Source organism: Pseudomonas sp. YA1, from assembly GCF_058680555.1.
In genome coordinates, this window is sequence record NZ_JBZWBG010000017.1 from 55234 (window position 1) to 111942 (window position 56709).

General features: G+C 66.6%; 50 protein-coding genes and 2 tRNA genes (2 of these 52 cut by a window edge). 17 read left to right on the forward strand and 35 right to left on the reverse strand.

From position 1 onward, the window contains the following. The 4 genes from AC4OR5_RS23010 to AC4OR5_RS23025 form a co-directional block, all read right to left on the reverse strand. Window positions 1-333 carry the beginning of an ATP-binding cassette domain-containing protein gene (locus tag AC4OR5_RS23010; protein ID WP_003095566.1) on the reverse strand. The gene continues 540 nt to the left of window position 1, outside the view, so 333 of the gene's 873 nt are visible here — the first part of the coding sequence; the start codon lies at window positions 331-333; its stop codon lies beyond the left edge, outside the window. Further along, window positions 330-1607 carry a high-affinity branched-chain amino acid ABC transporter permease LivM gene (gene livM, locus AC4OR5_RS23015; protein ID WP_058159934.1) on the reverse strand — a complete coding sequence of 426 codons (1278 nt, stop codon included), beginning with the start codon at window positions 1605-1607 and terminating at the stop codon, window positions 330-332. Before livM ends, AC4OR5_RS23010 begins: the two co-directional genes overlap by 4 nt. A gap of 10 nt (window positions 1608-1617) precedes the next feature. Next, window positions 1618-2532 carry an ABC transporter permease subunit gene (locus tag AC4OR5_RS23020; protein ID WP_003095571.1) on the reverse strand — a complete coding sequence of 305 codons (915 nt, stop codon included), beginning with the start codon at window positions 2530-2532 and terminating at the stop codon, window positions 1618-1620. Between the two features lie 234 nt (window positions 2533-2766). Then, window positions 2767-3891, reverse strand: coding sequence for a branched-chain amino acid ABC transporter substrate-binding protein (locus AC4OR5_RS23025; protein WP_003135508.1), 1125 nt, complete (start codon window positions 3889-3891; stop codon window positions 2767-2769). 619 nt (window positions 3892-4510) lie between these two features. Between AC4OR5_RS23025 and AC4OR5_RS23030 the strand changes: the two genes are divergently transcribed. Both AC4OR5_RS23030 and AC4OR5_RS23035 read left to right on the forward strand, forming a co-directional pair. Continuing rightward, a complete protein-coding gene (locus AC4OR5_RS23030) occupies window positions 4511-5449 on the forward strand; it encodes a LysR substrate-binding domain-containing protein (protein ID WP_003095575.1) in 939 nt (312 codons plus the stop codon). Between the two features lie 56 nt (window positions 5450-5505). Then, a complete protein-coding gene (locus AC4OR5_RS23035) occupies window positions 5506-7131 on the forward strand; it encodes a methyl-accepting chemotaxis protein (protein WP_021263653.1) in 1626 nt (541 codons plus the stop codon). Between the two features lie 46 nt (window positions 7132-7177). On the opposite strand, the gene AC4OR5_RS23040 is transcribed toward AC4OR5_RS23035, so the two are convergent. Continuing rightward, window positions 7178-7873, reverse strand: coding sequence for an NUDIX domain-containing protein (locus AC4OR5_RS23040; RefSeq protein ID WP_003095579.1), 696 nt, complete (start codon window positions 7871-7873; stop codon window positions 7178-7180). A 14-nt stretch (window positions 7874-7887) separates the two neighbouring features. After that, complete coding sequence (locus tag AC4OR5_RS23045; RefSeq protein WP_010895688.1) at window positions 7888-8490, reverse strand: adenylyltransferase/cytidyltransferase family protein; 603 nt, start codon at window positions 8488-8490, stop codon at window positions 7888-7890. A gap of 109 nt (window positions 8491-8599) precedes the next feature. Here AC4OR5_RS23045 and AC4OR5_RS23050 point away from each other — a divergent pair, with 109 nt between their 5' ends. The 4 genes from AC4OR5_RS23050 to choE all read left to right on the forward strand — a co-directional run bounded on the left by AC4OR5_RS23050 (window position 8600) and on the right by choE (window position 12374). Beyond that, window positions 8600-9259, forward strand: coding sequence for a nicotinamidase (locus AC4OR5_RS23050; RefSeq protein WP_003095584.1), 660 nt, complete (start codon window positions 8600-8602; stop codon window positions 9257-9259). A 2-nt stretch (window positions 9260-9261) separates the two neighbouring features. Next, window positions 9262-10461, forward strand: coding sequence for a nicotinate phosphoribosyltransferase (gene pncB / locus AC4OR5_RS23055; protein WP_033954691.1), 1200 nt, complete (start codon window positions 9262-9264; stop codon window positions 10459-10461). Window positions 10462-10489: 28 nt separating this feature from the next. Next, on the forward strand, window positions 10490-11317 hold the full coding sequence (gene nadE / locus AC4OR5_RS23060) for an NAD(+) synthase (RefSeq protein ID WP_003109458.1): 828 nt from the start codon (window positions 10490-10492) through the stop codon (window positions 11315-11317). Between the two features lie 133 nt (window positions 11318-11450). Beyond that, a complete protein-coding gene (choE, locus tag AC4OR5_RS23065) occupies window positions 11451-12374 on the forward strand; it encodes a cholinesterase ChoE (RefSeq protein ID WP_058159935.1) in 924 nt (307 codons plus the stop codon). Between the two features lie 68 nt (window positions 12375-12442). On the opposite strand, the gene azu is transcribed toward choE, so the two are convergent. Further along, window positions 12443-12889: an azurin gene (gene azu, locus AC4OR5_RS23070; protein ID WP_003095591.1), complete on the reverse strand. Its 447-nt coding sequence runs from the start codon at window positions 12887-12889 to the stop codon at window positions 12443-12445. A gap of 275 nt (window positions 12890-13164) precedes the next feature. Here azu and AC4OR5_RS23075 point away from each other — a divergent pair, with 275 nt between their 5' ends. Continuing rightward, window positions 13165-13752 carry a cytokinin riboside 5'-monophosphate phosphoribohydrolase gene (locus AC4OR5_RS23075; protein ID WP_031756829.1) on the forward strand — a complete coding sequence of 196 codons (588 nt, stop codon included), beginning with the start codon at window positions 13165-13167 and terminating at the stop codon, window positions 13750-13752. A gap of 12 nt (window positions 13753-13764) precedes the next feature. Here the strand turns inward: AC4OR5_RS23075 and AC4OR5_RS23080 are convergent, their stop codons facing one another. The 5 genes from AC4OR5_RS23080 to AC4OR5_RS23100 form a co-directional block, all read right to left on the reverse strand. Beyond that, entirely contained in the window at window positions 13765-14460 is a 696-nt protein-coding gene (locus AC4OR5_RS23080) for a peptidoglycan DD-metalloendopeptidase family protein (protein WP_003095596.1), read from the reverse strand. A gap of 186 nt (window positions 14461-14646) precedes the next feature. Beyond that, window positions 14647-15498, reverse strand: a complete 852-nt coding sequence (locus AC4OR5_RS23085) for a mechanosensitive ion channel family protein (protein ID WP_058159936.1) — start codon at window positions 15496-15498, stop codon at window positions 14647-14649. Between the two features lie 250 nt (window positions 15499-15748). After that, window positions 15749-16684, reverse strand: a complete 936-nt coding sequence (locus AC4OR5_RS23090; RefSeq protein WP_058159937.1) for a transglutaminase family protein — start codon at window positions 16682-16684, stop codon at window positions 15749-15751. Further along, window positions 16684-19182 (reverse strand): circularly permuted type 2 ATP-grasp protein, encoded by a 2499-nt coding sequence (locus AC4OR5_RS23095; RefSeq protein WP_023434536.1) that lies wholly within the window; start codon window positions 19180-19182, stop codon window positions 16684-16686. Before AC4OR5_RS23095 ends, AC4OR5_RS23090 begins: the two co-directional genes overlap by 1 nt. Window positions 19183-19443: 261 nt before the next feature. Continuing rightward, window positions 19444-21687, reverse strand: a complete 2244-nt coding sequence (locus tag AC4OR5_RS23100) for a YgiQ family radical SAM protein (RefSeq protein ID WP_003135540.1) — start codon at window positions 21685-21687, stop codon at window positions 19444-19446. Window positions 21688-21899: 212 nt separating this feature from the next. Here AC4OR5_RS23100 and AC4OR5_RS23105 point away from each other — a divergent pair, with 212 nt between their 5' ends. Beyond that, entirely contained in the window at window positions 21900-23801 is a 1902-nt protein-coding gene (locus AC4OR5_RS23105) for a diguanylate cyclase (protein ID WP_003112285.1), read from the forward strand. 1 nt (window position 23802) lies between these two features. Here AC4OR5_RS23105 and alr read toward each other — a convergent pair whose 3' ends face one another. The 8 genes from alr to rnr form a co-directional block, all read right to left on the reverse strand. Further along, the gene (gene alr / locus AC4OR5_RS23110) at window positions 23803-24879 is read right to left on the reverse strand and encodes an alanine racemase (RefSeq protein ID WP_023098168.1); all 1077 of its coding nucleotides are present in this window, start codon (window positions 24877-24879) and stop codon (window positions 23803-23805) included. Between the two features lie 68 nt (window positions 24880-24947). Then, entirely contained in the window at window positions 24948-26342 is a 1395-nt protein-coding gene (dnaB, locus tag AC4OR5_RS23115) for a replicative DNA helicase (RefSeq protein WP_003095622.1), read from the reverse strand. 128 nt (window positions 26343-26470) lie between these two features. Continuing rightward, window positions 26471-26917 carry a 50S ribosomal protein L9 gene (gene rplI / locus AC4OR5_RS23120; RefSeq protein ID WP_003095627.1) on the reverse strand — a complete coding sequence of 149 codons (447 nt, stop codon included), beginning with the start codon at window positions 26915-26917 and terminating at the stop codon, window positions 26471-26473. Window positions 26918-26938: 21 nt separating this feature from the next. Then, on the reverse strand, window positions 26939-27808 hold the full coding sequence (locus AC4OR5_RS23125; protein WP_023107271.1) for a hypothetical protein: 870 nt from the start codon (window positions 27806-27808) through the stop codon (window positions 26939-26941). Between the two features lie 36 nt (window positions 27809-27844). Continuing rightward, window positions 27845-28075 carry a 30S ribosomal protein S18 gene (rpsR, locus tag AC4OR5_RS23130; RefSeq protein WP_003095634.1) on the reverse strand — a complete coding sequence of 77 codons (231 nt, stop codon included), beginning with the start codon at window positions 28073-28075 and terminating at the stop codon, window positions 27845-27847. Between the two features lie 29 nt (window positions 28076-28104). Further along, entirely contained in the window at window positions 28105-28524 is a 420-nt protein-coding gene (gene rpsF, locus AC4OR5_RS23135; protein WP_003095636.1) for a 30S ribosomal protein S6, read from the reverse strand. Window positions 28525-28738: 214 nt separating this feature from the next. Continuing rightward, window positions 28739-29485, reverse strand: a complete 747-nt coding sequence (gene rlmB / locus AC4OR5_RS23140; RefSeq protein ID WP_003095638.1) for a 23S rRNA (guanosine(2251)-2'-O)-methyltransferase RlmB — start codon at window positions 29483-29485, stop codon at window positions 28739-28741. After that, window positions 29482-32199 (reverse strand): ribonuclease R, encoded by a 2718-nt coding sequence (rnr, locus tag AC4OR5_RS23145; RefSeq protein WP_058159938.1) that lies wholly within the window; start codon window positions 32197-32199, stop codon window positions 29482-29484. The genes rlmB and rnr overlap by 4 nt, the downstream gene beginning before the upstream one ends. Window positions 32200-32403: 204 nt before the next feature. Here rnr and AC4OR5_RS23150 point away from each other — a divergent pair. Together AC4OR5_RS23150 and AC4OR5_RS23155 are read left to right on the forward strand one after the other, a co-directional pair. After that, window positions 32404-32490 (forward strand) — tRNA-Leu (locus AC4OR5_RS23150). Window positions 32491-32619: 129 nt separating this feature from the next. Next, window positions 32620-32706 (forward strand) — tRNA-Leu (locus AC4OR5_RS23155). A gap of 156 nt (window positions 32707-32862) precedes the next feature. On the opposite strand, the gene AC4OR5_RS23160 is transcribed toward AC4OR5_RS23155, so the two are convergent. The 12 genes from AC4OR5_RS23160 to AC4OR5_RS23215 all read right to left on the reverse strand — a co-directional run bounded on the left by AC4OR5_RS23160 (window position 32863) and on the right by AC4OR5_RS23215 (window position 45870). Beyond that, window positions 32863-34155: an adenylosuccinate synthase gene (locus AC4OR5_RS23160; protein WP_003095642.1), complete on the reverse strand. Its 1293-nt coding sequence runs from the start codon at window positions 34153-34155 to the stop codon at window positions 32863-32865. A 51-nt stretch (window positions 34156-34206) separates the two neighbouring features. Next, window positions 34207-35391 (reverse strand): ATP phosphoribosyltransferase regulatory subunit, encoded by a 1185-nt coding sequence (locus tag AC4OR5_RS23165; protein ID WP_003095644.1) that lies wholly within the window; start codon window positions 35389-35391, stop codon window positions 34207-34209. Window positions 35392-35425: 34 nt separating this feature from the next. Continuing rightward, on the reverse strand, window positions 35426-35611 hold the full coding sequence (locus AC4OR5_RS23170; protein WP_003095647.1) for a DUF2065 domain-containing protein: 186 nt from the start codon (window positions 35609-35611) through the stop codon (window positions 35426-35428). Between the two features lie 95 nt (window positions 35612-35706). Further along, a complete protein-coding gene (hflC, locus tag AC4OR5_RS23175) occupies window positions 35707-36576 on the reverse strand; it encodes a protease modulator HflC (RefSeq protein ID WP_003106429.1) in 870 nt (289 codons plus the stop codon). Next, complete coding sequence (gene hflK / locus AC4OR5_RS23180) at window positions 36576-37778, reverse strand: FtsH protease activity modulator HflK (RefSeq protein WP_003106427.1); 1203 nt, start codon at window positions 37776-37778, stop codon at window positions 36576-36578. The genes hflC and hflK overlap by 1 nt, the downstream gene beginning before the upstream one ends. A gap of 94 nt (window positions 37779-37872) precedes the next feature. Then, window positions 37873-39174, reverse strand: coding sequence for a ribosome rescue GTPase HflX (gene hflX / locus AC4OR5_RS23185; RefSeq protein WP_003095652.1), 1302 nt, complete (start codon window positions 39172-39174; stop codon window positions 37873-37875). 12 nt (window positions 39175-39186) lie between these two features. Beyond that, a complete protein-coding gene (gene hfq / locus AC4OR5_RS23190) occupies window positions 39187-39435 on the reverse strand; it encodes an RNA chaperone Hfq (RefSeq protein WP_003095657.1) in 249 nt (82 codons plus the stop codon). 105 nt (window positions 39436-39540) lie between these two features. After that, window positions 39541-40512 carry a tRNA (adenosine(37)-N6)-dimethylallyltransferase MiaA gene (miaA, locus tag AC4OR5_RS23195; protein WP_003135563.1) on the reverse strand — a complete coding sequence of 324 codons (972 nt, stop codon included), beginning with the start codon at window positions 40510-40512 and terminating at the stop codon, window positions 39541-39543. A gap of 57 nt (window positions 40513-40569) precedes the next feature. Continuing rightward, window positions 40570-42471 (reverse strand): DNA mismatch repair endonuclease MutL, encoded by a 1902-nt coding sequence (gene mutL / locus AC4OR5_RS23200; protein WP_023126709.1) that lies wholly within the window; start codon window positions 42469-42471, stop codon window positions 40570-40572. Next, complete coding sequence (gene amiB, locus AC4OR5_RS23205; RefSeq protein ID WP_003123571.1) at window positions 42471-43898, reverse strand: N-acetylmuramoyl-L-alanine amidase AmiB; 1428 nt, start codon at window positions 43896-43898, stop codon at window positions 42471-42473. Before amiB ends, mutL begins: the two co-directional genes overlap by 1 nt. Before the next feature lie 8 nt (window positions 43899-43906). Next, a complete protein-coding gene (gene tsaE / locus AC4OR5_RS23210) occupies window positions 43907-44374 on the reverse strand; it encodes a tRNA (adenosine(37)-N6)-threonylcarbamoyltransferase complex ATPase subunit type 1 TsaE (RefSeq protein ID WP_003095664.1) in 468 nt (155 codons plus the stop codon). Further along, on the reverse strand, window positions 44362-45870 hold the full coding sequence (locus AC4OR5_RS23215; protein WP_079384301.1) for an NAD(P)H-hydrate dehydratase: 1509 nt from the start codon (window positions 45868-45870) through the stop codon (window positions 44362-44364). The genes tsaE and AC4OR5_RS23215 overlap by 13 nt, the downstream gene beginning before the upstream one ends. Window positions 45871-45951: 81 nt before the next feature. On the opposite strand from AC4OR5_RS23215, the gene queG reads away from it, so the two are divergent. After that, complete coding sequence (gene queG / locus AC4OR5_RS23220) at window positions 45952-47037, forward strand: tRNA epoxyqueuosine(34) reductase QueG (protein ID WP_003110324.1); 1086 nt, start codon at window positions 45952-45954, stop codon at window positions 47035-47037. Window positions 47038-47070: 33 nt separating this feature from the next. On the opposite strand, the gene orn is transcribed toward queG, so the two are convergent. Then, window positions 47071-47613 carry an oligoribonuclease gene (gene orn, locus AC4OR5_RS23225; RefSeq protein WP_003095671.1) on the reverse strand — a complete coding sequence of 181 codons (543 nt, stop codon included), beginning with the start codon at window positions 47611-47613 and terminating at the stop codon, window positions 47071-47073. A gap of 111 nt (window positions 47614-47724) precedes the next feature. Here orn and rsgA point away from each other — a divergent pair, with 111 nt between their 5' ends. Beyond that, complete coding sequence (gene rsgA, locus AC4OR5_RS23230) at window positions 47725-48744, forward strand: small ribosomal subunit biogenesis GTPase RsgA (protein WP_003102042.1); 1020 nt, start codon at window positions 47725-47727, stop codon at window positions 48742-48744. 3 nt (window positions 48745-48747) lie between these two features. Here rsgA and motB read toward each other — a convergent pair whose 3' ends face one another. Next, window positions 48748-49791, reverse strand: a complete 1044-nt coding sequence (gene motB / locus AC4OR5_RS23235; protein ID WP_003095673.1) for a flagellar motor protein MotB — start codon at window positions 49789-49791, stop codon at window positions 48748-48750. 19 nt (window positions 49792-49810) lie between these two features. Next, on the reverse strand, window positions 49811-50662 hold the full coding sequence (motA, locus tag AC4OR5_RS23240; RefSeq protein ID WP_003095674.1) for a flagellar motor stator protein MotA: 852 nt from the start codon (window positions 50660-50662) through the stop codon (window positions 49811-49813). Window positions 50663-50802: 140 nt separating this feature from the next. Between motA and AC4OR5_RS23245 the strand changes: the two genes are divergently transcribed. The 5 genes from AC4OR5_RS23245 to fimX all read left to right on the forward strand — a co-directional run. Next, window positions 50803-52314: an HDOD domain-containing protein gene (locus AC4OR5_RS23245; protein WP_058159939.1), complete on the forward strand. Its 1512-nt coding sequence runs from the start codon at window positions 50803-50805 to the stop codon at window positions 52312-52314. A gap of 74 nt (window positions 52315-52388) precedes the next feature. Beyond that, window positions 52389-53204, forward strand: a complete 816-nt coding sequence (rhdA, locus tag AC4OR5_RS23250) for a thiosulfate sulfurtransferase (protein WP_003102047.1) — start codon at window positions 52389-52391, stop codon at window positions 53202-53204. A gap of 3 nt (window positions 53205-53207) precedes the next feature. Then, complete coding sequence (gene asd, locus AC4OR5_RS23255; RefSeq protein WP_003141725.1) at window positions 53208-54077, forward strand: archaetidylserine decarboxylase; 870 nt, start codon at window positions 53208-53210, stop codon at window positions 54075-54077. A 316-nt stretch (window positions 54078-54393) separates the two neighbouring features. After that, window positions 54394-56217 (forward strand): cyclic-di-GMP receptor FimW, encoded by a 1824-nt coding sequence (fimW, locus tag AC4OR5_RS23260; RefSeq protein ID WP_058159940.1) that lies wholly within the window; start codon window positions 54394-54396, stop codon window positions 56215-56217. A gap of 64 nt (window positions 56218-56281) precedes the next feature. Further along, window positions 56282-56709, forward strand: partial view of a cyclic di-GMP-binding protein FimX gene (gene fimX, locus AC4OR5_RS23265; protein ID WP_003095680.1) — the 5' end (the start) only. 1648 nt of this gene lie beyond the right edge of the window; the window shows 428 of its 2076 coding nt (coding positions 1-428); its start codon is at window positions 56282-56284; its stop codon lies off the right edge, out of view.

A 56709-nucleotide genomic window follows, 5' to 3' on the forward strand; every position in this document is an offset into this window, starting at 1 on the left:
CCCGGCGCGGTTCACCAGATGGGTGCCGCCGAACATCTTGTAGTAGAGGCGACTGCCCAGTTGCGGCGGCTTGACGAAGTCGTCCAGCTGGAACGGCTCGCCGAGCACCTGGATGACGTCCGTGGTGCGCCCCTGGGTGTTGAGCAGGATGTTGCCGCCGGTGGCCTTGTAGAAGCCGGTGAGGCAGTTGAACACGGTGGTCTTGCCGGCGCCGTTGGGGCCGATCAGCGCGGTGATCGAACCGCGCTCGACGTCGAGGTTGACGTCGTTGAGCGCCTTGATGCCGCCGAAGTGCATCATCAGGTGCTCGACGCTGAGGATCTTGTCGCTCATGGCGCCACCCCCTTGCGCGGGGCGAAGCCCACCCGGCTGATGCGGATCAGCCCGCGCGGCCGCCAGATCATCATCACCACCATGAGTATCCCGAGCAGCAGCACGCGGATGTCGGCGAAGCTGCGCAGCAGCTCCGGCGCCACGGTGAGGACGAAGGCGGCGATCACCACCCCGACCGTCGAGCCCATGCCGCCGAGCACGACGATGGCGAGGATCAGCGCCGACTCGAAGAAGTTGAACGAGGACGGGTTGACGAAGCCCTGGTAGCTGGCAAAGAACACCCCGGCCAGTCCCGCGGTGGAGGCGCCGAGCATGAACGCCGAGAGTTTCACCAGCACATGGTTGAGGCCCATCGCGCGACAGGCGATCTCATCCTCGCGCAGCGCCTCCCAGGCGCGCCCGACCGGCATCCGGGTCAGCCGGTGCTTGATGTAGAGCACCAGCAGCACGACCAGGAACAGCACCACGTAGATGAACAGGAACTTCATGTTGGGGTTGTAGGCGATGCCGAGGAACTCGTGGATCGGCATCCCGCCATCCTTGGCCCGGCGGCCGAACTCCAGGCCGAGGAAGGTCGGCGCCGGCGCCGGCATGCCGTTCGGCCCGCCGGTGAAGGACAGCCAGTTGTTCAGTACCAGGCGGATGATCTCGCCGAAGCCCAGGGTGACGATCGCCAGGTAGTCGCCATGCATGCGCAACACCGGGAAGCCGAGGATCGCCCCGGCCACCGCGGCGGTCAGCGCGGCCAGCGGCAGGACGGTCCAGAAGCCCAGGCCGAGGTACTGGTAGCCCAGCGCCAGGCCATAGGCGCCAATGGCGTAGAAGGCCACGTAGCCGAGGTCGAGCAGCCCGGCGAGGCCGACCACGATGTTCAGGCCCAGGCCCAGCAGCACGTAGATCAGGCCGAGGATGACCACCGCCAGCAGGTACTTGCTGGCGAAGAACGGGAAGATCACCGCGGCCACCAGGATCAGCGGCACGATCCAGCGCAAGCGGGTCTTGTAGCCCGGCGGCAGGACGTGGACGCCGCTGCCAGCCCCCTCGAAGCGCTCCAGCACGGCGCGCCCGCCGCGGGTCTGCAGGTAGAGGCTGAGCAGGAAGCGCCCGGCCATCACGATCGCGATGATCCAGCCGACCCGCTCGTAATGCAGGTTGAAGCCGTAGCCGTCGAGGACCACGCCGACGATGGGGCCGAACACCACCAGGGCGATCAACCCGGAGAGCACGGCATCGAGGACGCACTGCTTGAGATCGATGGAAGTCTCGTTGCTCATCGTCGTCCCCTTACACCTTGGCGATCTGCGGGCGGCCGAGCAGGCCCTGGGGACGGAAGATCAGGATCAGTACCAGCAACGAGAAGGCGAACACGTCCTTGTAGTCGGTGTTGACCATCCCCGAGAACTGCGCCTCGGCCACTCCCAGCACCAGGCCGCCGAGCATCGCCCCGGGCAGCGAGCCGATGCCGCCGAGCACCGCCGCGGTGAACGCCTTGATGCCGATGATGAAGCCGGCGTAAAAGTCGAAGGTGCCGTAGTTCATGGTGATCAGCACCCCGGCAAGGGCGGCCATCGCCGCGCCGATGACGAACACGTAGGAGATCACCCGGTCGGTGTTGATCCCCAGGATCGAAGCCATCTTGCGGTCCTGCTGGGTCGCCCGGCACATGCGCCCGAGCTTGGTGTAACGGATCACGTAGGTCAGCACTGCCATGCCGATCAGCGAAGCGATCAGGATGAACAGCTTGGTGTAGGTGAGCTGGACGAAACCGTCGCCGACGTGGAATTTCAGGGCGCCGTCGAGCAGGGTCGGGATCCCCTGCTGGCGCGGTCCCTGTGCCACCTGCACGTAGTTCTGCAGAATCAGCGACATGCCGATCGCCGAGATCAGCGGCGCCAGGCGCGTGGAGTTGCGCAGCGGCTTGTAGGCGATGCGCTCGATCACCCAGCCGTAGGTGCAGGTCACCAGCACGGTGAACAGCAAGGTGCCGAGGATCAGCAGCGGGAAGTTCTGCAGGCCGAAGAAGGCCAGCAGGGCAAGGGCGATGGCCGACAGGTAGGCGGAGATCATGTACACCTCGCCGTGGGCGAAGTTGATCATGCCGATGATGCCGTAGACCATGGTGTAGCCGATGGCGATGAGGCCGTAGACCGAGCCGAGGGTCAGCCCGTTGATCATTTGCTGGAGGAAGATGCCGTCCATTTTTCAGTCTCTTCAGAGCGAATCGCGACGGCCTTTGTAAGGCGCGCCGGCGCTCGCCGGTGAAAGCGGACGGGTGCTACTGAAACGGCCCCGGATCGCGGGACTCCAGACCGACCACACGCAGACGTCTTCGGTGAATCCGCACTACGGCGGCAAGCACGGGCGAGCACTTCAGCAGCTCCCGGACTTACCCATGCGCCGGGTCTGTGCCCGGCGCATGGCGGTCGAGCGCGATCAGGGCAACTGGTGGTACTTGCCCTTGTCGTCCCACTCGTAGACCACGTAGTCGGAGACTTTCAGGTCGCCCTTCTTGTCCCATTCCTTCTTGCCCATCACGGTCTGCACCGGATGCGACTTCAGCCACTCGGCGGCCTTGGCCGGATCGTTGGCGCCGGCGCCGTTGAAGGCCGCCGCCAGGGACTGGATCGAGGCGTAGGAGTAGAGGGTGTAGCCTTCCGGCTCGAAACCGCCGGCACGGAACTTCTCCACCACCGCCTTGCCGTCGGGGATCAGCCGCGGGTCGGCGCCGAAGGTCATCAGCACGCCCTTGACGTACTGCGGACCGCCGGCGGTGGTCGCCAGTTCGTCGGTGACCACGCCGTCGTCGGACATGAACCTGGCGGTCAGTCCCTGTTCACGCATCTGCCGTACCAGCGGACCGGCTTCCGGATGCAGGCCGCCGAAGTAGACGACCTCGGCACCGGAGGCGCGGATCTTGGTAACCAGCGCGTTGAAGTCCTTCTCGCCGCGGGTCAGGCCCTCGTAGAGAACCTCTTTCACGCCGAGCTTGTTCAGTTGCGCCCTGGTGGCGTCCGCCAGGCCCTGGCCATAGGTGTCCTTGTCGTGGATCACCGCGACCTTCTTGGCCTTCAGCACCTTGACGATATAGTCGCCGGCGACCACGCCCTGCTGGTCGTCGCGGCCGCACATGCGAAACATCCCGGAGAGTCCGCGCTCGGTGACCTGCGGGTTGGTGGAACCGGGGGTGATGGCGATGATCCCGGCCTCGTCGTAGACCTCGGATGCGGGGATGGTCGAAGAAGAGCAGAAATGGCCGACCACGGCGATGGCCTTGTCCTGGTCCACCAGGCGGTTGGCCACGGCCACGGCCTGCTTCGGTTCGCAGGCGTCGTCGGCCTTGACCAGCTTGATCTTCTCGCCGTTGATCCCACCCGCCGCGTTGATGTCTTCCGCCGCCTGGGACGCGCCGCGCCAGTATTGCTCGCCGAAGGAGGCGTTGGCGCCGGTATGCGGTCCGGCCACGCCGATCACGACGTCGGCCAGCGCATGCGTGGAAAGACCCATCACGGACGAAACCGCGAGAGCCAGGATGCCTTTTCTGAACAGCTTCTTGGACATGGGGTGTTGCTCCTGAGGATGATGTTGGCGCTCGTAACTACGATGTTGTTGTTGTGTTTCGCTCAACAGGCAGAGCAAGCGGCGTGCCATTCGTTTTTTTCCTGAGTGGCCGGCCACAAGAACTTTAGCCCTCCTTTCCGTTTTTATCTTTGTTATTGGAAATCAGTCATTTAGGCATTTCTCCGAATCCCCTTCGGAGAGCTACAGCCCAGGCCTCACAAGGCCTGAACCGTTCCTAGGAATAACTCTACAACGATATTGAAGCGGTTAGAAACTGCACGTCACTGGTGCGCTGCACGCACTAATTGAGGTCCTCTTTTTCAATGAAAGTGCAGGACAGAGCGGTTTTTAAAATTAATATGAACATGAACTTCCCGGGATTCGGTACTTGACGGAAAAAGTCGATTCGAATACGACATGGACATATCCGTGAGCGACGCCACGTTCGGCGCAAAGCCCTGTGACGGATTCGTCATAAGCCAGCGAATGCTCTATCGCGAGACTTGCCGGCAGTAATAAGCGTCGCCCGGCACTCCGGCAAGCGAGCTTTCCTCCCCACGTCATTCCGTTTATTCATATAACGCGTTCCGCCCGCTCCACCCGCGCCAGGAAACCCGCCATGCTGAACAAACGCCGCCTGCCGTCGATGACCGCCCTGCAATGCTTCGAAGCGGTAGCCCGGCACCTGAGCTTCACCCGCGCCGCCGAAGAGTTGAGCCTGACCCAGAGCGCCATGAGCAAGCAGGTCGCGCAACTCGAGGAGCAACTGCAGCACGCCCTGTTCCGCCGGGTGCGCAAGCGCTTGCAACTGACCCCGGCCGGCGAGCTGTACCTGGCCGAGGTACGCCGCATCCTGCAACAGGTAGAGCTGTCCACCCGCTTCCTGCTTTCCTACGGCGGCGAGACCGAAGTGCTGCGAGTGGCGACCCCGCCGACCTTCGGCGCGCGCTGGCTGATCCCGCAACTGAACGGCTGGCGCCACCGCCACCCGAACATCCACCTCGATCTGCGCCAGGAACTGGAACCGGACGACCTGCGCCAGGGCCATTGCGACCTGGCGTTCTTCTTCGGCCCCGGCACCCTGCCGGGCGCCGAGTGCATACGCCTGTTCGGCGAACAACTGGTGGCGGTCTGCGCGCCATCCCTGCTGCCGGCCGGCGGACTGGACGAACCGACCCAACTGGCGGGGCTGGTGCTGCTGCAGAACGCCAGCCGCGCGGAGGCCTGGCACGACTGGTTCGCCAGCCTGGAGCGAAATTGCCAGGGTTGCTACCACGGTCCACGCTTCGACACCTTCTACATGTGCATCCGCGCCGCCCAGGCCGGTTGCGGGGTAGCCCTGCTACCGCGCTTCCTGGTCGAGGAGGAACTCGCCGAAGGCAAGCTGGCGATCGCCTGGCCGCACGCCCTGCCCAGCCAGGAGGCTTACTACCTGGCCTATCCCGAGCATGCCGCGGAAGTCCCCAAGGTGCGCCATTTCATCGAGTGGATGGTAGAGCGCCTGGAGCAGGAGCAACCCTCAGCGGGCCCCCGCCAGACGCGCCACGGCCCGGTTTGACGTTTCCGCTGCGCGGAACCATCTTTACTCTCACTCGGTTCACCTCGGAACGTCCCATGCTCACTGGCGTCACGGTTCGAATCCGCCTGCTGGTCCTGGCGTTGCTGCCCCTGACGATGCTCGTCACGGTCATCGCGATGGCGCTGGCCAACGCCAGTCGACTCGATGCCAGCTTCCAGGACCTTTTCAACAACCGGATGAAGCCCATCAGCCAGCTCAAGATCGTCGCCGACGCCGTTGCGGTCAGCGTGGTCGACGCCCTGCACAAGTACCGTGCGGGCGTCTTCGATGAAGAGCGCCTGCAGCAGGAGTTGAGTGGGGCGCTGTCGCGCATCGAGAAGTCGTGGGCCGACTATTCCGCAGACCACCGGACTGCCGCCGAGAAGGAAATCATCGAGTCGCTGGTCCCCACCCTGGAACAGGTCAAGCGGATGACCCTGGCATACGGCGAGCAGGCCAGGGCCGGAAGCCTGCGAAACGTCGAGGCCGGCACGTTCAATCGCGAGATGTATGGTGCGTTCGATCCGCTGGGAACCGCGCTGTCGACGCTGATCGACCTGCAGCTCAGCGAAGGCGCCAAGCTCAACGAGCAGATGGAGAAACGCTACGACTCCATGCGCACCACCTTCCTGCTCATCGGCGCCGCAGCCCTGGTCCTCATCGTCGCCGCGGCCTGGTTCATCAGCCTGTCGATCATGCGCCCGCTTTCCGATCTGCGCGGGGTGATCCGCCGCGTGCAGGACTCCTCGAATCTCACGCTCCGCGCCGATGCGCGCGGGCGCGACGAAGTGTCCGATACGGCGCGCGCATTCAATATGATGTTGGAAAGCCAGCAGGCGCTGCTCCGCCATCTCGCCGAAACGGCCAGGAAGCTGACCGTCACCTCGGACGAGATGAGCGCCATCAGCAACCAGGTCAGCCATGTCGCCACGTCCCAGGGCGACCAGACCGACATGGTCGCCACGGCGGTACACCAGATGAGCATGGCGGTCCAGGACGTGGCGCGGAACGCCCAGGCCGCCGCGGCCAGCGCGGAATCGGCGAACAGCGAGGCGCACACCGGAACCGGCCTCGTGCATGCGAACCTCGACGCCATCCAGGGCCTGTCGGTCATGGTCGGAGAGGCGGGAGCCGTCATCGACACGCTACGCAACAAGACCGATGAAATCAGCACCGTCCTGGAAGTCATCCAGAACATCGCCCAGCAGACCAACCTGCTCGCCCTCAATGCCGCGATAGAAGCCGCACGGGCGGGCGAGGCCGGACGCGGGTTCGCGGTGGTCGCCGATGAAGTGCGCAGCCTGGCCACCAATACGCACAAGGCCACCGAAACCATCCGCGAGATGATCGAAGCCCTGCAGGCAGGCGCCAGCAGCGCGGTCAGCGTGATGCAGCAGTCACGCGAGCAGGCCCAGGTCAGCGTCCAGCGCGCCCACGAGGCGGGAAAGGCGCTCGGTCTCATCGCCCAGGCGGTCGAAGGTATCGCCCAGAGCAACGCGCAGATATCCACGGCGACGGAAGAACAGACCGCCACCGCGAGCGAGGTCAGCCAGAACATCGACTCGCTCAATGCCAGCATCGGCGAAGTCGCCGAGGGCGCGGTGAAGACCTCCACCTCCAGTGTCGAGCTGGCGAAGCTGGCAAACGGGCTGGAGCAGCAGATCCAGCGCTTCACCGTCTAGCAAGCGCGGCAGGGAGCGGCCTCACCGGCCCTGCCGCACCCGTTTGTCAGGACGCCAGCAGGCTGCGGTCGAAAACGAAGGCGCCGCCCGGCTTCGGGGTGAAATGCAGGACGTGTTGCGGGCGCCCCATGGGCGGACGCTGGCGTTCGCCGGTGTCCTCGACCCAGCCAGCCTCCTTCATCCGCTCCAGGCGGCCGCGCAGGCTGGAATGCTGGACTTCCTGGCCGATGGCGCACTCGAAGGCCTTCAGCGCCTCGGCCACGGTGAAGCGCGGCGCCAGCAGGAACAGCGGCAGGGCGCTGTACACCGACTTGCTCGCCAGGCGCTCGCAGGCCTGCTGTACCAGTTGGGCGTGGTCGAACGGCAGGGCGAAGCGCTCGCTGCGAACGTCGCGCAGCGGCACGAAGTCGAGGTCGTCGTCCTCCACCCGGGTGTCCGGGCCGACCAGCACCAGGTAGAACACGCTCAGCGACCAGCCGCGCGGGTCGCGTACCGCGTTGCCGACCGTGGCCACCTGCTCGATGTAGGCCGGCTCCAGCCGCGCCTTGTCGCGCAGGGCGCGCACCGCCGCGTCGTCGAGGCTGTGGTCGGCGCTGCGGCCGTTGACCAGCACGCCGGGCAAGGCCCACTGGCCGGCGAAAGGCGCCTGGGCGCGGCGGATCAGCAACAGCTCCAGTCCGTGCCCGGGGTTCAGGCGCAACGCCACGATATCCACGCTGGCCAATACTTCCGCTGAACTCATCGTCACTCCTCTCTTCAGACCGCCTGGCGTTCGCCGCCATAGCAGTGCAGTTCGTCCTTCACTTCCGGCAGGCACCAGGCCTCCGGTACCGCCAGCCCTTCACGCAGGCGCTGGCGGATCATCGAGCTGTGCAGCGGCAGCCGCTCCTCCGCCACCAGCCGGCCGAAGCGCCAGCACAATTCGGCGGCGCGTTCGAAGCGCGGCAGCTCCGCCTCGTTGTCGGCGCCGATCAGCAGGGCGATCCGCGCTGACGCCAGGCCGCTACGCGCGGCCAGCGCTTCCAGCAGGTCGATGCTGTAGACCGCCGGACGATCGGGCATCAATCCTGCTTCGATCGGCTCGCAATACACCCGCCGCGGATCGATTCGCCGGGCCAGCCGCGCCAGCCAGCGGCAGCGCAGCTCGAAATCGCCCATGCGCTTGCCGAAGGCGTGGCGGTGGCTCGGCACCAGGGCGACCCGTTCGGCGCAAAGCAGCGCCCGGCGGATCACCGACTCATGGCCGGGGTGTGGCGGGTCGAACGCCCCACCGTAGACCGCGAGGGCGAAGTCGGGGGCGCGTCCGCCGCTCATCCCGGCAGGCAGTCGGCGAATCCGGGAACTTATTTCATCACGCATAGAAAATACCTTCCACTGCGAAATTTTGTAGTACAAGTGCTTGACGACTTATTTCACGTGATGAATTATGTACCCACATTCAGCCCCAACCCGTCAAGCGGAGGCTTCCATGAATCGCCCCAGCAAGATCGCCAGCTTCGATGTCGACGCCCAGAAAGGCTTCACCCCGCTGTGCCCGGACGAACTGCCGGTGCCCGGCGGCGACGCCATCGGCGCCGCCCTCAACCAACTGGCCAGCCGCGCCGCGCTGCGCCTGGGCAGCAAGGACGCGCACAGCCCGAAGGCTGCCTGGGTAGTGGAAAGCGCCGAGCAGATGCTGCGGCCGCTGGCCTATCCGGACGCCGACCTGACCTGGGTGAGCCACTGCGTACCGGGTACGCCGGGCTTCGAGCTGCTCGACGAACTGCCGCGGCCGATCGACTACGACTTCTTCGTCTGGAAGGGCGTGGAGCCGGACCTGCATCCCTACGGCGCCTGCTACCACGATCTGGCGGAACGCCGCAGCACCGGGGTCATCGAATACCTGAGGCAGAATGGCGTGAGCCATGTGCTGGTGGGTGGCCTGGCGCTGGACTACTGCGTGAAGAACACCGCCCTGCAACTGCGCCGCGCCGGTTTCGAGGTGCTGCTCTACCTGCCCGCCTGCCGGGCCATCGCCGAGGACACCGCGCAGCGGGCCTGCGACGAGATGCGCGACGCCGGGGTGATCCTCTGCGCCGACCTGGAACGACTGGATAGCGCCCTCGCCGGCGCCGACAAGGAGAAGTGAACATGGCCGAAAGCGTCTTTGCCGAGCGCATCGTGCAGAACCTGCTCGATACCGATTTCTACAAGCTGACCATGATGCAGGCGGTGCTGCACAACTACCCCAACGCCGAAGTGGAGTGGGAATTCCGCTGCCGCAACGCCGAGGACCTGCGTCCGTACCTGGCGGAGATCCGCTACCAGATCGAGCGCCTCGCCGAAGTCGAGGTAACCGCCGACCAGCTCGCCTTCCTCGAACGCATCCCGTTCATGAAGCCGGACTTCATCCGCTTCCTCAGCCTGTTCCGCTTCAACCTGCGCTACGTGCACACCGGCATCGAGGATGGCCAACTGGCGATCCGCCTGCGCGGCCCGTGGCTGCACGTGATCCTCTTCGAGGTGCCGCTGCTGGCCATCGTCAGCGAGGTGCGCAACCGTTATCGCTACCGCGAGGTGGTCCTGGAACAGGTCGGTGAGCAGCTCTATCGCAAGCTCGACTGGCTCTCCGCCCAGGCCAGCAGCGAGGAACTCGCGGAATTCCAGGTCGCCGACTTCGGCACCCGCCGGCGCTTCTCCTACCGCACCCAGGAGGAAGTGGTGCATATCCTCAAGCGCGACTTCCCCGGGCGCTTCGTCGGCACCAGCAACGTGCACCTGGCCCGCGAGTACGATCTCAAGCCGATCGGCACCATGGCCCACGAATGGCTGATGGCCCACCAGCAACTCGGCCCGCGGCTGGTCGACAGCCAGCAAGCGGCGCTGGACTGCTGGGTCCGCGAGTACCGCGGGCAGCTCGGCATAGCCCTGACCGACTGCATTACCATGGACGCCTTCCTCGACGACTTCGACCTGTACTTCGCCAAGCTCTTCGACGGCCTGCGCCACGATTCGGGCGACCCGCTGGCCTGGGCGGAGAAAGCCATCGCCCACTACCGCCGCCTGGGTATCGACCCGCAGAGCAAGACCCTGGTGTTCTCCGACGGGCTGGACATGCCCAAGGCGTTGCAGCTGTTCCGCGCGCTACGTGGCAAGATCAACGTCAGCTTCGGCATCGGCACCAACCTGACCTGCGACATCCCGGGGGTCGAGCCGATGAACATCGTCCTGAAGATGACGGCCTGCAACGGCCATCCGGTGGCGAAGATATCCGACGCCCCGGGCAAGACCCAATGCCGCGACGAGAACTTCGTCGCCTACCTCCGCCACGTCTTCAACGTGCCGGCCTAATCCTTTCGCACCTAACGGGAGCCCGAACATGCAACAGATCCAACGCGACATCGCCCAAGCCCTGCAGGTCCAGCCGCCGTTCCAGTCGGAGGCCGACGTGCAGGCGCAGATCGCCCGGCGCATCGCCTTCATCCAGCAGTGCCTGAAGGATGCCGGGCTGAAGACCCTGGTGCTGGGGATCAGCGGCGGCGTCGACTCGCTCACCGCCGGCCTGCTGGCCCAACGCGCCGTCGAGCAACTGCGCGAGCAGACCGGCGACCAGGCCTACCGCTTCATCGCCGTGCGCCTGCCCTACCAGGTGCAGCAGGACGAGGCCGATGCCCAGGCCTCGCTGGCGACCATCCGCGCCGACGAAGAGCAGACCGTCAACATCGGTCCGTCGGTGAAAGCCCTGGCGGAACAGCTGGAAGCCCTTGAAGGACTCGAGCCGGCGAAGAGCGACTTCGTCATCGGCAATATCAAGGCGCGCATCCGCATGGTCGCCCAGTACGCCATCGCCGGCGCCCGCGGCGGCCTGGTGATCGGCACCGACCATGCCGCCGAGGCGGTCATGGGGTTCTTCACCAAGTTCGGCGACGGCGCCTGCGACCTCGCTCCGCTCAGCGGCCTGGCCAAGCATCAGGTGCGCGCCCTCGCCCGCGCCCTCGGCGCTCCGGAGAACCTGGTGGAGAAGATCCCCACCGCCGACCTCGAGGACCTGCGCCCCGGCCATCCGGACGAGGCTTCCCACGGCGTCACCTATGCCGAGATCGACGCCTTCCTGCACGGCCAGCCGCTGCGCGAGGAAGCTGCGCGGGTGATCGTCGACACCTACCACAAGACCCAGCACAAGCGCGAACTGCCGAAGGCGCCCTGAGCCTCCCGGTCCGTGCGGCAGGCCCGTCGTCGACGGGCCTTTGTCGCGGGCGGGAATGTGCCTGTCGCAACCAGGTCTTCAAGTCCGCGCGGCGGCGCGCTAGAAGGAAGCTGAATCCCTGCGAAGGCCAGCCATGCGCACCCGTCTCCCCGCCCTGCTCCTCGGTGTCCTGCTGGCCGGCCAGGCCTGCGGACACACGTCCCCGCTGCTCGCGCCGGTACGGCAGATCCACGCCTTCGGCGACAGCTATTCGGACAACGGCGAAAGCCAGCGACTGACCCGCGAGATGCTCGCCAAGGGCATCGCCGGCGCCCAGGCATTGCCCGGCGAAGTCTACTGGCAGGGCCGCTGGAGCAACGGTCCGACCGCCGTCGAGGTGCTCGCCCGCCAGCTCGGCGCACAACTGGCCGACCATGCGGTGGGCGGCGCCAAGAGCGGAGCGGAAAACTACTACGGCTGGATGAGCGCCTACCGCCATACCGGCCTCGCCGGCCAGGTCGACGCCTACCTCGCCACGCTGGACGGCAAGCCGGCCGACGGCCAGGCGCTGCACTTCATCTTCGTCTCCGCCAACGATTTCTTCGAGCACGAGGATTTCGCCGGCGAGCAGCCCCTGGAACAACTGGCCGGCAGCAGCGTGGCGAACATCCGCGCCGCAGTGCAGCGTCTCGGAGAGGCCGGCGCACGACGCTTCCTGGTGGTCAGTTCGACCGACCTGAGCGTGGTCCCGGCGGTGGTCGTCGGTAACCGGGTCGAGCGGGCGCAGCGCTACCTGCAGGCAGTCAACGCCAGCCTGCCGATCCAGCTCGCCGCCCTGCGCAAGACCCGCGGCCTGGAGCTGAGCTGGTTCGACCATCTCACCTTCAGCCGCCACTTGCGGCGCAACCCGGCACGCTACGGCCTGGTGGAGCTGGACGCGCCCTGCCAGCCGACCCAGCCCAGCGTCCGCCCGGCCTGCGCCAACCCGGACCAGTACTACTTCTGGGACGAGTGGCATCCGACCCGGCGCGTGCACCAACTGGCCGGCGAGGCGATGGCGGCGCGCTACGCGCGCTGAGCCCGGCGCGCGCCCATGAAAAAGCCCGGCAGTGGCCGGGCTTTTTCATGCAGCGGATCGCTCGCGCATCACTTCAGGGTCAGGGTGCCCTTCATCAGCGCGGAGTGGCCCGGGAAGGTGCAGAAGAACATGTACTGCTCGCCTTCCTTCAGCTTGGAGACGTCGAAGGTCACCGAGTCCTTCTCGCCCGAGCCGATCAGCTTGGTGTGGGCGATGACACGGCTGTCGTCGGGCTTCAGGTAATCCTTGTCCAGGCCGGAAGCCATGCCGTCGGTGACCACGCCCTGCATGTCGGCGGCGGTGCTCAGTACCCAGTTGTGGCCCATGACGTTCTTCGGCAGGTTGCCGGGGTGGGACAGGTTGACGGTGAACTGCTTGCAGCTCTTGTCGACGGTGATGGCATTGGTGTTGAACTGCATCTGGTCGTTACCCTGGATGTCCACCGAGCACTCGGCAGCCAGCAGCGGCGCACTGAGCAGGGACAGCAGGGATACCGCAGCGAGTTTACGTAGCATGGAGCAGCCTCCTAGGCAGGTTGGGCGATGAATCCTGAAAGAGCAGACTGCCCGATCGGGCACCGAGTTCCACTGATTCAGGTCAAACCCGAACCGGACGTGGCGGGGCATCGAGCGGGATCTGCCCGGCGTTTACTACGGGGAACTCCTGTTTTAGCACAGATGTGCCGCTTCGCGCCTGCGACGCAACGTCCGGCAACGCTTCGCACGGCTTGGTCGAAGCGCTCCCAGCCGCTACCCTGTGCGCCTTTTTCCACCCCCGACAGGAGTCGATCATGACCTTGCGTTCCGTCTGCGTATTCTGTGGCGCCAGCCCCGGCGCTTCCCCGGTCTACCAGGAAGCCGCCGTGGCCCTCGGCCGGCACCTGGGCGAGCGCGGCCTGACCCTGGTCTACGGTGGCGGCGCGGTCGGTCTGATGGGCACCGTGGCGGACGCCGCATTGGCCGCCGGCGGCGAAGTGATCGGGATCATCCCGCAGAGCCTGCAGGAGGCCGAGATCGGCCACAAGGGCCTGACCCGCCTGGAAGTGGTAGACGGCATGCACGCGCGCAAGGCGCGCATGGCCGAGCTGGCCGACGCCTTCATCGCCCTGCCCGGCGGGCTCGGCACCCTGGAAGAGCTGTTCGAGGTCTGGACCTGGGGCCAACTGGGCTACCACGCCAAGCCGCTGGGCCTGCTCGAAGTGAACGGTTTCTACGATCCGCTGCTGACCTTCCTCGACCACCTGGTCGACGAACGCTTCGTCCGCGCCGAACACCGCGGCATGCTGCAGCGCGGTGCCAGCCCGGAGGCGCTGCTCGATGCCCTCGCCGCCTGGACGCCAAGCGTGGCGCCGAAGTGGGTCGACCGCACCCCGCAGTGATCCGCTCCTCTCTCAGGACGGCGGCAGCAGGCTCAGCGGGTCGAGCGGCCGGCCGTTCTGGCGGATCTCGAAGTACAGTTGCACCCGGTCGGCATCCGAGGAACCGGCCTCGGCGATCTTCTGGCCCTTGCTGACCATCTGCCCCTCCTTCACCAGCAAGCGGCTGTTGTGCGCGTAGGTGCTGGTGTACGAGGTACCGTGCTGGATGATCACCAGGTTGCCGTAGCCACGCATGTTGTTCACCGCGAACACCACCTTGCCGGCCAGCGAGGCCTGTACCGGCTGGCCCAGGGTGCCGGCGATGCGGATGCCCTTGTTGAGCTTGTCGGAACTGGAGAAGCGGCGGATCACCGGCCCCTTCATCGGCCACTGCCAGCCGCGCAGGGTCACCGACGGCGGCGGAGGCGGCGGCTTGCGCGCACGGCTGCTCGACGAGGAGCGGCTGCTGGCGACGTAGGTCGACTTGCGCCCGTCGAAGCGCACTACCTGGCCGACCTTGACCGCGTAGGGCGGGCGGATGCCGTTGGCGCGCGCCAGGTCCTTGTAGTTCCAGCCGTGCCGGGTGGCGATCGAATAGAGGGTGTCGCCGCGCTTGACGCGATACTCGCCGCGCACGACTTTCGGCACCGACGCCCCCGGGCCGGGAGCCTTGGAGCTGCACGCGGATACCGCCAGCAGGACGGCGATCAAGAGCAATCTGAAGAACACACGGAATCCTTTTCCCGATGAAACCCGGCCGGCTGCGGCGACGGTTGCAGGCCCGCACTATACCTTGTTCGCCGGGGTGCCCGTTGGACTCGCCGATGGCCCGTTTTCTCCGCGCGGCCCGCCACCCGGTCCGCGCACAAACGCCAACGCCCCGCAGGACGGGGCGTCGGTGCCGAGCGGGAAACGTCAGGCGCCGGCGGACTGCTGCACGATCACCGTCTGCGCCGGCATCGGTGCCGGGAAGTCGGCGCCGAGGGCGTCCTTGATCACCTTGTTGGTATCGAAATAGACCTGCCAGTAATGGTCGTTGTGGCAATACGGGCGCACCGCCAGCACCGGCCCGACCAGGTTGCACTCGAGGATTTCCACGTCCACCGGCGGCTCGCCGAGCACGTTGGGAATCGCCGCGACGCGCTGCTTGAGCAGGGCGATGGCCGCCTGGTAGTCGGCGGCACCGGAAAGCTGCGCCTTCAACTCGACCCGGCGGAACGGGTTGTGGGTGAAGTTCTGGATGTTGTCGCCGAATATCTTGTTGTTGCCGACCATGGTCAGCACGTTGTCCGGAGTGTTGATCGCCGTGGTGAACAGGCCGATCTCCTTGACCGTGCCGGTCACTCCGCCGGCGCAGATGAAGTCGCCGACCTTGAACGGCCGCAGGACGATGATGAAACCGCCGGCCGCCAGGTTCGCCAGCAATCCCGACCAGGCCATGCCGATGGCCAGGCCGACCGCCGCGATCAGCGCCGCCAGGCTGGTGGTCTGGATGCCGAAGAAACCGAGGATGCCCACCACCAGCAGCACGTTCAGGGTCACCGTGATGAACGAACCCACGTAGCGCAGCACGGTGGGATCGACCTTTTGCCGCTCGAGGGATTTCTGCACCATGCCGACGGCGAAGCCGATCAGCCAGCGGCCGATCACCCAGAAGGCGATGGCCGCGAGAATCTTGATGCCGAAGGCGAAGGCGTACTGGGACACCGTCGCCCAGAGCGCGTTGATCTTCTCGGTACCTACGTTGACGATCGTCGTGTCATCCATATCGCTCACCGTGCGCAAGGAAGGAGTCTGGCTCCGTACGAGAACCGCCCCTGGCACCGGAAAGGCAGGCTCCGGCCCTTGGCCCGACAACGTCCGTAGCGGATTCTGGAAAAGCTAGCACGGCGCCGCGAATTTGCCGGAGCACCGCTTCGTTGTCCCCAAACGGCGTGGGCGAGGCTGTGGACAACCTGGGTGAAAAGGTCCGGGAGTCCCGGGCGGCAGGGCCTCCGCGGAGCCGATCATTTTTTGATCAGCCGGCAGTTTCCCGTAGCGGCAGCACCGTCACCCGCACCTCCGGGTCATGGCTACCACCGCCGAGGATCACTCCGCGCAGCGGCGACACATCGGAAAAATCCCGCCCCCAGGCCAGGGTGATGTGCTCCAGGTCGGGCAACAGGTCGTTGGTCGGGTCGAAATCCACCCAGCCGTTCTCCGGGCAATACAGCGAGACCCAGGCATGCGAGGCGTCGGCGCCGATCAGTCGCGCCTGCCCGGGCGGCGGGCGGGTCAGCAGGTAGCCGCTGACATAGCGCGCCGCCAGTCCGCGCGCGCGCAGGCAGGCGAGCATCAGGTGGGCGAAGTCCTGGCAGACCCCGCGACGGCGCTCCAGCACTTCGTCCAGCGGCGTCGCCACCTGGGTGGCCTGCGCATCGAAGGCGAACTCGCGGAAGATTTTCTCCATCAGTGCCGCCGCCGCCACCAGCAACGGCCGTCCGGGCGGGAAGCAGTCGGCGGCGAACTCGGCGAATCGCCGCTGGATGCGCACATAGGGCGACTCGACGCGATAGCGGCAGGCTTCCAGCTCGGCGGCGGACAGCGCCCACCCGGAAAATGCCAGCCCGGCGGCGACGGTTTCCCATGCCGGCGACGCGGTCAGTTGCGCCGGCGCATGGGCGAACACTTCGATCTGCAGTCGCGCGCTGACCCGCAGCGCCTCGTGGGGACGCTCGAAGGCCAGCCGGCTCAGCGGATTGCCGAATGCGTCGTGGCCATCCTCGCGCCGGCTCGGCCCCGGCTCGATCAGCAGTGCCCGCTCATGACAGGCCTGCCAGGCGCATTCGCGTGGCCAGAGATGCGCCAGTTGCCGCGACAGCGAGACCGGCGTCGCATAGCGGTAATGGGTGTCGTGCAGCACCTGGTAGCGGGCGCCCTGGAGCGGAACGGAGCGAAGCGCGGGTGCGGACATCAGGTGGATACCGTTCTCTGGCTGACATCGTCGACATGGGCGAAATAGCGCAAGCCTAGCCGATCGGAGACCTGTCCGGCGCAGGCGGCGATGTCGCGCAGCAGTCGCGCCAGCCCGACGAGCACCTCGTCGAGTCCTGCCGCGCCGAACAGCGGGCTTTCCAGGGCCGCCAGATCGAAGCTGCGCAGGCGTTCGCCCAGGGTCCTGAGTTCCCGCTCCCGTGGCGCGCCGAACTCCTCGTGCAGGCGCTCCAGCGAACGCTCCAGGGCCTGCAACTGGAAGCGCAGCGAGTGCGGGTTCTGCTCGTGCAACAGGAGCAGGTCGAGCACCGGGACCAGCTGCGGCGACGCCAGGTAGCGCGAGCGGTAGGTGATGCCGCTGTTACCCAGTTCCAGCAGCCATTCCAGCGCGCCGGCGTCCCAGGCGCTACCGCCGTCGAGGAAGGCGGCGATGCTCTCGGCGAAGAAGCGCACGCGCTCGATACGCCGGCCGATCATCAGGAAACGCCAGCCGTCGTCGCGGGTCATGTCGTCGAGGGCGAAACCGGACAAGGCAGCCAGGGACATCACTAGCCGGTTGAGGAAGTCCAGCGCTTCGCCGAGGTCGGTGCGTGCCGGATCGAGCGCCTGCATGTCGCGTTGCAGTTCCAGCAAGGCCAGCCAGTTTTCCCCGGACAAGCGCCCACGCACCTGCGCCGCCGCCCAGTGCAGGCGCCGCAGGTTGGCGCACAGGCTGGCCGGCCAGTGCTCGTCGAGCAGCGCCTGCAACAGGCGCCGCTCCAGCGGCGCGCCATCCCCGGGCAGCAGGCCGATGCCGCCGGCCAGGGCCAGGGCGCTGCGCAGCGCCTCTTCGTCGCCATCGGCATCCACGTAGCGCGACAGCACCACCCGCAGCAGGCGCGCGTGGTCGTCGCAACGCTCGGCATAGCGGCCGTACCAGAACAGGTTTTCCACCACCCGCGACGGCAGGTAGGGATCCTCGCGGACCAGGTCGCGCACGCCGAGCCGGCGCGGCCGCCACGGCTCGCCGCCGACCGCACGCTCGGCCAGTACCCAGGTGTCCTTGCTGGCGCCGCCGCGTTGCATCGACACCACCTCGGCATCCGCCGCCGAGGCTACTCGGGTCAGACCGCCGGGCATCACCCAGTAGCGTCCGTCGGCGGCGGCGACGGCGAACACGCGCATGCCGATGGCCCGCGACTGCAGGCCGACGCCGGCCTCGCCGTCGCGCCAGACCGGCGCCTGGGACAACTGCGCCAGGCGTTGCGCCACGTAGGCCTGCGGGCGCTCGCGCAAGCGCTCGCCGAGGGATGCCAGGCCGGCACCGTCGAGGGCGTGGCCGAACAGCGGTTCGCAGCGCTGGCCGGGAAAGGCCGGCTTGATCACCAGGTCGGGCAGTGCCGCGAGTATCGCCTCGAGGGCCTGCGGCTCGCCGCACCAGCGGGTGTCGAGCGAGGGCAGCGCCAGCTCCTCGCCGAGCAGGCGGCGACAGGCCTGCGGCAGGAAGCCGAGCAGGCCGGGCGATTCCAGCACCCCGCTGCCCAACGCGTTGGCCACCAGCACGCGTCCCTGGCGTACCGCCTCGAGCAGGCCGGGAATGCCCAGCGCCGAGTCGGTACGTAATTCCAGCGGGTCGCAGAAATCGTCATCGAGGCGCCGCAATACCGCGTGCACCCGTTTCAGGCCGCCGAGGGTCTTGAGATAGAGGGTGGCGTCGCGCACCGTCAGGTCGTGCCCCTCGACCAGCGGGAAACCGAGCTGGCGCGCCAGGTAGAGATGCTCGAAGTAGGTTTCGTTGAAACGTCCGGGAGTCAGCAGTACCACCAGCGGCGTCTCGCCGTCGCCGGCGGCCTGGCTGGCGAGGGTCTCCTGCAGGGTGCGGAAATACCCGGCGAGATGCTGCACGCGCAGGTCGCGATAGAGTTCCGGCAAGGCCCGCGAGACGATCTGCCGGTTCTCCAGCGCATAGCCCGCGCCGGACGGCGCCTGGGTGCGGTCGGCGAGGACCTGCCAGCATCCGTCGGCATCGCGCGCCAGGTCGACGGCATAGCTGTGCAGGAAAATCCCGCCGGGCGGCCGGATGCCGAGCGCCGGCCAGAGGAAGTTCGGATGGCCGAAGACCAGTTCGCTGGGCAGCAGCCCTTCGGCGAGCAGACGCTGCTCGCCGTACAGGTCGGCCAGCAGCGCGTTGAGCAGCCGAGCACGCTGTGCCACGCCGGCGGCGATCGGCTGCCACTCGGCGGCGGACAGCAGGTTCGGCAGAAGGTCCAGCGCCCAGGGGCGGTCAGTGCCCTTGGGATCGGCGTAAACGTTGTAGGTGACGCCGTTCTCCTGGATCTGCCGTTCCACCAGGGCCTGGCGCTGGCGCAGTTGCTCAGGGCTGCTGCGCTCCAGTTGGCGGAACAGCCGCTGCCAATGGGGACGCACGCCACCCTGGCGATCGAGCAGCTCATGGTAGGCCGTATCGGTGAACGGATAGTGGGCAAGCAGCTCGGGCATCGAAGGCTCGCGGGGCTGGGGTTGCGGTCACTGTAGCGGAGTCGGCGACGCGCCGCCGGAGCGAAGCGACGAGGCGTTGCCGGGTCCGCCAGCGCGGTTCTCCGCGAAGACCGGGTTGCCCCGGAAGCGCAAGACTTGTGCCAGCGCCGCCAGGCCCGGGAGGCCAGGAGGTCGCGCCACGGCGATGCACCGCGACGGTGCGCGACCGCTGGCAGGGTTGCAGCCACGCACCCTTTGCGGGCGGCAGGGCCGCCCCGGCGATCAGCGCGGGATGTTCGGCTGGCGCGACTTCTTCTTGCCCTTGGCGAAGGCCGTCGCCTTGTTCTGCTGGCCCTTGCTCCACGGCTTGCCGCCGTCGCTGGCGCGTGGCGGCAGGCCGGTATGCTGGGTCAGCAGCTTGCCGGCCTTCTTGCTGCCGGCCGGCGTCGAGTTCTTCCGCCGGGCGCTCTGGTATTCGCCGGTATCCGGCTGGTAGGTCGGGACCAGGTGGTGCTTGCCATTGCCGATCAGGTCGGCGCGCCCCATCCGCTCCAGCGCCTCGCGCAGCAGCGGCCAGCCTTTCGGGTCGTGGTAGCGCAGGAAGGCCTTGTGCAGGCGCCGCTGCTGGTCGCTCTTGACGATGGTCACGCCATCGCTCTTGTAGGTGACCTTGCGCAGCGGGTTCTTGCCCGAGTGATACATCGCGGTGGCGGTGGCCATCGGCGAGGGATAGAACGCCTGGACCTGGTCGGCGCGGAAGCCGTTGCGCTTGAGCCACAGGGCCAGGTTCATCATGTCTTCATCGGTGGTCCCGGGGTGGGCGGCGATGAAGTACGGGATCAGGTACTGCTCCTTGCCGGCTTCCTTCGAGAACTTCTCGAACATCTGCTTGAAGCGGTCGTAGGTGCCGATCCCCGGTTTCATCATCTTGTCCAGCGGACCGCGCTCGGTGTGCTCCGGGGCGATCTTCAGGTAGCCGCCGACGTGGTGGGTCACCAGTTCCTTGACGTACTCGGGCGACTCGACGGCGAGGTCGTAGCGCAGGCCGGAGGCGATCAGGATCTTCTTCACCCCCGGCAGCGCCCGGGCCTTGCGGTACAGCTCGATCAGCGAGCTGTGGTCGGTATCGAGGTTCTCGCAGATGCCGGGGAACACGCAGGACGGCTTGCGGCAGTGCCGCTCGATGTCCGGGCTCTTGCAGGCGATGCGGTACATGTTCGCCGTCGGTCCGCCAAGGTCGGAGACCACGCCGGTGAAGCCGGGCACCTTGTCGCGCATCTCCTCGATCTCGCGGATGATCGAGTCGTGCGAGCGGTTCTGGATGATCCGTCCCTCATGCTCGGTGATCGAGCAGAAGGTGCAGCCGCCGAAGCAGCCACGCATGATGTTCACCGAGAAGCGGATCATCTCGTAGGCGGGAATCTTCGCCTTGCCGTAGGCCGGGTGCGGTACGCGGGCATAGGGCATGCCGAACACGTAGTCCATTTCCTCGGTGCTCATCGGAATGGGCGGCGGGTTGAACCAGACATCCACTTCGCCGTGCTTCTGCACCAGGGCACGGGCGTTGCCCGGGTTGGTCTCCAGGTGCAGCACGCGGTTGGCGTGGGCATAGAGCACCGGGTCGTTGCGCACCTTCTCGAAAGACGGCAGGCGGATCACGGTCTTCTCCCGGGTCAGCCTGGGGTTCGCCAGCAACTGCACGACCTTGGCTTCCTGCGGGTCCTCCTGCACGCCCTTTTCCTGCTCGATGGCGCAGGCGGCAGTGTCCTGGGTATTCACGTAGGGATTGATGATCTTGTCGATCTTGCCCGGCCGGTCGATCCGCGTGGAATCGATCTCGAACCAGCCCTCCGGGGTGTCGCGACGGACGAAGGCGGTGCCGCGCACGTCGGTGATCGCGCTCAGCGGTTCGCCCTGGGCCAGGCGCTGGGCGATTTCCACCACCGCACGCTCGGCGTTGCCGTAGAGCAGGATGTCGGCCGTGGCGTCCATCAGGATCGAGCGGCGGACCTTGTCCTGCCAGTAGTCGTAATGGGCGATACGGCGCAACGAGGCCTCGATCCCGCCGAGGATCACCGGCACATGGCTGTAGGCCTCCTTGCAGCGCTGGCTGTAGACCAGGCTGGCGCGGTCCGGGCGCTTGCCGGCCAGGCCGCCGGGGGTGTAGGCGTCGTCGGAACGGACCTTCTTGTCCGCGGTGTAGCGGTTGATCATCGAGTCCATGTTGCCGGCCGCCACGCCGAAGAACAGGTTCGGCTCGCCGAGCTTCATGAAGTCGTCCTTCGACTGCCAATCCGGCTGGGCGATGATGCCGACGCGGAACCCCTGGGCCTCCAGCAGGCGGCCGATGATGGCCATGCCGAAGGACGGGTGGTCGACGTAGGCATCGCCGGTGACGATGATGATGTCGCAGGAGTCCCAGCCAAGCTGATCCATCTCTTCCCTACTCATAGGCAGGAAGGGCGCCGGACCGAAACACTCGGCCCAGTACTTGGGATAGTCGAACAGCGGCTTGGCGGCTTGCATCACGGGCACCAGGGGGTATCTCTAGGAATAGGGGGTCGCGAAAACGCGGGCGCGGAATATAGCACAAAAAATGAGCAATTCCGACGTTTTCACTGGGTATTGCCTGCCGTCGGCCGGCTTCGAAAAAATGCCATCATTTCGCCACCTTGTTTCTATACTCCATTCATCGTCATCTCACCCGGCCTCTAAGGCAGGCCCCCGGGAGAGTCATCGTGCGCCATCCTCTTGCCCTGCTCGCGGTCATCTTCCTGCTACTGGCCAGCGCCGTTTCGCGCGCCGCGCCGGAGTTTCCGGCGCCTCCGGCCAGCGGCGCCTGGTTGAACGGCTCGCTGGACCTGCTCGAAGACCCCGATGGCAACCTGGCGGTGGAGGACCTCGAACAAGCGGAGCAGGCCGGCCGCTTCGTCGCCGCCGCCGGCCGCACCAGCGTCGGCCTCAGCCGCAGCGCCTGGTGGCTGCGCCTCGACCTGCCGAGACGCGAGGCGGTATCCGGCGGCTGGTGGCTGGAAGTCGCCAGCGCCAGCCTGCACGACCTGCGCCTGTATCTCCCCGACGAGCGCGGCGGGTTCCGTGAACATCGCAGCGGCGAAGCGGTGCCCTTCGCCGAGGGCCGCGACCACGCCTACCGTCATCCGCTGTTCCGGATCCCTCCCGGCGATGGGCCGTTGCGCGTCTACCTGCGCAGCTACGATCCCGGCGGCAACGCCTTTCCGCTGAGGCTCTGGAGCCACGACGAACTGCTGGAATACCGCAGCCAGGGCAACCTGCTGTTCGGCATGGCCTACGGGCTGATCCTCGCCCTGCTGCTGTACAACCTGTTCCTCTTCACCAGCCTGCGCGATCGCGCCTATTTCTGGTACGTGCTGACCGCTGCCAGCGCGCTGGTGCTGACCCTGAGCATCAGCGGCCATGGTTTCGAGTATTTCTGGCCCGAGCGGGCGGTGCCCTGGTGGCTTGACCGCCTGGCGCTGCTGGCGATCTGGGGCATCTGCGTGATCCGCTTCAGCCAGAACCTGCTGCAAAGCCGGCAGCACGCACGCTGGGCCCATCACCTGCTGAACGCCTGTTGCCTGCTGTTCCTTGCCTGCCTGGCGTTCAACGCCGCCGGCTGGCGCTGGCAGGCGGCCGGCGTGCTGGCGCTGACCCTGCTGGCCAACCTGCCGATCGCCATCGGCCTGGCAGTGCAGCGCTGGCGCCAGGGTTCGGCCACGGCGCGCCTGTACCTGGTCGGCTTCGGCCTGGTGCTCGGCAGCGTCAGCCTTGGCGTGATGCGCGCCACCGCGCTGGTCCAGCCGACCTCGGCCAACGCCATGGTCTTCCCCCTGGCGCTGACCCTGGAGGCCCTGCTGTTTTCCCTGGCGCTCGCCTCGCGCATCCAGGACCTGAAGCAGGAAAGGGCCCTGGCCCTGGACCAGGCCGACCAGGAAAAGAATGCGCGCCTGGCCCTGCTGCACAGCGCGCAGCGCGACCTGGCACGCGCCGTGGAAGTCCGTACCAACGAGCTGAGCGAGGCCAATCGCCAGTTGCAGATGCGCGAAGCGCAACTGCAGTACGCCGCCCATCACGACCCGCTGACCGGGCTTGGCAACCGCAGGCACCTGATGGAGTTCGCCGAAAGTGCCCTGGACGACGCGCGCCGCCACGGCAACAGCATGGCGCTGCTGCTGATCGACCTGGATCACTTCAAGCCGATCAACGACACCCATGGCCACGATGCCGGCGACTTCGTCCTGCAGAACGTGGCCCAGCGGCTGCGCCATTGCGTGCGCACCGAGGATTGCGTGGCACGCCTCGGCGGCGACGAATTCGCCGTGCTGGTCGGCGGGTCGAATGCCGAGCAGCATGCCCGCGACATCGCCGAACGCCTGCTGCGAGAACTGGCGAAACCGGTGGAGTTCGCCAAGCAGTGGCTGGTGATCACACCGAGCATCGGCGTCGCCCTGTTTCCCGGCGACGCCCTGCAGTTCGGCAAACTCTACAAGGCCGCCGACCAGGCGCTGTACCGGGTCAAGGGCGCCGGGCGCGCCGGCTATGCGATGGCTGCCGACGATGAACGCGAGACCGCGCCGGCGCTCCCCTGGCCGACCGCCCTGGCACCGGAGCGTATCTCCTGAATCAGTGGCTGTAGCGTCGCGGAACCCGGGCCGTGACCTTGCTCAGAAGCTCGTAGCCGAGGGTGCCGCAGGCACGGGCGACCTCGTCCACCGACAACCCGGCGCCCCACAACTCCACCGGGTCGCCAACGCGAGCCTCCGGCAGGTCGGAGAGGTCGACCGCCAGCATGTCCATCGAGACCCGCCCGGCCAGGGTCGCGCGGCGTCCCCCGACCAGTACCGGAGTCCCGGCTGGCGCGGTGCGCGGGTAGCCGTCGGCGTAGCCGCAACTGACCGTGCCGATCCGCGCCGGCCGCTCGGCGATCCAGGTGGCACCGTAGCCGACGCTCTCGCCCACGGCCACCTCGCGCAGCGAAATCAACTGCGCGCCCAGGCTCATGGCCGGCTTCAGGCCCAGTTCGGCGGCACTCAGGTCGGCCAGCGGGGTCGACCCGTAGAGCATGATCCCCGGCCGTAGCCAATCCATGTGGGCGGCCGGGATGGTCAGCACCGCCGCCGAGTTGGCCAGGCTGCGCTGGTCGAAATCCAGGTCGAGCAGGCCGAGGAAACTCTCCAGCTGCTGCTCGGTGAGCGGATGGTTGCGTTCGTCGGCGCAGGCGAAATGGCTGATCAGGTTCAGTTCGCGCACACCGGGATGGTTGCGCAGGCGCGCATGCCAGGCGCGCAGCGCGACGGGATCGAAGCCCAGGCGGTGCATGCCGGAGTCGAGCTTGAGCCAGACGTTGAGTGGAATATCCAGGCCGGCGGCGAGGAACGCCTCGCCCTGTTCCGCGCCCTGGATCACCAGGTCCAGGCGCAATTGCCCGGCGAGGGCGTATTCGCTCGCCTCGAAGCAGCCTTCCAGCAACAGGATGCGCGCGCTGGCGTGCAAGGCGCGGACTTCCGCGGCCTCCTCCAGGCAGGCTACGGCGAAGCCATCGGCATCGTCGTGCAACGCGGTAACCACTTCGCGCGCACCGTGGCCATAGGCGTTCGCCTTGACCACCGCGAACGCCTGGCGCTGCGGCGCGCAGCGCTTGGCCAGGGCATAGTTGTGGCGAATGGCGGAAAGGTCGACGGTGGCAACGAGGGGACGCATGGCATCGGGTCCTGCAACTGAAACGGGTGCCTATGGTAAGGCGCCCGCCGGGCAAGACCCAAGCCGGGTCATTCGTCCTCGAAGTTGTACATGCCGGCGGCAAGGTTCTCGAAGCGCGTGTATTTGCCGATGAAGGCCAGGCGCACCGTGCCGATCGGACCGTTACGCTGCTTGCCGATGATGATTTCGGCGACGCCCTTGAACTCGGTCTCCGGGTGGTACACCTCGTCGCGGTAGACGAACATGATCACGTCGGCGTCCTGCTCGATCGCCCCGGATTCGCGCAAGTCGGAGTTCACCGGGCGCTTGTTGGGTCGCTGCTCCAGGGAGCGGTTGAGCTGCGACAGGGCGATCACCGGGCAGTTGAATTCCTTCGCCAGGGCCTTCAGCGAGCGGGAGATCTCGGAAATCTCGTTGGTCCGGTTGTCGCCGCTGGAGCCGGGTATCTGCATCAGCTGCAGGTAGTCGATCATGATCAGCGCCAGGTCGCCGTGCTCGCGCACCAGGCGACGGGTCCGCGCACGCATTTCCGAGGGGCTGATGCCGGCGGTGTCGTCGATGAACAGCTTCTTGTCGTTGAGCAGGTTGATCGCCGAGGTCAGGCGCGGCCAATCCTCGTCGTCGAGCTTGCCGGAACGGACCTTGGTCTGATCGATGCGACCGAGCGACGAGAGCATACGCATCACGATCGAGTCGGAGGGCATCTCCAGGGAGTACACCAACACGGCCTTGTCGGTGCGCATCACCGCATTCTCGACCAGGTTCATGGCGAAGGTGGTCTTACCCATCGACGGACGCCCGGCGACGATGATCAGGTCGGCCGGCTGCAGGCCGCTGGTCTTCTCGTCGAGGTCGGTGAAACCGGTGGACACCCCGGTCAGCGCCTCGCTGGTGTTGAACAGGTAGTCGATGCGGTCGATGGTCTTGACCAGGATATCGCTGATCCCCACCGGCCCGCCGGTCTTCGGTCGCGCTTCGGCGATCTCGAAGATCTTCCGCTCGGCCTCGTCGAGGATCTCGTTGGCGCCGCGCCCTTCCGGGTGGAAGGCGCTGTCGGCGATCTCGTTGCTGATGCCGATCAGTTGGCGCAGGGTGGCGCGCTCGCGGATGATCTGCGCGTAGGCCTTGATGTTGGCGACCGACGGAATGTTCTTCGCCAGTTCGCCGAGATAGGCCAGGCCGCCGACCTGGGCCAGTTGTCCTTCCTTCTCCAACTGCTCGGAGAGGGTCACCACGTCGATCGGCTGGTTGGCCTCGGCCAGCTTGTAGATGGCGCGGAAGATCAGGCGATGGTCATGGCGGTAGAAGTCGCCGTCGGACACCGAGTCCGACACCCGCTCCCAGGCGTTGTTGTCCAGCATCAGGCCACCCAGCACGGCCTGCTCGGCCTCGATCGAGTGCGGCGGCACCTTCAGGGCTGTGGTTTCCAGGTCGTATTGCTCGGGGCTGGTGATCTCGTTCATAGACTCGACGCAAGAAAAAGGAACAGCGGAAAAAACAACGGGCACGGTGCCGTTGCCGGTACCGTGCCCGATGTTAGCGGACTGCCGCGGACACGCATATGCCCGCCCAGCCCTACCGATCGGATCGCTTACTCAGCGACGATGATCAGCTTCAGAGTGGTTTCCACGTCGGTGTGCAGGTGCACGGCGACGTCGAACTCACCGGTGTTGCGCAGCGCGCCGTTGGGCAGGCGAACTTCGGCTTTTTCCAGCGGGTAACCGGCAGCGGAAACGGCTTCGGCGATGTCGCGGGTGCCGATCGAACCGAACAGCTTGCCTTCGTCGCCAGCGTGGGCGCCGAGGGTTACCACCAACTCGGAGAGCTGGGCAGCACGGGCTTCGGCAGCGGCCTTCTTCTCGGCGGCAGCCTTTTCCAGCTCGGCGCGGCGGGCTTCGAACGCAGCGACGTTCTCGGCGGTGGCGACGGTGGCCTTGCCCTGCGGCAGCAGGAAGTTACGGGCGTAACCGCCCTTGATGTTCACCTTGTCGCCCAGGTTGCCCAGGTTGGCGACTTTTTCCAGCAGGATGACTTCCATTTGAGTCTTACCTCTTAACTTTTAACCTTCACCGTTCGTGGAACCCTGGCGCCGGGCCAGGCGTCCACGAAAATCAAACAGACTGTCGACAACCGCTAAAAGACAGATCAGGTTCCCCAGCAGCAATACAGCCAGGTACAGGCCCACCAGCCAACCACCCGCGAGGCGCTTCAGGGCGATCAGGCCATGCCCGAGCGCCACGCCGGCGATGATCAGCGGCACGCTGCACAACGGACCGAGCACCGCGGCCTGCACTTCCAGCGCCGGGACCACGACGGCCCCCAGCAGCAGGATCACGGCAACCGCCGGCGCCAGCCGCAAACTCCGGAATTCGCGACCGAAGCCGCCCGGGTTGTACAGCGAAGCCTGCCAGTACCGCGCGAGCATCAGGCAGAGCAGGCAGGTCACCTGCAGCGAGGAAGCCATGACCCCGGTCAGGGTCGGCACCAGCGCCACCTGCAACTTGTCCAGCTCTTCGCCCGACAGCTGGGACTCCCCGCGAAGCTGGGTCAGGACCTTGGAGACTTCCGTCGCCAGGGTACCGATCAGCTCGCTGGAGGTATGCCCCAGCACCAGCGCGAATACCACGCCAACTGCAACACTGCCCAGCAGCACATGGCTCCAGGACGTGCTGGCGCGCAGGATCTGCGCCAGCGTCAGGGTACCGAGCAGGACCAGAAGGATGCTCGGATCGCCCAGGTACCACCAGAACATCGCCGGTAGCACCGCCCAGGCCAGGACGCCGAAGGCGTCGCCGAATCCGCGCCGCAGCAGCACCAGGCTACCGGCGGCGGCACTCAGCCAGAACAACAGTGGAACAACCGCGGAGCCTGCCACGGCGAGCGTGGCCTGCATGCGGCCGCGCATGGTGAACTCAGCCAGTGCGCGCATGCGATCTATCCCTTACCAGCGTTCGACTGCCCGATCTCAACGGCCGTGGCTGTCGGTGTAAGGAAGCAGGGCCAGGTAGCGGGCGCGCTTGATAGCGGTCGCCAGCTGACGCTGGTACTTGGCCTTGGTGCCGGTGATACGGCTCGGAACGATCTTGCCGGTTTCGGAAACGTAGGCCTTCAGGGTGTTGAGATCCTTGTAATCGATCTCTTTCACGCCTTCGGCGGTGAAGCGGCAGAACTTACGACGACGGAAGAAACGTGCCATGTGATTGGCTCCTCAATACTGGTCCGGAATTACTCGTCAGCGTTATCGCTATCGCTGTTGTCGTCGCCATCGGCGCCTTCAGCGTTATCGTTCGGACGCTCACGACGCTCGCGACGCTCGTTGCGGCTTTCTTCAGCCTTGAGCATCTCGGACTGCTCGGTGACAGCTTCGTCGCGACGCATGACCAGGTTACGGATCACGGCATCGTTGTAACGGAAGTTGTCTTCCAGCTCAGCCAGGGCCTTGGCGCTGCACTCGACGTTCATCAGAACGTAGTGGGCCTTGTGCACGTTGTTGATGGCGTAGGCCAGCTGACGACGGCCCCAGTCTTCCAGACGGTGGATCTTGCCGCCGTCTTCTTCGATGGCCTTGGTGTAACGCTCGACCATGCCACCGACTTGTTCGCTCTGGTCCGGGTGAACCAGGAACACGATTTCGTAATGACGCATAAATGCTCCTTACGGGTTGCAGCCTGCCGCAGAACGGTCAGGCAAGGAGTGAATGTTTTCTTGGCTTGCCTGGCGGAGAGGCGAACGAACGCCTGCCCGCGCGGCAAGGGGCGACATTCTAGAGAAGGGCAACCGGCGAAGCAAGGAAGATTGGCGAATATTTGTACAGCGGATGGAATGGCGCGGGGCCGCGCCGCGGCGGCCCCGCACGCGCTCACTCCAGCGGGGTGCGCTGGCGGAGGATCTCGAACAGGCAGACGCCGGTGGCGACCGAGACGTTCAGGCTGCTGACGCTGCCGGCCATCGGCAACCTGGCGAGGAAGTCGCAGTGCTCGCGGGTCAGCCGGCGCATGCCCTTGCCTTCCGCGCCCATCACCAGCACGGTCGGCCCCTTGAGGTCGAGCTGGTAGAGGGTCTTGTCCGCCTCGCCGGCGGTGCCGACCACCCACAGGCCGCGCTGCTGGAGCTTTTCCAGGGTGCGCGCGAGGTTGGTCACCGCCACCAGCGGGATCACCTCGGCGGCGCCGCAAGCGACCTTGCGCACGGTGGCGTTGAGGGTCGCGGACTTGTCCTTGGGCACGATCACCGCCTGCACCCCCGCCGCATCGGCGGTACGCAGGCAGGCGCCGAGGTTGTGCGGATCGGTGACGCCATCCAGGGCCAGCAGCAGCGGCACGCCCTCGCTCCGCTCGAGCAGTTCCTCGAGCATGTTTTCGCCCCAGACCTGGCTGGGGCTGACTTCCGCGACCACGCCCTGGTGGACGCCTTCCGCCCACTCGTCGAGTTCGCGCCGGTCGCGCTGCCCTACCGGAATACGGAACCCGGCGGCCAGCTCGGTGAGCACCTGGACCCGCGGATCATGCCGCCCCTCGGCCAGCCACAACTGCTTGACCCGCTTCGGGTGATGACGCAACAACGCTTCCACGGCATGCACGCCGTAGACCTTTTCCCACTGACTCATGACTTGGCCTTACGTTTGCGCGCCCCGGTGGCGGCCGGAGCGTTGTCGGCCTTCGGCTTGGAAGGCCCCTTGCGATGCTTGGTCGGCTTTCCCGGCTTGGCGGCAGCGGCGGGCTTGCCGCCCTTGGCCTTGCCCTTCGCGCTCTTGCCCGCAGGAACGACCTTGCCCTTCTTCCCGCCCTTGTCCCTGCCGCCGCCGACGCGCGCCTCGGCGAGCAGCGCCTGCTTCACCTCGCGACTCTTGCGCACGTCGGTGTTGCCGAGCATCTCCGCGGCCTGCGCCAGCAGCTCCGGCGCGACCGGCGGCAGCGCCTGCACCTTGCCGGCCTTGCGCCGCGGCACCACCGCGGCGTCGGGACTGGCCAGCGCCGGCTCCAGGTCGACCTCGGGCACGGATGCGCCCTTGCGCCCCTTCGGCGCCTTGCCGGCGTTCGCCGACTTGTCGCCGTTGCGCTTCTTGCGTCCGATCGGCGCGCTCAGCACGTTTCCGGCCAGCTCGAAATCGATCTTCCGCTCGTCCAGGTCGACCCGCGCCACTACCACTTCCGTGGTGTCGCCGAGACGGAAGCTGCGCCCGGTGCGCTCGCCGCTGAGGCGATGGTGCACGGCGTCGAAATGATAGTAGTCGCCGGGCAGCGCGGTCACATGCACCAGGCCTTCGACGAAGATGTCGGTCAGCTCGACGAACAGACCGAAACCGGTGACCGCGGTGATTACGCCAGGGAAGGTCTCGCCGACCCGCTCGCGCATGTATTCGCACTTCAGCCAGTTGGTCACGTCGCGGGTGGCCTCGTCGGCACGCCGCTCGGTCATCGAACACTGCTCGCCCAACTGGTCCAGGCGCAATTCGTCGTACGGATAGATGCGCGCCTTGGGCATGCTCGCCGCGCCGGCCCGCTGCACGTGCGGAGTCTCCGCCTTGGAGCGGATCACACTGCGGATCGCACGATGCACCAGCAGGTCCGGGTAGCGCCGGATCGGCGAGGTGAAGTGGGTGTAGGCGTCGTAGTTGAGGCCGAAGTGGCCATTGTTGTCCGGGCTGTACACCGCCTGGCTGAGCGAACGCAGCATGACCGTCTGGATCAGGCGGAAGTCGGCGCGGTCGTGGATCTTCTCCAGCAACTCCTGGTAGTCGCCCGGGGTCGGCGCGGCCTTGCCGCGGCCGAGGCTCAACCCCAGCTCGCCGAGGAACTGGCGCAGGTTGTTGAGCTTCTCCTGCGGCGGGCCGTCATGCACCCGGTACAACGCCGGGATGGCGTGCTTCTGCAGGAAGCGTGCGGTCGCCACGTTGGCGCAGAGCATGCACTCTTCGATCAGGCGGTGCGCATCGTTGCGCTGGGTCGGGCGGATTTCCGAGATCTTCCGGTCGGCGCCGAAGACGATGCGGGTTTCCTGGGTCTCGAAATCGATCGCGCCGCGGACATGGCGGCCAGCCAGCAGCGCTTTATACAACGCATACAACTGCTGCAGGTGCGGCACCACGCCGGGCAACTGCTGACGCAGGTTCTCGGCCTCGACGCTGTCGGGATGCTCGAGCAACTGACTGACCTTGGTGTAGGTCAGGCGCGCATGGGAGTGGATCACCGCTTCGTAGAACTGATAGCCGGTCAGCTTGCCGGCCTTGGACAGGGTCATCTCGCAGACCATGGCCAGCCGGTCGACCAGCGGATTCAGCGAGCAGAGACCATTGGACAGCACCTCCGGCAGCATCGGGATCACCCGCTCGGGGAAATACACCGAGTTGCCGCGCCTGGCCGCCTCTTCGTCCAGCGCCGAACCGACCTTCACGTAGTGCGAGACATCGGCGATCGCCACGAACAGGCGCCAGCCGCCGCCGCGCTTGGCCTCGGCGTACACCGCGTCGTCGAAGTCGCGGGCATCCTCGCCGTCGATGGTGACGAAGGGCACCTGGCGCAGGTCGATACGCTTTTCCTTGTCCTTCTCCGCCACTTCCGGCTTGAGCTTGGCCGCTTCCTTCTCCACCGCGGCCGGCCAGACGTGGGGGATATCGTAGCTGCGCAGGGCGACTTCGATCTCCATCCCCGGCGCCATGTAGTCGCCGAGCACCTCGACGATCTCGCCCTGGGCCTGGCGGTGGATGCTCGGCCATTGCTCGATGCGCACCTGGACGAACTGGTTGTGCCTGGCCTTGCCGGCCTTGCCCGGCGGGATCAGGACTTCCTGCTGGATCTTCGGGTTGTCCGCGACCACTACGCCGATGCCACTTTCCTCGAAGTAGCGGCCGACCACGATCTCGTGGGCCCGCTCGATCACCTCGACCAGCTGGCCTTCGCGGCGTCCGCGCCGGTCATGGCCGGACACCCGGGCCAGGGCGCGGTCGCCGTCGAACACCAGGCGCATCTGGGTGGGGCTGAGGAACAGGTCGTCGCTGCCATCGTCGGGGATCAGGAAGCCGAAGCCGTCGCGGTGCCCGCTGATGCGGCCGCGGATCAGGTCCAGCTTGTCCACCGGCGCGTAGGCGCCACGACGCGTATAGATAAGCTGCCCGTCGCGCTCCATGGCGCGCAGGCGACGACGCAAGGCCTCTTCCGGCTCCTCGCCGGCGAGCCCGAACTCGTCGAGCAACTGGGAGCGAGTCGCAGGAGCGCCTCGCTCGGATAGGTGAGCCAGGATCAGTTCCCGGCTGGGGATGGGGTTTTCGTACTTTTCCGCTTCGCGAGCGGCCTCGGGATCGAGGTTTTGCCAATCGGCCATTAGAGGTAGGTCACCTTTTCTTCTTTAGCGTTTGCTGCCATTGCTCTATTGAAGCGCGAAAACGCTTCGTCGGTCAGCTTCGGCAGCAGAATAATTTTTATCGCATCAGGGGTTTACAAGCAGAATACGTACTCGTATAGTTCGCGCCCACAACGTTGCTGAGACGTTGTAACACGGAAACGATGAGCGATCATCGACTCCAGTGCCCAGGTGGCGGAATTGGTAGACGCACTAGGTTCAGGTCCTAGCGGTGGCAACACCGTGGAAGTTCGAGTCTTCTCCTGGGCACCATATTTCAGACAAAGCCGGACATTAGACCGTTTTTGTTTCAGCAGTTCAGCCACTACCAGGCATTGAAACTGCGACAAGGTTTGCAACACCCAAGTCGATGAGCGATCATCGCACAATGCTGAAAAGCATGCCCAGGTGGCGGAATTGGTAGACGCACTAGGTTCAGGTCCTAGCGGTGGCAACACCGTGGAAGTTCGAGTCTTCTCCTGGGCACCATCTTCAAGACAAACAGCCGAGCATCGCTCGGCTTTTTGTTGTCCGCGATTTTTCCCTTCGAGCCACGCCACCCTCCCCCGCTCGCCGCGGCGCTGACCCCGGAAATGAAAACGGGCCGCATGCGCAGCCCGTTCCGTCATCGCCCCGCTATCCGCCTCAGGCGAATGGATGGCGCAGGATGATGGTCTCGTTGCGGTCCGGACCGGTGGAGATGATATCGATCGGCGCACCCACCAGTTCTTCCACGCGCTTGATGTAGGCGCGGGCGTTGGCCGGCAACTCTTCCAGGGTCTTCGCACCCACGGTCGACTCGCTCCAGCCGGGCATTTCCTCGTAGACCGGCTGCAGGCCGATGTAGCTGTCGGCATCGGTCGGCGCTTCCAGCACATCGCCATCGGCATTCTTGTAGCCGACGCACAGGCGCACCACGTCCAGGCCATCGAGCACGTCGAGCTTGGTCAGGCACAGGCCGGAGATGCTGTTGATCTCGATGGCGCGGCGCAGGATCACGGCATCGAACCAGCCGCAGCGACGAGCGCGACCGGTGGTGGCGCCGAACTCGTGGCCGCGCTTGGCCAGGTAGGCGCCGACGTCGTCGAACAGCTCGGTCGGGAACGGACCGGAGCCGACGCGAGTGGTATAGGCCTTGGTGATACCCAGTACGTAGTCCAGGTACAGCGGGCCGAAGCCGGAACCGGTGGCGGTACCGCCAGCAGTGGTGTTGGAACTGGTCACGTAGGGATAGGTGCCATGGTCGATGTCCAGCAGCGATCCCTGGGCGCCTTCGAACATGATGTCCTTGCCGTGCTTGCGCAGGTCGTGCAGGGTCGCAGCGACATCGGCCATCATCGGCTTGAGCAGCTCGGCATACTCCATCGCCTCGTCCAGGGTCTTCTGGAAGTCGATGGCCGGCTCCTTGTAGTAGTGCTGCAGGACGAAGTTATGGTAGTCCAGCAGCTCGCCCAGCTTGGCGGCGAAGCGCTCGCGGTGGAACAGGTCGCCGACGCGCAGGCCGCGACGCGCCACCTTGTCCTCGTATGCCGGGCCGATGCCACGACCGGTGGTGCCGATCTTGGCTTCGCCGCGGGCCTTCTCGCGCGCCTGGTCGAGGGCGACGTGATAGGACAGGATCAGCGGACAGGAAGGACTGATGCGCAGGCGCTCGCGCACCGGCACGCCCTTCTCTTCCAGCTTGGTGATTTCGCGCAGCAGCGCATCCGGCGCCAGCACCACGCCATTGCCGATCAGGCACTGCACGCCTTCGCGCAGGATGCCCGATGGAATCAGGTGCAGGACGGTTTTCTCGCCATCGATCACCAGGGTGTGGCCAGCGTTGTGACCACCCTGGTAGCGAACTACGGCAGCCGCCTGCTCGGTGAGCAGGTCGACGATCTTGCCCTTGCCCTCATCACCCCATTGGGTGCCCAGGACTACGACATTCTTACCCATAACACTTGTCCCCATCGTGGAAGTTCGATGCCGGCCGCGGCCGGCGGAATCTCAGGACGCCAGCGGCGCCACCTGCCAATTGCCATCGCGCAGCGCCAGCTGCCGGTCGCAGCCCGCCTCGCGCGCAGAAGCCGCATCCTGCCCGGGCAGAGCCTGGACGACACGCTGCCCGTCGCGGCGCAGTCGTTGCACCGCCTGCCAGAGCCCGGCCCCTTCGGCCGGCGCCCAGATACCCGATACAGCCTGGTCCAACCGGGCCTGGCCGAGAGTGACCAGGCTTTTCAGATCGGTGGAGAAACCGGTGGCCGGGCGGGCGCGCCCGAAATCGGCACCGATATCATCATAGCGACCGCCCTGGGCGATGGACTGGCCAACGCCGGGCACGAAGGCCGCAAACACCACGCCGGTGTGATAGTGATAGCCACGCAGCTCGCCGAGATCGAAATACAGCGGCAAGCCGGGGAAGCGCCCGGCCAGCGAATCGGCGATCTCGATCAGCTCGTTCAGCGCCACCTGGACATCGGCCGGCGCCGCCGCCAGACGGGCACGGCCCTGCTCCAGCGCATCGCGGCCGCCGCATAGCTCGGCCAGCGCACGCAACATGCCGCGCAGCTCGGCAGGCAGGTCTGCAGTCAGCGCCTCGACCTCGTCCACCGCCTTGCGCTGCAAGGCATCGAACAACTGCTGCTCGACTTCGCCGGACAGCCCTGCCGCGCGCGCCAGGCCACGGTAGATGCCGACATGACCGAGGTCCATGTGCACGTCCGGCACTTCCGCCATCTCGAGCATTTCCAGCATCAGGCTGATCACCTCGACATCGCTGGCGGGGCTCGGATCGCCGTACAGCTCGGCGCCCAGCTGGATCGGACTACGCGAAGTGGACAGCGCGCGCGGCTGCGCATGCAGCACGCTGCCGGCATAGCACAGGCGGCTCGGTCCCTCGCGGCGCAGGCTGTGCGCATCCATCCGCGCCACTTGCGGCGTAATGTCGGCACGGAAACCCATGAGCCGGCCGGACGCCGGGTCGGTCACCTTGAAGGTGCGCAGGTCAAGATCCTGTCCCGCGCCGGTGAGCAGCGACTCCAGGTATTCGATATGCGGGGTCACGACGAACTCGTAACCCCAGCGGTGGAACAGATCCAGCACCTGACGGCGGGCTGCTTCGATGCGCGCCGCCTCCGGGGGCAGCACCTCTTCGATCCCATCTGGCAGCAGCCAGCGGTCTACCGTTGCCATTTCGCCTCTCCCCTTTCAGCCGGGCGGCACATCATCAGTGAATCCAGTAAAGAAGCAGGGTGCCGAGCAGCATGCTGCCCAGCCCCACGAGACGCAGGTGACGGTCGCTCAGCCGGCCGATGCCGGTGACCGCCTCGCGCCATTGTCGCGGACACAGGAACGGCAGGATGCCTTCCAGCACCAGCACGAGACAAAAAGCGATGCCGAATTCCTGCCACATGATTCTCGCGGACGCAAAAAAGCCGGGATTTCCCGGCTGGCTCATCATAACACGATTTCTCCGGCGGGCGCTGCCGCCCGCCGGAGAACCGAGTATTACTTGTTGGCCTTGTTCAGATAGCGGAAGAACTCGCTGCTCGGATCGAGCACCAGTACGTCGCGCTTCTCGGCGAAGCTTTCGCGATACGCCTTCAGGCTACGGTAGAAGGAATAGAACTCCGGATCCTGGTTGTAGGCCTTGGCGTAGATCGCGGCAGCCTTGGAGTCGCCGTCACCGCGGGTCTCCTCCGACTCGCGGTAGGCTTCGGCAACGATTACCCGGCGCTGGCGATCGGCGTCAGCACGAATGCCTTCGGCCAGTTCGCGACCCTTGGCGCGGTGCTCGCGGGCCTCGCGCTCACGCTCGGTGCTCATCCGCTCGAAGACGCTGCGGTTGACTTCCTTCGGCAGGTCGATGGCCTTGACCCGCACGTCGATCACCTCGATACCCAGCTCCTTCTGCGCCATGCGGTTCAGCGAAGCGGTGATGTCGCCCATCAGCGCGTCGCGCTCGCCCGATACCACTTCATGCAGGGTACGCTTGCCGAACTGGTCGCGGAGACCCGCTTCGAGACGCCGCGACAGGCGTTCGTCGGCGATCTGCTTGAGGCCCGAGGTAGCGGTGTAGAAGCGCTCGGCATCCGCCACCCGCCACTTGGCATAGGCATCCACCATCACCGCTTTCTTTTCCAGGGTCAGGAAGCGCTGGGTCGGGGCATCCAGGGTCAGCAGGCGAGCGTCGAACTTGCGCACCTGGTTGACGTACGGGATCTTGAAGTGCAGGCCCGGCTTGACGTCGGACTCGACCACCCGGCCGAAGCGCAACATGACCGCGCGCTCGGTCTGCTGGACTACGTAGACGCTGTTCCACAGGACGATGGCGGCGACGACACCGACGATCAGAGCGATCAAAGACTTGTTGCCCATCAGCGGCTCTCCCTCGTACGCGCGTCTTGCTGGCGCAGATCGTTGACGATCCGCGACCCCAGGTCGGAAGCGCTGGCGCTGCCACCACCGGCGGAAGCACCGGCACCCGTAGCAGGCGCGGCGTTACGACCATCGATCATCTTGTCCAGCGGCAGGTAGAGCAGGTTGTTCTGCCCCTGCTGACCGGTCACCAGCACCTTGCTGGTCTGGCTGAAGACTTCCTGCATGGTGTCCAGGTACAGACGCTCGCGCGTCACTTCCGGAGCCTTGCGATATTCCACCAGCAGCTTGGAGAAGCGATCCGCCTCACCCTGGGCGCGCGAAATCACCTCGTCGCGGTAACCGTTGGCTTCTTCGATGATGCGCTGAGCCTGGCCACGCGCCTCCGGCACCACGCCGTTGGCATAGGCTTCGGCCTGGTTCTTCTCGCGCTGCTCGTCCTCGCGGGCCCGGATCACGTCGTCGAACGCTTCCTGCACCTCACGCGGGGCCTGGGCGCTCTGGATGTTCACCTGGGTCACGGTGATACCGGTCCTGTAGGTATCCAGGAAGCGTTGCAGGCGCTCGCGCACCTCGGTCGCCATCTGCTCGCGGCCTTCGGTGAGGATCCGGTCCATGGTGGTGGAACCGGCGACATGCCGCAGCGCGCTCTCGGTCGCCTGCTGCAGGCTGACCTCGGGCTGGTCGACGTTGAGCACGAAGTCCTGCAGGTTGCTGATCTTGTACTGCACGGTCAGCGGCACTTCGACGATGTTCTCGTCCTCGGTGAGCATTTGCCCCTGCTTGCTGTACGCACGCTCGCGGGTGACGTTCTCCTGGAAGCGCTTGTCGATCGGCGGGAAGTAGAAGTTCAGGCCGGGACCGACCGTCTCGTAATACTTGCCGAAGCGCAGGATGACCGCCTGCTCCTGCTCGTCCACCACATAGATGGCGTTGTATAGCCAGAGCACGGCGAGGATCGCCAGGCCGATGCCGAACAGGCCCAGGCCACCGCCCTTGCCGCCGGAACCGGAGCCGGAACCGTTGCCACTGCGTTTTTTTCCACCGAACAGCCCGTTCAGGCTGTCCTGAAGCTTGCGGAAAGCCTCATCCAGGTCGGGCGGCCCCTTGCGGTCACCACCGCCGCCACCACCACCGCGGCGGCCTCCCCACGGGTCTCGATCGTTGTTGTTCGAGTTGTCACCCGGCTCGTTCCAAGCCATAGCGCTCTCCATCTAGTAACGCGAAACGCGCCTGCGGCGCGGCCACCCATGCTACCGAATGCCCTGCCCGCTGCCAAAAGCAGCGATACGGGCTTTATTGCAAAGTGTGTTGCGCAACGAACTCCGCCGGCTGCCAGCCAGCGCGGCTCGCCAGGCGGTTCAACTCGGCCCGCGGCAGGCGCACCTGCAGCAGGGTACAACCTTCCTCATCGTGCGCCTCGGACTGCACCGCGCCCAGTTCGAACAACTGGGCGCGCAGGCGCCCGAGCCGCTGGGGCAGGCGCAAGGTCCCGACGAACAGGTCCTCGCCGAGCAGCTCGGCGATGGCCTGGCGCAACAGGTCGAGGCCTTCGCCGGTCTGCGCCGACAGCCAGACGCGCACCGGCTTGCCGGAATCGTCGCGCTGGATGTGCGGCTCGACCGAGGGTAGCAGGTCGACCTTGTTATAGACCTCGAGCATCGGCAATTCGTTGGCGCCGATCTCGCCGAGCACCGCCAGCACCTGCTCGACCTGCGCATCCCGTTCGGGCTCGTAGGCGTCGATCACGTGCAGCAGGAGGTCGGCGTTGCTCGACTCTTCCAGCGTAGCGCGGAAGGCCTCCACCAGCTTGTGCGGCAGGTGACGGATGAAGCCCACCGTGTCGGCCAGCACCACCGGCCCGAGATCGTCCAGTTGCAGGCGACGCAGGGTGGGGTCGAGGGTGGCGAACAACTGGTTGGCGGCATACACCTCGGAGGCGGTGAGCGCATTGAACAGGGTCGATTTGCCGGCGTTGGTATAGCCGACCAGGGAGACCGCCGGGATATCCGCGCGCTTGCGCCCGCGTCGAGCCTGCTCGCGCTGGCTGCGGACCTTCTCCAGGCGCTGCTTGATCTGGCGGATGCGCACGCGCAGCAGGCGTCGGTCGGTTTCCAGCTGGGTCTCGCCCGGACCGCGCAGGCCGATACCGCCTTTCTGCCGTTCGAGGTGGGTCCAGCCGCGTACCAGCCGCGTGCTCATGTGCTCCAGTTGCGCCAGTTCCACCTGCAACTTGCCTTCGTGGGTACGTGCGCGCTGGGCGAAGATGTCGAGGATCAGCCCGGTCCGGTCGAGTACGCGGCACTCGAACGCTCGCTCGAGGTTGCGCTCCTGGCTGGGCGTCAAGGTGTGGTTGAAAATCACCAGCTCGACGTTTTCGGCCTTGACCAGGTCGTGCAACTCCTCGACCTTGCCACTGCCGATAAGATATTTGGCGCTCGGCTGGTGGCGGGAGACGCTGACGAATGCCACCGTTTCCGCGCCGGCCGAACGCACCAGCTCCTGGAACTCCTGCGGGTCTTCACGCGCCTCGGGGTTCTGCCCTTCCAGATGCACCAGAACAGCCTGTTCCCCACCACCTGGGCGCTCAAAGAACAAAGCGGACTCCCGTCAAGCGTTGCCCGGCTCGGCCGGCTGGTCACCGCTCGGCAGACGCACCGGACGGCTCGGTACCACGGTGGAGATCGCGTGCTTGTAAACCATCTGGCTGACGGTGTTCTTCAGCAGGATGACAAACTGGTCGAAGGACTCGATCTGGCCTTGCAGCTTGATGCCGTTGACCAGATAGATGGAAACCGGGACGCGTTCTTTCCGCAGGGTATTGAGGTAAGGGTCTTGTAGCGAATGCCCTTTTGACATGTGCCGCACTCCTTTAAGGATCGTAGTTTGAAGTAGTCGAATAGGGTGACTTGGCGCCGTCCAAACTCCGGTCTCGCTCCGGAAACAGACGGACAAATTAAGGTCTCAGGCCAATATGGAGACCGTTTTCAGGTATTTCAAGGCACGCGGCAGATTGTCACCTGCTAGGCTGTCCATCCAGTGTAGATGGCTCCAGCTTCGCAGCCAGGTGAACTGGCGCTTGGCCAACTGGCGGGTAGCGATGATGCCGCGTTCGGTCATTTCAGCGTAGGACAGCTTGCCATCCAGGTAATCCCACACCTGACGGTAACCCACGGCTCTAATAGACGGTAATCCTGCATGCAAGTCACTTCTGGCATGCAGTGCTTCGACCTCGGCGATGAAACCCTGTTCCAGCATCTGGCGAAAACGCTGCGCAATCCGCGCGTGCAACACCTGGCGCTGCTCGGGAGCAATCGCCAGCTGAGCGACAGTATACGGCAATTGATTCCTGCCTGACGCGTCAAAATCCGCCTTTTCAGCGCTTTGCCGGCGACGCAGGTCGCTCATCGACACCCCGCCGAGGCGATACACCTCGAGCGCCCGCATCAGTCGCTGCGGGTCGTTGGGGTGGATGCGCGCAGCCGACTCCGGGTCGACCTCGGCGAGTTGCCGGTGCAGCGCCTCCCAACCTTCGGCCAGGGCCTCGGCCTCGATCGCCGCGCGCACCTCGGGATCGGCGCCGGGCATGTCGGCCAGGCCCTCGAGCAACGCCTTGTAATAGAGCATGGTGCCCCCCACCAGCAGGGGAATCCTGCCGCGCGCGGTGGCCTCGGCCATCGCCGCCAGGGCGTCGGCGCGGAATTCCGCGGCCGAATAGCTCTCCGCCGGGTCGCGGATATCGATCAGGCGGTGCGGATAGCGCGCCAGCAGCTCCCGGGAAGGCTTGGCCGTACCGATATCCATGCCGCGGTAGATCAGCGCCGAGTCGACGCTGATCAGCTCGCAGGGCAGCGCATCGGCCAGCGCCATCGCCAGGTCGGTCTTGCCGGCGGCGGTCGGCCCCATGAGAAAGATGGCGGGAGGCAGGGAAGACATCGGAAAGCTCTTGGACAAAGCGCATAGCTTCGGGCTTTGCGCCCGAAGCTGCAAGGCTCAGCGTCCGCGCAGGAAGAGCTTGTCCAGCTCGTCCAGGCCCAACTGGGTCCAGGTCGGACGCCCATGGTTGCACTGGCCGCTGCGTTCGGTGATTTCCATGTCGCGCAACAGGGCGTTCATTTCCGGCAGGGTCAGGCGCCGGTTGGCGCGCACCGCGCCATGGCAGGCCATGGTGCCGAGCAACTCGTTCAGGTGTGCCTGGATACGGTCGCTGGTGCCGTACTCCAGCAGGTCGGCGATGACATCGCGCACCAACTGGGTCGCCTCCGCCTGCTTGAGCAGCGCAGGGATCTGCCGGATCGCCAGGCTTTCCGGCCCCAGGCGCTGCAGCTCGAAGCCCAGGCGCTGGAACCAGCTGGAATGCTCTTCCGCGCAATCCGCCTCGCGCTCGCTGACCGCGATCGACTCCGGCACCAGCAACGGCTGCCCACGCAAGCCTTCGCTGGCCATCGCCACCTTGAGGCGCTCGTAGGTGATCCGCTCGTGGGCCGCGTGCATGTCCACCAGCACCAGGCCGTGGGCGTTCTCGGCGAGGATGTAGATGCCCTTGAGCTGCGCCAGGGCGTAACCCAGCGGCGGGATGTCCTGGGCGCTCTCGGGCAACGCGGCTGGCGCCTCGCCCGCGGGTAACGGCGCGAAGTAGGCCTTGTAGGCGCCACCGGCCTCGGCCAGAGAAGGCGGCGCCTCCGGCCGGGTGTAGGCGGAATAGCCGGAGGAGCCGCCGGAGGCCGACGAGCCGCCACTCCAGCCCACCCGTGCCGCCGGACTCTCCAGCACGCTCTCGGCCAGGCGCATCTCGCCCTGCGGGCCGAACTCGCCGGCGGCAGCGCCGGTCGGTCGCGGCTCGGTCAGGCTGGTCGCCCCGGACGGCGCGAGCTGGTCGTCGGGACGGACCTCGCCCAGCGCACGATGCAAGGTGCCATAGAGGAAGTCATGGACCATCCGGCTGTCACGAAAGCGAACTTCGTGCTTGGTCGGGTGCACGTTGACGTCCACCACCGCCGGATCGACTTCGAAGAACAGCACGAAGGTCGGATGCCGGCCGTTGTACAGCACGTCGCGATAAGCCTGGCGCACCGCGTGGGCGACCAGCTTGTCGCGCACCATGCGCCCGTTCACATAGAAGTACTGCAGGTCCGGCTGGCTGCGGGAGAAGGTCGGCAAGCCGACCCAGCCCCACAGGTGCAGGCCGTTGCGCTCGACCTCGATCGGCAGCGCCTGCTCGAGGAATGCCTGGCCGCACACCGCGCCGACCCGGCGCGCGCGGGCCAGCTCGTCTCGCGCCTCGTGCAGGGCGAAGATGGTCTTGCCGTTGTGGCGCAGGTGGAAAGCCACGTCGAAGCGGGCCAGCGCCAGGCGCTTGATGACCTCCTGCAGATGGTCGAACTCGGTCTTCTCGGCACGCAGGAACTTGCGCCGCGCCGGGGTGTTGAAGAACAGGTCGCGAACCTCGACGCTGGTCCCCACTGGGTGCGCCGCCGGCTGTACCCGCGGCTGCATGTCGCGGCCCTCGGTTTCCACCTGCCAGGCTTCGCCGGCGTCGGCGGTGCGCGAGGTCATGGTCAGGCGCGCTACCGAGCTGATCGAGGCCAGCGCCTCGCCACGGAAGCCGAGGCTCATCACCCGCTCCAGGTCTTCCAGCTCGCGGATCTTGCTGGTGGCGTGGCGAGCCAGGGCCAGCGGCAGGTCGTCGGCGGGGATGCCGCGACCGTCGTCGCGCACTCGCAGCAACTTGATGCCGCCCTGCTCGACCTCCACGTCGATGCGCCGGGAACCGGCGTCAAGGCTGTTTTCCAGGAGTTCCTTGGCCACCGAGGCGGGACGTTCGACCACCTCACCGGCGGCGATCTGGTTCGCCAGCCGCGGACTCAGCAGCTGGATACGCGGTGCTTCACTCATCACTGGGCCGCCAGGGCGGTGCTCGGGATGGACAGGGCCTGGCCGACTTTCAGGTTGTCGCTGGACAGGCTGTTGCTGCTGCGCAGCGCGGCCATGCTCACTTCATAGCGCTGGGCGATCATCGCCAGGGTCTCTCCGGGCCGCACCACGTGCTCGCGCGGCCCCATGGAGAGCTTGCCCTGGGCGCGCAAAGAGGCGATGTAGGTGCCGGGCGGCGGGCTCTGCTGGAAATACTGGCGGATGCCGCTGGTGATCGAACGCGCCAAAGCCTGCTGATGGCTGGCGCTGGCCAGCTTGCGCGACTCGTTGACGTTCGAGATGAAGCCGGTTTCCACCAGGATCGACGGGATGTCCGGCGACTTCAACACCATGAACCCGGCCTGCTCGACACGACGCTTGTGCAGCGAAGTGATGCGGCCGACATTGGTCAGCACCTTGTGGCCGACGTCCAGGCTCGACGAGAGGGTGGCGGTCATCGACAGGTCGAGCAGCACGCCGGCGAGCATCTGGTCCTTGTCGCCGAGGCTGACGCTGCCATCGCCGCCGATCAGGTCGGAACGGTTCTCGCTGTCGGCCAGCCAGCGCGCGGTTTCCGAAGTGGCGCCGCGGTCGGACAGGGCGAACACCGAGGCACCGAAGGCGCTGCGGCTCGGCGCGGCGTCGGCATGGATCGAGACGAACAGGTCGGCGCCCTTCTTGCGGGCGATCTCGGTGCGCTTGCGCAGTGGGATGAAGTAGTCGCCGGTACGGGTCAGCTCGGCCCGGTAACCGCGCACCTGGTTGATCTGGCGTTGCAGCTCGCGAGCGATCGACAGGGTGATGTTCTTCTCGTGCAGCCCGCCCGGGCCAAGGGCGCCAGGGTCTTCACCGCCGTGGCCGGCGTCGATGGCGATGACGATATCGCGGGTACCGCCCTTGGTCGGCAGCGGCAGCTTAGCCACCGGCTGGGTCGGCGTCACCGGAGTGACCGGCACGCTCGGGGTCGGCGTCGCGGGTACGTCCGGGGTCAGGTCGGCGCCCTGGTCGTAGAGATCGACCACCAGGCGGTTGCCGTATTGCTGGTTGGGCGGCAGGACGAAGCTTTTCGGGGTGACCTGCGCCGACAGGTCGAGGACCATGCGCAGGTCGTTGGGCGTGCGCTGGGCGGAGCGCACCGCGGTGATCGGGGTGTTGCCGAGCTTGAGACCGTTGAGCTGGGTCGCCAGCTGGGCGCCGCTGACGTCGATGACGATACGGTTGGGTGCGGCCAGGGTGAACAGGCTGTGCTGCACCGGACCGGAGAGATCGAAGACCAGACGGGTGTTGTCCGGAGCGCGCCAGATCCGCACGCTCTTGATTTGCGCGGCGGCCAGAACCTCGCCGACCTGGCAGGCCAGCAGAATCATCACCCCAGTCAACAACGTCCGCAGACGCAAGCCCCAACCCATCGTTTTTCTCATGCTCCCATGGTCAGGGTGGCACACCAGGCTTCGCCCCGCGCACCGTGCGGTACCAGGCGCAGTGTCCGTCCACCCGCTTGGGCAGTAATGGTAATGTCCAGATCGGCGGTTGGCAAAACGCCCGCACCGCGCTCGGGCCACTCGATCAGACAGAGTGCGCTGCCGTCGAAATAGTCGCGGATGCCGAAGAACTCCAATTCCTCCGCATCGGCGAGCCGGTACAGGTCGAAATGGTAGGCGCGCAGCTCGCCGATTTCGTAAGGCTCGACCAGGGTAAAGGTCGGGCTTTTCACCGAGCCGGCATGGCCGAGGCCCCGCAGGATGCCGCGCGAGAGGGTGGTCTTGCCGGCGCCGAGGTCGCCATGCAGGTAGATCACCCCCTGCCCCCCGCTGACCCGGGCGATGCGCCCGCCCAGTTCGAGCATCGCGTCTTCCCCTTCGGCGGACAGGATCACTTCAGACACGGACTGCACTCCTCGAGCAACTGACGAACGGTAGGTATGAGATCGGTCGCCGCCAGCCCGCGACCCTGGGCGCCGAGCCGCTCACCGGCGGCGGCATGCAGCCAGACCGCCAGGCAGGCCGCCTCGAACGCCTCCATGCGCTGGGCCAGCAAGGCACCGGTGATGCCCGACAGCACGTCACCCAGGCCGGCGCCGGCCATCGCCGGATGCCCCTGGGAACAGACGGCGAGTCGTCCGTCGGGCGCGGCGACCAGGCTGCCGGCGCCCTTCAGCACCACCACCGCCTGGTAGCGACGCGCCAGTTCCAGCGCCGCCGCCGGACGATCCGCCTGCACCTCGGCGGTCGAGCGACCCAACAGGCGCGCGGCCTCGCCGGGATGCGGCGTCAGAATCCATGTCTGCGGCCCTGCTCCGACCGGTTCCAGGGCCAGCAGGTTCAACGCGTCGGCATCCCAGACCTGCGGCAACGGTCGCGACCGGACAGCGCTCAGCAGGCTGCGACCCCAGGCGCGCTGGCCAAGCCCGGGACCGAGCACCAGCACGCTGGCGCGTTCGGCAAGGGCCAGCAGTTGGTTCGCCGACGCCACGCCATGGGCCATGACCTCGGGACAACGGCTCAGCAACGCCGGCACATGTTCGACGCGGGTCGCCGCCGAGACCAGCCCGGCGCCGCAGCGCAGGGCGCTTTCCGCGGCCAGTAGCACGGCCCCGCCCATGCCGGTGTCGCCGCCGACCACCAGCAGGTGGCCGAACAGCCCCTTGTGTGCGGTCCGCGGCCGCGCTGCCAGCCTCGGCAGGGCATTTCGCGCCAGGCGGCGGGCCCGGGGCTGGAGCGCTTGCAGCACGACGGCGTCGCTACCGAGTTCGTCGAACACCAGCTCGCCGACCCGTGCCGGCGCCTCGCCAGTGAACAGCCCGATCTTCAGGCCGATGAAAGTCACTGTCAGATCCGCCCTGATCGCTTCCCCCAATACCGCGCCGGTGTCGGCGCTCAAGCCGGAAGGAATATCCACCGCCAGCACCGGCAGGTCGGCGGCGTTGGCCAGGCGGATGGTCTGCGCAAAGGGCTCGCGCACGGCACCTGCCAGGCCGGTGCCGAGCAATGCATCCACTACTACGCCCTCGAGCACGGCGCACTCGCTCCAGGGCTCCACCACGACCCCGGTCGCCAGCGCGGCGGCATGCGCCTGCGCCGCGTCGCCGGCAAGCCGTTGCGGCGCCGCGACCGCCAGCACCCGCACTCGCCAACCCGCACGTTGCGCCAGCGCCGCGATCAGGTAGCCGTCGCCGGCATTGTTGCCGTGCCCGGCGAGCACCGTCAGCGCCGCGGCCTCCGGCCAACGGCGGCGCAAGGCACGCCAGGCGGCGTGGGCGGCGCGCTGCATGAGTTCGAAGCCCGGCGTGCCGGCAGCGATCAGGCGCGCATCCAGGTCGCGCACCTGGGCGGCGGAATAGAGGGCGAGTGGCAGGTCGTCGTGCTGGAAGGTCATGGTCATCGGATCGATTCGGCGTCAGGCGCGCAGTCTGGCAGAATTATACCTATCCCATTTCGCTTTCCCTCGTCTTCGTTGCCTCCCATGACTCCCCAACCTCTGGCCGACAACCTTTCCCCGCCGGACCCTGCCCGCCTCGCCCAGTCCATCAAGGACTGGGGCCGCGAGCTGGGGTTCCAGCAGGTCGGTATCAGCGACGTCGAGCTGGGCGAGCACGAAGCGCACCTGCAGCGCTGGCTGGAGGCCGGCTACCACGGCGAGATGGACTACATGGCGGCGCACGGCAGCAAGCGCTCGCGACCTGCCGAGCTGGTTCCCGGCACGCTGCGGGTGATCTCCCTGCGCATGGATTACCTGCCCGGCGACACGCGCATGGCGCAGGTCCTCGCGACACCGGAAAAAGCCTACGTCTCGCGCTACGCCCTCGGCCGCGACTACCACAAGCTGATCCGCAAGCGTCTGCAACAACTGGCCGAGCGCATCCAGGCCGAAGTCGGCCCGTTCGGTTTCCGCGCCTTCGTCGACAGCGCGCCGGTGCTGGAAAAGGCCATCGCCGAACAGGCCGGCCTCGGCTGGATCGGCAAGAACACGCTGGTGCTCAACCGCAAGGCCGGCAGCTACTTCTTCCTCGGCGAGCTGTTCGTCGACATGCCGCTACCCGTCGACCCGGCGATGGACAGCGAGCATTGCGGACGCTGCTCGGCCTGCCTGGACATCTGCCCGACCGCGGCCTTCGTCGGCCCCTACCGACTGGACGCGCGACGCTGCATCTCCTACCTGACCATCGAGTACAAGGGCGCGATTCCACTGGAGCTGCGGCCACTGATCGGCAACCGGGTATTCGGCTGCGACGACTGCCAGATCGTCTGCCCATGGAATCGCTTCGCCCGCCCCACCGGGCAGGGCGACTTCCAGCCGCGCCACAGCCTGGACAACGCCGAACTCGCCGAACTGTTCCTCTGGAGCGAAGAGGAGTTCCTCGGCCGCACCGAGGGTTCGCCGCTGCGCCGCGCCGGCTACGAACGTTGGTTGCGCAACCTGGCGGTGGGGCTGGGCAACGCGCCCTCGACCATCCCGGTGCTGGAGGCGCTGAAGGCGCGCCGCGGGTTCCCTTCGGAGCTGGTCCGCGAGCACGTGGAATGGGCCCTGCGGCGCCACGGGGAAACCTAGCCCGGCCGGCGCCTGCCGCCCGGTCCGGACGGATCAGAGCTTGATGAAGTGGTCGCGATAGTGGCGCAGCTCGGCGATCGACTCGCGGATATCGTCCAGCGCCAGGTGGGTGTTGCCCTTCTTGAAGCTCTCGCGGACCTGCGGCGCCCAGCGCGCAGCCAGCTCCTTGAGGGTGGAGACGTCGAGGTTGCGGTAGTGGAAGTAGCCTTCCAGCCTGGGCATGTGCCTATAGAGGAAGCGGCGGTCCTGGCAGATGCTGTTGCCGCAGATCGGCGAGCTGCGCTTGGGCACCCACTGCTCGAGGAAGGCCAGGGTCTGCGCCTCGGCCTCGGCCATGCTCACGGTGCTTTCCCGGACCCTCTGGGTCAGGCCGGATTGGCCGTGCTGGCGGGTATTCCACTCGTCCATGCCGGCGAGGATTTCCTCTGGCTGGTGGATGGCGATCACCGGTCCTTCGGCCAGGGTGTTGAGGTCACTGTCGGTGACGATGGTGGCCATCTCGATGATGACGTCCCGGTCCGGATCGAGGCCGGTCATCTCCAGGTCGATCCAGATAAGGTTCTGCGGGTTCTGCATGGGGAGTCGCTCCAGTCGCTATGCCGTGCATTCTAGCGTGGAACGCCGCCGCGCGAATGATGGCGGCGCGCCCATGTTAAACTCGCCGCCGATTTTTCATGCGGACGCATCATGGCCAAACGCCACTTGACCCGCCGGCAGAGCTGGCGCATCGAAAAGATCCAGGAAGAACGCGCGGCCCGGGCGGCCCGTCGCGAGTCGCGTGCCGTGGAAGAGCTGGAGGGCGGCGACCTGGGACCGGAGCAGACCGGCCAGGTGATCGCTCATTTCGGGGTTCAGGTAGAGGTCGAGTCCGCCGACGGCCAGGTTTCCCGCTGTCACCTGCGCGCCAACCTGCCGGCACTGGTGACCGGCGACCAGGTGGTCTGGCGTGCCGGCAACCAGGGCATCGGCGTGATCGTCGCGCAATTGCCACGTCGCTCCGAGCTGTGCCGCCCGGACATGCGCGGGCTGCTCAAGCCGGTAGCGGCCAACGTCGACCGCATCGTCATCGTCTTCGCCCCGCGTCCCGAACCGCACGCCAACCTGATCGACCGCTACCTGATCGCCGCCGAACATGCCGGCATCCAGCCGTTGCTGCTGCTGAACAAGGCCGACCTGGTCGACGAGAGCAATGCCGAAGGCATCGATGCGCTGCTGAATGTCTACCGCACCCTGGGTTATCCGCTGATCGAGGTATCGGCCTTCAATGGCCTGGCGATGGACGAACTGCGCGGCGCGCTGGACGCTCACGTGAGCGTCTTCGTCGGGCAGTCCGGGGTAGGCAAGTCGTCGCTGGTGAATGCCTTGTTGCCGGGTGTCGACACCCGTGTCGGCGACCTCTCCACGGTGACCGGCAAGGGCACCCATACCACCACCACCGCGCGACTGTTCCATTTTCCCGGCGGCGGCGACCTGATCGACTCGCCCGGCATCCGTGAGTTCGGCCTGGGGCACGTGTCGCGAGACGACGTCGAGGCCGGTTTCATCGAGTTCCGCGACCTGCTCGGGCATTGCCGCTTCCGCGACTGCAAGCACGACCGTGAACCAGGTTGCGCCCTGCTCCAGGCCCTGGAGGACGGGCGCATCATGCCGCAACGCATGGCCAGCTACCGGCACATCCTGGCAAGCATGCCGGAAACGGATTACTGAACCTCAGTCGCCCTTGATCTGCTCCAGCTTCAGGCTGCCGCCGTCGTCGAACAGGTTGAGCTTCTTCTGCACCTCGTCCGCCGGTAGCGAAGGTTGCGCGCCCGCCGCCGGTGCCTCGGCAGCCGGCTTCGGCTGCTCGCCCGGGGCAGCCGCGGGGGCGCTGGCTTCGGGAGCGCCGGTCTCGCCTTCGATGGCCTTCTGCGCCTTGCGGGTCAGGACCACGATGTCGATCCGCCGGTTCACCGGGTTCAGCGGGTCCTTGTCGTCGAACAGGCGTGCCGAGGCATATCCGACAACCTGGGCGATCTGCCCTTCCGGATAGCCGCCGGCGACCAGCGCACGGCGCGCGGCGTTGGCGCGATTGGCCGATAGCTCCCAGTTGCCGAAGTCACCGTTGCCGGCATAGGGCTTGGCGTCGGTGTGGCCGCTGATGCTGATCTTGTTCGGCACCTGGCGGATGGTCTCGGCCATGGCCAGCAGGATGTCCTCGAAATACGGCTGCAGGCGCGCGCTGCCGAGGTCAAACATCGGCCGGTTGGCGGCGTCGACGATCTGGATGCGCAGGCCGTCGCGGGTGATCTCGAAGTGGATCTGGTCCTTGAAGTCCTTGAGCATCGGATTTTCGTCGACCTTGTTCTGCAACTCCTGCAGCAGCAGCGCCAGGCGCTCTCGCTCAACCTGCTCGGCGAGGTTCTCGGCCTGGTCGGCGTTGACCTGGTGGTCCTGCTCGGGGCTGATCCGGCTTTCGTTGGAGTCCGGCTGGGCCTGGACCTGCGGATTGAGGGTCTTGTCCGGCGCCGGCGTCGGCGTGCCGCCGAGGTCGATGACGTAGGGGCTGGCGCTTTCGCTGAAACCGATGGGGTCCTGGAAGTATCCGGAAATCGCCTTCTTCTGCTCCGGGGTGGCCGAAGACAGCAGCCAGAGCACCAGGAAGAACGCCATCATCGCCGTGGCGAAGTCGGCGAAGGCGATCTTCCACGAGCCGCCGTGGTGGCCGGCGGCATAGCGCTTGACGCGCTTGACGATGATCGGCTGGTTATTGTCCATCTATCGACAGTGCCTCCACTCAGCGGCCACGCACGGCCTGCTCGAGCTCGGCGAAGGTCGGCCGATGGGCGGGCAGCAGCACCTTGCGGCCGAACTCGACGGCCAGCGAAGGCGGCATGCCGGAAGCGGAAGCGACCAGGCAGGCCTTGATCGCCTCGAACATGTTCAACTCTTCCTTGGCATCGTGCTCCAGCGCGACGGCCAGCGGGCCGACGAAGCCGTAGGCGGCGAGAATCCCGAGGAAGGTACCCACCAGGGCGGCGGCGACGTGGTGGCCGATCTCCGCCTGGCTGCCTTCGCCAAGCAACGCCATGGTGATGACGATGCCGAGTACCGCGGCGACGATACCGAAGCCCGGCAGGGCGTCGGCGACCTTGGTCACCGCGTGGGACGGATGCTCCAGGTCCTCCTTGAGACTGGACAGCTCCATGTCGAACAGACCTTCCAGCTCGTGCGGCGCCATGTTGCCGGAGGACATGATGCGCAGGTAGTCACAGACATAGGCGGTCATCCGCTCGTCCTTCAGCACGCCGGGGTACTTGCTGAAGATGGGACTGGCCGCGGGGTCCTCAATGTCCGCCTCGATCGCCATCATCCCTTCGCGCCGGCTCTTGTTGAGGATCTCGTAGAGCATGCCCAGCACCTCGAGGTAGTAGGTCTGGGTAAAGCGGTTGCTGAACATCTTCGGCGCTTTCTTCAGCACCACCATGAACGTGCTGCCCGGGTTGGCCTGGAGGAACGCCCCCAGTGCCGCACCGCCGATGATCAGGACCTCGAAGGGCTGGATGATGGCGCCGATCTTGCCGCCGGAGAGCAGGAAGCCCCCGAGGACACTGGCGAAAACGACGATGATGCCGATGATTTTTGACATGAGGACCGGACGTGCGAAATGAACAGGATAAGGAGGGGGACTGCTAGGCTCCCTCTTGTTATCGGTTGCTAGCCGCAAGACTATAGTCCGAATACTCGAAAAGCCAGTTCGCCGCCTCGCCGACACCGAGCCCGACACCCATGACAGACCGCCTCGCCGCCTGGCTCGAAGAGCTCGACCGGCAACCCCTGCCGATCCCCGCCAGCCACTATGCCGGCCTGCACGCCGCGCTGAGCGACAGCCGCCGCTCGCTGCGCGAGATCGCCGACCAGTTGCAGGGCAGCCCGACACTGGCTTTGTCCATCCTGCGCGAGGCCAATCGCGCCGAGAGCGCCCGCGACAACCCCGCGGAAAGCCTGGAGGTGGCCCTCAGCCGCCTCGGCCTGGCGCGCGCGAGCCAACTTCTGAAGACCCTGCCGAGCATCCAGGATGCGGAGATGCCCAGGGTCCTCGGGCAGATGCTGCTGATCAGCCAGCACGCCATGCAGCAGGCCAGCGGCCTGTTCGGCGCGCGCCTGGCCAGGCTCTGGCAGGAAATTCACTGGGGCAGCCTGCTGACCATGGCTCCGGTCTGGGCGCTGGCCAACGCCCGCCCGCAGCTGTTGGAGCAATGGCAGCAACGCGTGCTGGTACAGGGCGAACCGACCCTGCGAGTGGAGCGCGAACTGCTCGGCATGCGCCTGCTGCCGATCTGCCTGGCGCTGGCCGAACGCTGGCGGCTACCGCAGTGGGTCATCCAGGGCTATCGCCTGCTCGCCTGCGACCGTCGCCTGCTGGTTCGAGCCTTGCGTATCGCCCGCGACCATCAGTCGCCCCTGCTCCAGCAACAGCAACTCGATGCCCAGCCCGATCTCGCCCGCTGGCTGACCCAGCCGGCCAACTGCACTCTCCTCGCCAATGGCCTGGCCATCGCCGCGCACCAGAGCTGGGACGGGCCGCACATGCTGCGCTGGCAGCGCCTGACCGGCCTGTACCTGGGCCAGCCGCTGACCGAAGTCCAGCAGCAGGTGCACATGCTCGCCGCGCAAAGCGCGCGCCTGCACGCCCGGCCGCCGCTGTGGCATCCGGCGGTGGCCTTGATCTGGCCCTGGCAGGCCAGCCGCTGGCGTGCCGAAGCGGCGCCCCCGCCGCCGCCCTCGGCGGAAGCCCTGGCCGAGTGGCGGCAGCATTGCGCCGAGTTGCTCCGCGAGCCCAGCCCGTTCAGCAACGTCGTGCAGCTCACCGCCTGTGCCCGCGATGCGCTGCGCGCCTGCGGCCTGCAAAGGATGCTGCTGCTGGTGGCCGATCGCACCCAGGTACACGTGCTGGCGCAGCAGAGCGCCGGACTCGAACCGGGCCAGGAGAAATTGCAACTGGAGATTGCCAGCAGCCTGCTGCTGAAGAAACTGTTCCAGCAGCCTGCCCTGCTGCGCATCGGCCCGAACAACCAGGACCAGTTGCTGCCGGCCCTCGGCGAACCCTTGCGCCAACTGTTCCCCGGACCTCACCTGCTGCTGCGCTCGCTGGGCAACGGCTCGCGGGTGGTGATGCTGGTCCTGGCCGACCTCGGCGGCCAGCCGTTCAGCGACCTGCATGCCCAGGCCTTCGCCAAGACCGCCCAGTGCACCGAGCGCGCGATCCAGCAGTTCGGCCGCCAGCGCCGCACGGAATGAGGGACATGCCCGGCACACTGGTCGGGCGCGCTTTCCGTTAAACTGCTGCCCTTCTTCAACCCGGGGGTACTCGCATGTCCGTCTTCTCCGACCTGCCATTGGTGATCGAGCCCAGCGATCTCGCGCCGCGCCTGGGCGCGCCCGAGCTGATCCTGGTCGACCTGACCAGTGCCGCCCGCTACGCCGAAGGGCATATCCCCGGCGCGCGTTTCGTCGACCCCAAACGCACCCAGTGGGGACAACCCCCGGCACCCGGCCTACTACCGGCCAAGGCCGACCTGGAAGCCCTGTTCGGCGAGCTGGGCCACCGCCCGGAGGCGACCTACGTGGTCTACGACGACGAAGGCGGCGGCTGGGCGGGCCGCTTCATCTGGCTGCTGGACGTGATCGGCCACCACCGCTACCACTATCTCAACGGCGGCCTGCCGGCCTGGATCGCCGACGCCCAGGCGCTCGACCGCGAAGTCCCGGCGCCTGTCGGCGGCCCGCTGCCGCTGACGTTGCACGACGAGCCCAGCGCGACCCGCGAATACCTGCAAAGCCGCCTCGGCGCCGCCGACCTGGCGGTATGGGATGCGCGCAACCCCAGCGAATACGCCGGTACCAAGGTGCTCGCCGCGAAGGCCGGGCATGTGCCCGGCGCGATCAATTTCGAATGGACCGCCGGCATGGACCCGGCTCGCGCCCTGCGCATCCGCGCGGATATCGCCGAAGTCCTGGAGGACCTCGGCATCACGCCGGACAAGGAAGTGATCACCCACTGCCAGACCCACCATCGCTCCGGCTTCACCTACCTGGTGGCCAAGGCGCTGGGCTACCCGCGGGTCAAAGGCTACGCCGGCTCCTGGTCGGAATGGGGCAACCACCCCGATACCCCTGTAGAGGTTTGAGGAATGTCGTTCAAAGATCGTCTGTTCATCTGCAGCCAGTACCTGCTGCCGCACCACCTGCTGTCCCGGCTGATCGGCTTCGCCGCCGACTGCCGGGCGACCTGGTTCAAGGACCGCCTGATCGCCTGGTTCGCCCGGCGCTACCAGGTCGACATGCGCGAAGCACAGGTCGAGGACCTGCAGGCCTATGAACATTTCAATGCCTTCTTCACCCGCGCCCTGAAGGATGGCGCCCGCCCGCTGGCCCAGGAGCCCGGCGCGGTGCTCTGCCCGGCCGATGGCGCGATCAGCCAGCTCGGCCCGATCGAGCACGGGCGGATCTTCCAGGCCAAAGGCCACAGCTACAGCCTGGCCGAACTGCTCGGCGGCGACGCCGAACTGGCCGCGCCCTTCATGGGCGGCGACTTCGCCACCGTCTACCTGTCCCCCCGGGACTACCACCGCGTGCACATGCCGCTGGCCGGCACCCTGCGCGAGATGGTCTACGTTCCCGGCCGGCTGTTCTCGGTGAACCAGACCACCGCGGAAAACGTTCCCGAGCTGTTCGCCCGCAACGAGCGGGTGGTCTGCCTGTTCGACACCGAGCGCGGTCCGATGGCCGTGGTGCTGGTGGGCGCAATGATCGTGGCCTCCATCGAAACCGTCTGGGCCGGCCTGGTTACGCCGCCGAAGCGCGAACTGAAGACCTTCCGCTACGACGAAGCCGCCCGCGCGCCGATCCGCCTGGAAAAAGGCGCCGAGCTGGGTCGCTTCAAGCTGGGCTCCACCGCCATCGTCCTGTTCGGCCCGCAGCAGGTCGCGTTCAACGACGGCCTCGGGGCAGCGAGCCCGGTGCGCATGGGCGAGTGCCTGGCCCTGCCGAAACAGGCCTGACCTCGCCGGGACGGAGCGCCCGAGCGTCTCCGTCCCATCTCTCCCCGCCGCCGGAACCTCCCGGCGGGATCGTGGCGTCCGAAGGCTGCGGGTCCATTTCGATGCTGCTAGAGTTCGGAAAGGTCCTATCGAGCCTGTGCCGACCCCTCGGTCAGGAAAGCGGACTGCCGCACAGTTCCTGTCCTGGCCACGACGATGAACCCGCCTCCCGTGTTAAGAAAGAGGAGGCGCAGCCGCGGCGATCGGAAGTCCGGCACCTCTCCGGGGCTTCAACCCCCCGTAGAGCCTTTTCAGTAGCGGAGCCGTCTAACCCCCCATGGAAAACCAGAGCCCCCACCTCTCGTTGCGCGTCCCCACTCCGACGCAGCAGAACCTGAGCTTCTGCGACGCCACCCCGAAGGACATCAAGTACTGGCTGGCGCACCTGCCCAAGGCCAACCTCGGGGAAACCGCGCGCCAGCTCTACCAGGGCCTGATCGAACTCAACCAGTTGGTGCTGCCCGTCGAGGCCCGCCTGCAACTGCTCGAACTGTTCCGTCCAGAGGTGCATTTCGTCTGCACCCACCTGGAACGGCACTTCCTCAACCAGGCTATCGTCCTCGACGAACGGCCGCGCAAAATCGCCAACCTCTGCCAGGCCCTGCAGAACCACCTGGCCATCGGCTACAAGCTGATCGTGGTCCAGGAAGCGCCGCGCAACAGCCGCGACCGCGCGCAGCTGCTCGCGGTCGGTATCCAGCGGGCGATCCGCAGCCTGTGCGGCCCGCTGATCCGCGCCAGCCAGTTGTACTGCCCGGTCCCCGAGGGGCTTTGGCTGGAACTCCACCAGCTGTACCAGTTGGCCAACCAGCGCGGCGTGCATCGTCTCGCGGTGCGCGACGAACTGGCCAAGCACACCCCCGGCCTGAGCGTCGAGCAGGCCTACCTGATACCGCTGCTGCTCGGCTGCGCGCGCTGTAACCAGATGCGCCAGAACAACATTGCACGGCTCGCCGAGGTGCTCGAACCCTGGAGCCAATTGCTGTCGATACAGAGCGCGGCGCTGCCCGGCTCGCTGTTCATCGCCGTGCCGCAGATCGACGGCCCGCCGCGCTACCGCTCGCTGTACCCAGAGACCCAACTGGCCAGTGCCCTGGGCATCGACACCCAGCCGCTGGTCGAGCTGATCCGCGAATACCTGCTGCAGACCGAGGCCGAGCGCGCGAAGGCGCGCCTGCCGCTGATCGAAGGGGTGACCCTGGACCTGCTGCAACATCTCTCCTCGGCCTGGGGAGACATCGCCGAACGTACCTTCCAGCGCACCCAGGGCCAGGGCCAGTTGACCCTGTGCATCGGCATGAGCGCCCTACACTACTTCCTCGCCGGGCGCCGCCCGTTCAACGAGGTCCTGCAGATCCAGGAAGTGCCCGAGGCACCTCGCTTCAAGGCCGACGTCCAGGACGCCTGGGCCGGCGCCTTCGATGCGCAGAAGGTCACCGACTGGCAGCCCGGCATGCCGCTGGAGGAAATCGAGTACCGCCCGCACCAGTCGCCCCGCGGTGGGCAGCCCGATCACCCGCAGGCCCACGCACAGACTGACGCCACCGAGGACTATCCGACCTACGCCCTGCCCATCGTCAACCACAGCCCCGGCGGTTATTGCCTGAGCTGGCCGAAGGAGGTGCCCGCCCAACTGCAGGCGGGCGAACTGGTCGGCCTGCAGGACCTTCCCGGCCAGGCGTGGAGCATCGCGGTGGTGCGCTGGATCCGCCAGGTACGCAATGGCGGCACGCAGATGGGCATCGAGATGATCGCCCCGGCGGCGCAGCCCTGCGGCCTGCAACTGCTGCGCAAGACCGAGCAGAGCAGCCACTACCTGCGCGCCCTGCTGCTGCCGGAAATCGCCGCGATCTCGCGGCCGGCGACGGTGATCACCCCGCGCCTGCCGTTCCAGGAGGGCAGCCGGGTGCAGATCAACCTGCACGGCGAGGAGCGGCGCGCGGTGCTGAATCGCCGGCAGGCCTCGACCGGCAGCTTCAGCCAGTTCGAATACCGCTCGGCGGAACCGGTGAACACCCCGAGCGATAAGCCGGTCACAGCGCCAGTGGCCCGGCCGCCTGCGGGGGAGGAAGATTTTGACTCGCTCTGGAAGTCTCTGTAGATTGCCCCGACACCTCCATTCGCCGTCTTTTCGCGCCCGCCCGGACGCGGACTGAGCCCTTTCCATGGCCATCGAAAAGAAAACCATCCGCCTGCTGATTCTGGAAGACTCGCAGAACGAAGCCGAACGCCTGGTCAGTCTGTTCCGCAATGCCGGCCACGCGACCCGCGTACATCGACTGACCTCTCCCGAGGACCTCGCCGAGACCCTCCAGCAAAGCTGGGACCTGCTGATCGCCGCGCCGACCAGCGAATGTCTCGAGCCCGGCGAGGCGCTCGCCACCTTGCGCCGCCAGTCGCGCGACATCCCGTTCATCCAGCTGGTGGCCGACAACAGCTCCGACGCCATCACCGACGCCTTGATGCTCGGCGCCCAGGACGCCCTGCCGCAAGGCGAGGACGAGCGCCTGGTGCTGGTCGCCAACCGCGAGCTGGCCGGCCTCGCCGAACGCCGCGCGCGCCGCGCCGCCGAACTGGCCCTGCGCGAGGCGGA

Excerpts from the sequence above, each read along its gene's own strand:
- AC4OR5_RS23045 (WP_010895688.1), bottom strand. The coding sequence starts at position 8,490 with ATGCGTGATGAAATAAGTTCCCGGATTCGCCGACTGCCTGCCGGGATG.
- AC4OR5_RS23170 (WP_003095647.1), bottom strand. The coding sequence starts at position 35,611 with ATGTGGCAGGAATTCGGCATCGCTTTTTGTCTCGTGCTGGTGCTGGAA.
- livM (WP_058159934.1), bottom strand. The coding sequence starts at position 1,607 with ATGAGCAACGAGACTTCCATCGATCTCAAGCAGTGCGTCCTCGATGCC.
- hflC (WP_003106429.1), bottom strand. The coding sequence starts at position 36,576 with ATGGGCAACAAGTCTTTGATCGCTCTGATCGTCGGTGTCGTCGCCGCC.
- hflK (WP_003106427.1), bottom strand. The coding sequence starts at position 37,778 with ATGGCTTGGAACGAGCCGGGTGACAACTCGAACAACAACGATCGAGAC.
- rsgA (WP_003102042.1), top strand. The coding sequence starts at position 47,725 with ATGGCCAAACGCCACTTGACCCGCCGGCAGAGCTGGCGCATCGAAAAG.
- AC4OR5_RS23125 (WP_023107271.1), bottom strand. The coding sequence starts at position 27,808 with ATGCGCGCACTGGCTGAGTTCACCATGCGCGGCCGCATGCAGGCCACG.
- AC4OR5_RS23245 (WP_058159939.1), top strand. The coding sequence starts at position 50,803 with ATGACAGACCGCCTCGCCGCCTGGCTCGAAGAGCTCGACCGGCAACCC.
- AC4OR5_RS23165 (WP_003095644.1), bottom strand. The coding sequence starts at position 35,391 with ATGGCAACGGTAGACCGCTGGCTGCTGCCAGATGGGATCGAAGAGGTG.
- azu (WP_003095591.1), bottom strand. The coding sequence starts at position 12,889 with ATGCTACGTAAACTCGCTGCGGTATCCCTGCTGTCCCTGCTCAGTGCG.
- motA (WP_003095674.1), bottom strand. The coding sequence starts at position 50,662 with ATGTCAAAAATCATCGGCATCATCGTCGTTTTCGCCAGTGTCCTCGGG.
- miaA (WP_003135563.1), bottom strand. The coding sequence starts at position 40,512 with ATGTCTTCCCTGCCTCCCGCCATCTTTCTCATGGGGCCGACCGCCGCC.
- AC4OR5_RS23075 (WP_031756829.1), top strand. The coding sequence starts at position 13,165 with ATGACCTTGCGTTCCGTCTGCGTATTCTGTGGCGCCAGCCCCGGCGCT.
- AC4OR5_RS23035 (WP_021263653.1), top strand. The coding sequence starts at position 5,506 with ATGCTCACTGGCGTCACGGTTCGAATCCGCCTGCTGGTCCTGGCGTTG.
- AC4OR5_RS23085 (WP_058159936.1), bottom strand. The coding sequence starts at position 15,498 with ATGGATGACACGACGATCGTCAACGTAGGTACCGAGAAGATCAACGCG.
- nadE (WP_003109458.1), top strand. The coding sequence starts at position 10,490 with ATGCAACAGATCCAACGCGACATCGCCCAAGCCCTGCAGGTCCAGCCG.
- hfq (WP_003095657.1), bottom strand. The coding sequence starts at position 39,435 with ATGTCAAAAGGGCATTCGCTACAAGACCCTTACCTCAATACCCTGCGG.
- orn (WP_003095671.1), bottom strand. The coding sequence starts at position 47,613 with ATGCAGAACCCGCAGAACCTTATCTGGATCGACCTGGAGATGACCGGC.
- AC4OR5_RS23050 (WP_003095584.1), top strand. The coding sequence starts at position 8,600 with ATGAATCGCCCCAGCAAGATCGCCAGCTTCGATGTCGACGCCCAGAAA.
- AC4OR5_RS23090 (WP_058159937.1), bottom strand. The coding sequence starts at position 16,684 with ATGTCCGCACCCGCGCTTCGCTCCGTTCCGCTCCAGGGCGCCCGCTAC.
- AC4OR5_RS23100 (WP_003135540.1), bottom strand. The coding sequence starts at position 21,687 with ATGCAAGCCGCCAAGCCGCTGTTCGACTATCCCAAGTACTGGGCCGAG.
- AC4OR5_RS23215 (WP_079384301.1), bottom strand. The coding sequence starts at position 45,870 with ATGACCATGACCTTCCAGCACGACGACCTGCCACTCGCCCTCTATTCC.
- alr (WP_023098168.1), bottom strand. The coding sequence starts at position 24,879 with ATGCGTCCCCTCGTTGCCACCGTCGACCTTTCCGCCATTCGCCACAAC.
- mutL (WP_023126709.1), bottom strand. The coding sequence starts at position 42,471 with ATGAGTGAAGCACCGCGTATCCAGCTGCTGAGTCCGCGGCTGGCGAAC.
- pncB (WP_033954691.1), top strand. The coding sequence starts at position 9,262 with ATGGCCGAAAGCGTCTTTGCCGAGCGCATCGTGCAGAACCTGCTCGAT.
- AC4OR5_RS23040 (WP_003095579.1), bottom strand. The coding sequence starts at position 7,873 with ATGAGTTCAGCGGAAGTATTGGCCAGCGTGGATATCGTGGCGTTGCGC.
- rpsR (WP_003095634.1), bottom strand. The coding sequence starts at position 28,075 with ATGGCACGTTTCTTCCGTCGTCGTAAGTTCTGCCGCTTCACCGCCGAA.
- rhdA (WP_003102047.1), top strand. The coding sequence starts at position 52,389 with ATGTCCGTCTTCTCCGACCTGCCATTGGTGATCGAGCCCAGCGATCTC.
- asd (WP_003141725.1), top strand. The coding sequence starts at position 53,208 with ATGTCGTTCAAAGATCGTCTGTTCATCTGCAGCCAGTACCTGCTGCCG.
- choE (WP_058159935.1), top strand. The coding sequence starts at position 11,451 with ATGCGCACCCGTCTCCCCGCCCTGCTCCTCGGTGTCCTGCTGGCCGGC.
- rplI (WP_003095627.1), bottom strand. The coding sequence starts at position 26,917 with ATGGAAGTCATCCTGCTGGAAAAAGTCGCCAACCTGGGCAACCTGGGC.
- fimW (WP_058159940.1), top strand. The coding sequence starts at position 54,394 with ATGGAAAACCAGAGCCCCCACCTCTCGTTGCGCGTCCCCACTCCGACG.
- dnaB (WP_003095622.1), bottom strand. The coding sequence starts at position 26,342 with ATGAACGAGATCACCAGCCCCGAGCAATACGACCTGGAAACCACAGCC.
- AC4OR5_RS23160 (WP_003095642.1), bottom strand. The coding sequence starts at position 34,155 with ATGGGTAAGAATGTCGTAGTCCTGGGCACCCAATGGGGTGATGAGGGC.
- AC4OR5_RS23030 (WP_003095575.1), top strand. The coding sequence starts at position 4,511 with ATGCTGAACAAACGCCGCCTGCCGTCGATGACCGCCCTGCAATGCTTC.
- amiB (WP_003123571.1), bottom strand. The coding sequence starts at position 43,898 with ATGGGTTGGGGCTTGCGTCTGCGGACGTTGTTGACTGGGGTGATGATT.
- motB (WP_003095673.1), bottom strand. The coding sequence starts at position 49,791 with ATGGACAATAACCAGCCGATCATCGTCAAGCGCGTCAAGCGCTATGCC.
- rpsF (WP_003095636.1), bottom strand. The coding sequence starts at position 28,524 with ATGCGTCATTACGAAATCGTGTTCCTGGTTCACCCGGACCAGAGCGAA.
- rnr (WP_058159938.1), bottom strand. The coding sequence starts at position 32,199 with ATGGCCGATTGGCAAAACCTCGATCCCGAGGCCGCTCGCGAAGCGGAA.
- AC4OR5_RS23020 (WP_003095571.1), bottom strand. The coding sequence starts at position 2,532 with ATGGACGGCATCTTCCTCCAGCAAATGATCAACGGGCTGACCCTCGGC.
- rlmB (WP_003095638.1), bottom strand. The coding sequence starts at position 29,485 with ATGAGTCAGTGGGAAAAGGTCTACGGCGTGCATGCCGTGGAAGCGTTG.
- AC4OR5_RS23025 (WP_003135508.1), bottom strand. The coding sequence starts at position 3,891 with ATGTCCAAGAAGCTGTTCAGAAAAGGCATCCTGGCTCTCGCGGTTTCG.
- queG (WP_003110324.1), top strand. The coding sequence starts at position 45,952 with ATGACTCCCCAACCTCTGGCCGACAACCTTTCCCCGCCGGACCCTGCC.
- AC4OR5_RS23095 (WP_023434536.1), bottom strand. The coding sequence starts at position 19,182 with ATGCCCGAGCTGCTTGCCCACTATCCGTTCACCGATACGGCCTACCAT.